A 57,671-nucleotide genomic window follows, 5' to 3' on the forward strand; every position below is an offset into this window, starting at 1 on the left:
AAGGGTATCCTGATCACGGCTTCCGATACCAAGGGCATCGTGCCGACGGTGAAAAAGGCGCGTGACGCCGGCCTGCTGGTGATCGCTCTCGACACGCCGCTCGATCCGATCGACGCCGCCGACGCCACTTTCGCAACGGACAATCTCGAAGCCGGCAAGCTGATCGGCGCCTGGGCCGCCGCTACGCTTGGCGACAAGGCCAAGGACGCCAAGATCGGCTTCCTCGACCTGACCCCCTCGCAGCCGACCGTCGACGTCCTGCGCGACCAGGGCTTCATGATGGGCTACGGCATCGACGTGAAGGACCCCAACAAGATCGGAGACGAAACCGATCCGCGCATCGTCGGCCATGACGTGACGAACGGCAACGAAGAGGGCGGCCGCAAGGCGATGGAGAACCTTCTGCAGAAGGACAACACCATCAACGTCATCCACACCATCAACGAGCCGGCCGCTGTCGGCGCCTATCAGGCGCTCAAGGCCGTCGGCCTCGAGAAGCAGGTGCTGATCGTCTCGGTCGACGGTGGCTGCCCGGGCGTGAAGTCGGTCACCGAAGGCGTCATCGGCGCCACCTCGCAGCAATATCCGCTGCAGATGGCGGCGCTCGGCATCGAGGCGATCGCCGCCTTCGCCAAGGACGGCACCAAGCCCAAGCCGACCGAAGGCAAGAACTTCTTCGACACTGGCGTCAACCTTGTCACCGACAAGCCGGCCAATGGCGTCAAGTCGATCGACACCAAGGAAGGCCTGGCCAAGTGCTGGGGCTGATGCTCTGAGAGGTCCACGAACCGTGCGGCTGGGGGCTTGATCCCCGGCCGCATCGGGTGGACGATGCGCTTTCGTCAAAGCGCGACAATCCTGGCGACAAGACCGGAATAGGCGTCGACGGCGTGTGCGGCAATGAGAGGCCGTATGCAGACGGGAGGACATATGTCTCAGATACAGGAATTCGAGAAAGTACTTACGGGAAGCGACACCAGCGTCGCCGCCTTCGACGAGCACAAATCGGCCGTCAAGCGCGCCCAGCACTTCCTGCACTCCACGCCGGCGGCGGTGCCGCTGATCGTGCTGGTTCTGTCGGTCATCATCTTCGGCATCGCCATCGGCGGACGTTTCTTTTCGTCCTACACGCTGACGCTGATCCTGCAGCAGATCGCCATCGTCGGCATCCTCGGTGCCGCGCAGACATTGGTCATCCTGACCGCGGGCATCGATCTCTCGATCGGCGTCATCATGGTGATTTCGGCGGTGATCATGGGCAATTGCGCGGTGACCTATGGCATGCCGGCCATTCTCGCCGTGGCGATTGGGCTTGCCGCCGGCGGCGCCTGCGGACTGCTCAATGGCCTCCTGGTCGCCTACATGAAGCTGCCGCCCTTCATCGTCACGCTCGGCACCTGGAACATCGTCATGGCCACGAATTTCATCTATTCGGCCAATGAGACGATCCGCGACACCGACGTCGACGTCCAGGCGCCGCTGCTGCACCTGTTCGCGGTGAGCTTCAGGGTCGGCTCTGCCGTGCTGACGCTTGGCGTCATTGCCATGGTCCTGCTGGTGATCCTTCTGTGGTACGTGCTCAACCACACCGCATGGGGCCGCCATGTCTACGCCGTCGGCGACGATCAGGAGGCTGCGAAACTGTCGGGCATCCAGACCAAGAAAGTGCTGATGACGGTCTATGCCCTTGCCGGGCTGATCGCCGCTTTCGCGGCTTGGGTCTCGATCGGCCGCAACGGCTCGGTCTCGCCGTCGGCCGCTGTCACCGACTACAATCTGCAGGCCATCACCGCGACGGTGATCGGCGGCATCTCGCTGTTCGGCGGGCGCGGCTCGATCCTCGGCACGCTGTTCGGCGCCATGATCGTCGGCGTCGTCTCGATGGGCCTCAACATGCTGGGCGCCGATCCGCAATGGAAGGTGCTGCTCACCGGCGTGCTGATCATCGGCGCCGTGGCGATCGATCAATGGATCAGAAAGGTTTCGGCATAGTCATGACCCAGGAGCCCATTCTCACAGCGCGCGGCCTGATCAAGCGCTATGGCCGCGTTACCGCCCTCGACAATGCCGATTTCGACCTCTATCCGGGCGAAATCCTCGCCGTCATCGGTGACAACGGCGCGGGCAAATCATCGCTGATCAAGGCGATCTCCGGCGCGGCCGTGCCCGACGAAGGCGAAATCCGGCTTGAGGGAAAGCCAGTTGCCTTCAAGTCGCCGATGGAGGCCCGGGAAGCCGGGATCGAAACCGTCTACCAGAACCTCGCCCTGTCGCCGGCGCTGTCGATCGCCGACAACATGTTTCTCGGCCGCGAGATCCGCAAGCCAGGTCCGCTTGGCAGCTGGCTGCGTATGCTCGACCGTCCGGCGATGGAGAAGCGTGCTCGCGACAAGCTCACGGAACTCGGCCTGATGACCATCCAGAACATCAGCCAGGCGGTGGAGACGCTTTCGGGCGGCCAGCGCCAGGGCGTGGCGGTGGCGCGTGCTGCCGCCTTCGGCTCGAAAGTGGTGATCATGGACGAGCCGACGGCCGCCCTTGGCGTGAAGGAAAGCCGCCGCGTGCTTGAGCTGATTCTGGACGTCAAGAAGCGTGGCCTGCCGATCGTTTTGATCTCGCACAACATGCCGCATGTCTTCGAGGTGGCGGACCGCATCCACATCCACCGGCTTGGAAGGCGTCTCTGCGTCGTCGATCCTAAGCAGATTTCCATGTCGGATGCGGTGGCGCTGATGACCGGCGCCAAGAAGCCGCCGGAGGACGCGCTGGCGGCTTGATCCCACGACATGTCCCTGTTGCCGCAGGCGGGCTGATGGGTCGGTTGAGTAAATCGATTGAACCTATGCTGCAACGCACTAAGATGGGCTGGGAGGAACGGTGAAAGCCGCTATGATCAGGCCAGTTGAACGAGAGGCAGCATGACATCCGCCATGACGATCGAAGTCCCTGTTCTCGACAATCCCGACCCCAAGACGCTCGCCGAAGAAGTCTTGATGTCGCTCAAATACCGGGTCGGCAAGGACACAACCGTCGCCACGCCCTATGACTGGCTGACCGCTTCGATCAAGGTGGTGCGCGACCGCATCGTCGATCAATGGATGCAGGCGACCAAGGAGGCTTACGACCAGCAGGAAAAGCGCGTCTATTACCTTTCGCTCGAATTCCTGATCGGGCGCCTGATGCGCGACGCCTTCTCCAATCTCGGCCTGATGGAGAACATGCGCGAGGCGCTGTCCTCGCTCGGCGTCGACCTCGACCTGATCGCGGGGCTCGAGCCGGACGCAGCACTAGGCAATGGCGGCCTCGGCCGTCTTGCCGCCTGCTTCATGGAAAGCATGGCGACCGTCGACATCCCCGCCCATGGCTACGGCATCCGCTACGCCAACGGCATGTTCCGCCAGGAAATCCACGGCGGCTGGCAGGTCGAATTGCCGGAGACCTGGCTCGATCACGGCAATCCCTGGGAGTTCGAACGGCGCGAGCGTTCCTTCGAGGTCGGCTTCGGCGGCTCGGTGGAATCGATCACCTCGAAGGACGGCCGGCTCGAACGCCACGTCTGGAAGCCGACCGAGCATGTGTTGGCCGTCGCCTACGACACGCCGGTGGCCGGCTGGCGCGCCAGGCGCGTCAACACGCTGAGACTCTGGTCCGGCATGCCGATCGACCCGATCCTGCTCGACAAGTTCAATGCGGGCGACCACATCGGCGCGCTGGCCGAGAGCAACAAGGCCGACGCGCTGTCGCGCGTGCTTTATCCTGCCGATTCCCACATGGCCGGCCAGGAGCTCAGGCTGCGGCAGGAGTATTTCTTCTCCACCGCCTCGCTGCAGGACATCGTGCAGCGGCATTTGAGCCAGTATGGCGACCTGAAATCGCTGCCCGACAAGGCGGCGATCCACTTGAACGACACCCATCCCGCGGTCGCCGTGCCGGAGCTGATGCGGCTCCTGATGGACGTCCACGGCATGGACTTCGACCAGGCCTGGGACATCACCAGACGCACCTTCGGCTACACCAACCACACGCTGTTGCCCGAGGCGCTTGAAAGCTGGCCGGTGCCGCTGTTCGAGCGTCTGCTGCCGCGCCACATGCAAATCGTCTACGCAATCAATGCGCAGGTGCTGCTCGAGGCCCGCGCCACCAACCAGTTCTCGGGCGATCAGATCGCCCGCATCTCGCTGATCCAGGAAAATGGCGACCGCCGCGTGCGCATGGGCAATCTGGCCTTTGTCGGCTCGCATTCGATCAACGGTGTCTCGGCGCTGCACACCGAGCTGATGAAGGAGACGGTGTTCGCCGATCTCCACAAGCTCTATCCCGATCGCATCAACAACAAGACCAACGGCATCACGCCCAGGCGCTGGCTGATCCAGTGCAATCCCGGCCTGACCTCGCTTGCCCGCGAGGCGATCGGCGACCGCTTCATGGACGACATCGAGGCGATCAAGGATCTCGATCCGCTCGCCGATGACGCGGCTTTCCGTGAGAAATTCGCCGGTGTGAAGCGGCAGAACAAGGCGCGGCTCGCCAATCTCGTCGCCGACCGGCTCGGCATCAGGATCGATCCGTCGGCGCTGTTCGACATCCAGGTCAAGCGCATCCACGAATACAAGCGCCAGCTGCTCAACATACTGGAAGCGATCGCGCTGTACGATCAGATCCGCTCGCATCCGGAACGGGACTGGATGCCGCGCGTCAAGATCTTCGGCGGCAAGGCGGCGCCCAGCTATCACAACGCCAAGCTGATCATCAAGCTGGCCAACGACGTCGCAAAGGTCATCAATGGCGATCCGTCGGTGCGCGGCCTGCTGAAGGTGGTGTTCGTGCCGAACTACAATGTCAGCCTGGCCGAGGTGCTGATGCCGGCCGCCGATCTCTCCGAGCAGATTTCGACCGCCGGCATGGAAGCTTCGGGCACCGGCAACATGAAGTTCGCGCTGAACGGCGCCTTGACCATCGGCACGCTCGACGGCGCCAACGTCGAGATCAAGGAACATGTCGGCGACGACAACATCTTCATCTTCGGCCTCACCACCGCCGAAGTCGCCGAGCGGCGCAACAATGGCTACAATCCGCGCGGCGTGATCGAGACCTCGTCCGAGCTGTCGCAGGCGGTATCGGCCATTTCCTCCGGCGTCTTCTCACCCGACGATCCCGACCGCTATCGCGACCTGATGAACGGGCTCTACCAAAGCGACTGGTTCATGGTGGCGGCCGACTTCGATTCCTACGCCGCCTGCCAGCGCGAGGTCGACGCGGTGTGGCGCAACAGCCCCGACTGGTACGCGCGCGCCATCCGCAACGTCGCCCGCGTCGGCTGGTTCTCGTCCGATCGCACAATCCGCCAATATGCGAAAGACATCTGGAACGTGCCCGTCTGATATGATTGCATGAGCCACAAAAAATGTGGCCAGATGCATGTCGCCCAAAAGTGCGTAGCGGTTTTGGGACCACGACATGCACCAAGACAAAGAACGGCGCATGCCGGAGCGAGGCATGCGCCAGAACAAGGTGCCCGGGGAGGGCGACCGTTTGATGAGGAAGCCGCGCGCGACCGCTGCGACAAGCGGGCCGGACGGACTGGCGCCAGCCGGCGATGTCGCGGCGATTGTCGCCGGAACGCACGGCGATCCCTTCGCGGTCCTGGGCGTGCATGAAGCCGGCAAGGGCTTCATTGCCCGCTGCTTCGTGCCCAATGCCGAATTCGTCACCGCCTACACGCTGACCGGCAAGGAGGTCGGCGAGCTTTCCCGCAGCGACGATGCCGGCTTCTTCGAGGGCAAGGTCTCGATCCGCAAGCGCCAGCCGCTGCGCTATCACGCCAGGAATGCCGGCGGCGATTGGTGGCTGACTGATCCCTATTCCTTCGGCCCGGTGCTCGGTCCGATGGACGACTATTACATGGCCGAGGGTTCGCACTTACGGCTGTTCGACAAGCTCGGCGCCCACATCGTCGAACATGAGGGCGCCACCGGCGTGCATTTCGCCGTCTGGGCGCCCAATGCGCGGCGCGTCTCCGTGGTCGGTGCCTTCAACGACTGGGATGGTCGCCGGCACACGATGCGCGACCGTAAGGACACGGGCATCTGGGAATTGTTCATTCCCGATATCGGCGCGGGCAAGCCCTACAAGTTCGAGATCATCGGGCCCGACGGCGTGCGCCTGCCGCTGAAGGCCGACCCGTTCGCCTTCGAATCGGAATTGCGCCCGGCGACCGCCTCGGTGACGGCGCCGCCCATAGCGCATCAATGGGGCGATGAGGCGCATCGCAATTATTGGCAGAAAGCCGATCCCCGGCGCGAGGCGATCTCGATCTACGAGGTCCATGCCGGCTCCTGGCAGCTCCGCGACGACGGCACATTCCTCTCCTGGGATGAGCTCGCCGCGCGGCTGATCCCCTACGTGGTCGACACCGGCTTCACCCATATCGAGTTCCTGCCGATCTCGGAGCACCCCTACGACCCATCCTGGGGCTACCAGACCACCGGGCTTTATGCGCCGACAGCCCGCTTCGGCGACCCCGACGGCTTCGCCCGTTTCGTCGATGGCGCGCATCGCGCCGGCGTCGGCGTCATCCTCGACTGGGTGCCGGCGCATTTCCCGGTCGACGAGCACGGGCTGGTGAAATTCGACGGCACGGCGCTCTACGAGCATGCCGATCCGCGCCAGGGCTTCCATCCCGACTGGAACACCGCCATCTACAATTTCGGCCGCCGCGAGGTGGTATCGTTCCTCGTCAACAACGCGCTGTTCTGGGCCGAGAAATACCATGTCGACGGCTTGCGCGTCGACGCGGTCGCCTCGATGCTCTACCTCGATTATTCGCGCAAGGCCGGCGAGTGGATCCCCAACGAGAAGGGCGGGCGCGAGAACCTGCAGGCCGTCAGCTTCCTGCAGAAGATGAACAAGGAGGTCTACGGCCACCACCCCGGCGTGATGACGATCGCCGAGGAATCGACCTCATGGCCGAAAGTGTCGCGTCCCGTGCATGAAGGCGGCCTCGGCTTCGGCTTCAAGTGGAACATGGGCTTCATGCACGACACGCTGGAGTATCTCTCCAAGGAGCCCATCTTCCGCAAGCACCATCACAACGACATCACCTTCGGCCTGGTCTACGCCTTCTCGGAAAATTTCGTGCTGCCGCTTTCGCATGACGAGGTCGTGCACGGCAAAGGCACGCTGCTCCACAAAATGGCAGGCGACGACTGGCAGAAGTTCGCCACGCTGCGCGCCTATTACGCCTTCATGTGGGGCTATCCCGGCAAGAAGCTCTTGTTCATGGGCCAGGAATTCGCCCAGCGCCGCGAGTGGAGCGAGGAACGCGCGCTCGACTGGGACCTGCTCGAATTCGCGCCGCATCGCGGCGTCTGGCAGACGGTGCGCGACCTGAACTATCTCTACCGTTCGCGCCCGGCGCTGCATGCGCGCGACTGCGAGCCGGAGGGCTTCTCCTGGCTGATCGTCGACGACCGCGACAATTCGGTCTTCGCCTGGCTGCGCAGCGCGCCGGACGGCAATTCGATAGCCGTCATCTCCAATTTCACGCCGGTGCCGCGCGAGAACTATCGCGTGCCGCTGCCAAAGGCGGGAAAATGGCGCGAGATCATCAATACGGACGCCGAGGTCTATGGCGGCTCCGGCATGGGCAATAGCGGCATGGTCGAGGCAAGCGGGGAAGGAGGCGGCGTATCGGCGACGATGCTTTTGCCGCCGCTGTCGACGATCATGCTGGAATTCGTCACGGATTGAAGCAGATGATTTCTCATCCTGCTCTTGCAACAGTCCGGGCAGCTTGTTTGGGAGGGTAACAGAATGGCAGAGATCAGAAGAACCCAGCCGCTGGCACGCGATGCCATGGCCTATGTGCTGGCCGGCGGCCGCGGCAGCCGCCTCAGGGAGCTGACAGACCGGCGCGCCAAGCCGGCGGTCTATTTCGGCGGCAAGACGCGCATCATCGATTTCGCCCTCTCCAATGCGCTCAACTCCGGCATCCGCCGCCTCGGCGTCGCCACCCAGTACAAGGCGCACTCGCTGATCCGCCACCTGCAGCGCGGCTGGAACTTCCTGCGGCCCGAGCGAAACGAAAGCTTCGACATCCTGCCTGCATCGCAGCGCGTCTCGGAAACGCAGTGGTATGAAGGCACGGCCGACGCCGTCTACCAGAACATCGACATCATCGAGGCCTACGGTCCCGAATACATGGTCATCCTCGCCGGCGACCACATCTACAAGATGGATTACGAACTGATGCTGCGCCAGCATGTCGACGCCGGCGCCGACGTCACCGTCGGCTGCCTGGAAGTGCCGCGCATGGAGGCGACCGGCTTCGGCGTCATGCATGTCGACAAGAAGGACAACATCATCGCTTTCGTCGAAAAGCCGGCCGATCCGCCCGGCATTCCGGACAAGCCGGAATTCGCCCTGGCGTCGATGGGCATCTATGTCTTCAAGACCAAGTTCCTAATGGAGCAGCTGCGCCGCGACGCCGCCGAGCCCGGCTCCAGCCGGGACTTCGGCAAGGACATCATCCCTTACATCGTCCAGCACGGCAAGGCGATCGCCCACCGCTTCGCAAAATCCTGCGTGCGTTCCTCGCACGAGGCCGAACCCTATTGGCGCGACGTCGGAACGGTGGACGCCTATTGGGAAGCCAATATCGACCTCACCGACATCACGCCCGAGCTCGACCTCTACGACCGCGACTGGCCGATCTGGACCTATGCCGAGTTGAAGCCGCCTGCAAAGTTCGTGCATGACGAGGACGGCCGCCGCGGCGAGGCGATCTCCTCGCTGGTCTCCGGCGACTGCATCGTCTCCGGCGCCTCGCTGCGCCGCAGCCTGATCTTCACCGGCGCGCGCATCAATTCCTATTCCAAGCTCGAGGAAGTGGTGATGCTGCCCGACGTCCAGGTCGGCCGCAACGCGAGCCTCAAACGCGTCGTCATCGATCACGGCGTCCACATCCCGGAAGGACTGGTTGTCGGCGAGGACCCGGCGCTCGACGCCAAGCGTTTTCGCGTATCGGAGAAGGGCATCTGCCTGATCACGCAGGACATGATCAACAAGCTGTCGACCCCGTAGGGTCGATCAGCAAGCTGTCGGCCTGGTGAGGTTGATCGGCTGTCAACCTGACAAGGTTGATCAGCAGGTTGACGAGGTCGATCAGCAGGCTGACGACTGGATCAACAGGTTGTCACTTTGACCTGTCATCTTGAGATCGGAATGTGGAGCGCATGCAGGTTCTGTCGGTCACGCCCGAAATCTTCCCGCTGATCAAGACCGGCGGGCTTGCCGACGTCGCCGGCGCCTTGCCGATCGCGCTTGCCGGCAAGGGCGTGGCGATGCGCACCCTGGTTCCGGGCTATCCCGTGGTGATGGCGGCCTTCGCCAAGAAGAAGGCGGTCTACCAATATCCGCTGCTGCAGGGCGCCAAGGCTTCGATCCATGCCGCCAAGATCGGCGATCTCGATCTCTTCGTTTTGGACGCGCCGCATCTCTTCGATCGCCAGGGCGGCCCTTACGGCACCGCCTCCGGCGCCGACTGGCCGGACAACTGGCGCCGCTTCGCCGCGCTCAGCCAGGCCGGCGGCGACATTGCCGGTGGCGCGATCTCCGGTTACCAGCCCGACATCGTGCATGCCCATGACTGGCAGTCGGCGATGACGCTTGCCTATATGCGCTACGGCAAGGCGGTCGGCGTGCCGTCGCTGATCACCGTGCACAATCTCGCCTTCCAGGGCCAGTTCGGCGCCGGCATCTTCGGCGAGCTCGGCCTGCCGAGCGTGGCGATGCAGCTCGACGGCGTCGAATATTATGGCGGCGTCGGCTTTCTCAAGGCCGGCCTGCAAGCCGCCTGGGCCATCACCACGGTCAGCCCGACCTATGCGCAGGAGATCCGCTCGCCGGAATTTGGCATGGGCCTCGACGGTCTGATCAACATGCGCGCCAGCGACCTCTACGGCATCGTCAACGGCATCGACGTCGACATCTGGAACCCGCAGACCGACAAGCATCTGGTCGCCAATTATTCGGCCGAGACGCTTGCGGCGCGCGGCAAGAACCGCAAGGCGGTCGAAGAGCGCTTCGGCCTGGAAGCGGATGGCAGCCCGATCGTCTGCGTCATCAGCCGGCTGACCTGGCAGAAGGGCATGGACATCCTGGCCGCGGTCGTCGACGGCATCGTCGCCGCCGGCGCGCGGCTGGCGATCCTCGGCTCCGGCGACGCCGGCCTCGAAGGCACGCTGCTTGCCGCCGCCGCCCGGCATCGCGGCCGCGTCGGCGTCGTCGTCGGTTACGACGAAGACCTTTCGCACGTCATGCAAGGCGGCTGCGACGCCATCATCATTCCGTCCCGCTTCGAGCCCTGCGGCCTCACCCAGCTCTATGGCCTGCGCTATGGCTGCGTGCCGGTCGTCGCCAGGACAGGCGGTCTGGCCGACACCATCATCGACGCCAACGAGGCCGCCTTGTCGGCCGGCGTCGCCACCGGCTTCCAGTTCGCGCCCAACAATGGTGCCGCGATGCTCCACGCCATCCAGCGGCTGGTCGAGCAGCATGCGCGGCCCGCGACCTGGGCCTCGATCCAGCGCCAGGGCATGAAGGCCGATGTCTCCTGGGACAAGAGCGCCGAAAAATACGTCGAACTCTATCGCTTGCTGCTTTCAAAAAGGGCTGCCTGAGGCATGATCAAAACCGTCCCCACCACACCCTATACCGACCAGAAGCCAGGCACCTCCGGCCTGCGGAAAAAGGTGCCGGTGTTCCAGCAGGAGCACTACGCCGAGAACTTCATCCAGTCGATCTTCGATGCGCTGGACGGTTTTCAGGGCAAGACGCTGGTGATCGGCGGCGACGGCCGCTTCTACAATCGCGAGGTCATCCAGAAGGCGATCGCGATCGCCGCCGGCAACGGCTTCGGCAAGGTGATGGTCGGGCAGGGCGGGATTCTGTCGACGCCGGCCGCCTCCAATATCATCCGCAAATACAAGACCTTCGGCGGTATCATCCTGTCGGCCAGCCACAATCCGGGCGGCCCGCACGAGGATTTCGGCATCAAGTACAATGCCGGCAATGGCGGCCCGGCGCCGGAAAAGATCACCGACGCGATCTTTGCCAAGTCGAAGGAGATCAAGAGCTTCAAGATCGCCGATATCGGCGCCATCGACATCGACACCATCGGCACCGTCAAGGCCGGCGACATGACGGTCGAGATCTGCGACCCGGTCAAGGACTATGCCGAACTGATGGAAAGCCTGTTCGACTTCAACGCGCTGAGGAAGCTCTTCAAGTCGGGCTTCCGCATGCGCTTCGACGCCATGCATGCGGTAACCGGCCCCTATGCCAAGGAGATCCTCGAACGCCGGCTCGGCGCGCCGGACGGCACCTGCCGCAACTTCAAGCCGCTGCCCGATTTCGGCGGCCACCACCCGGACCCGAACCTGGTGCACGCAAAGCACCTCTATGACGAGATGATGGGGCCCAACGCGCCGGATTTCGGCGCGGCTTCCGACGGCGACGGCGACCGCAACCTGATCATCGGCAGAGGCATCTTCGTCACGCCGTCGGACTCGGTGGCGATGCTTGCCGCCAATGCCAAACTGGCTCCGGGCTACAAGGACGGCCTTAAGGGCATCGCCCGCTCGATGCCGACCAGCGGCGCCGCCGACCGCGTCGCCGAAAAGCTCGGCATCGGCATTTACGAGACGCCGACCGGCTGGAAGTTCTTCGGCAACCTGCTCGATGCCGGCATGGCGACCATCTGCGGCGAGGAAAGCGCCGGCACCGGCTCCAACCATGTGCGCGAGAAGGATGGGCTGTGGGCCGTGCTTCTGTGGCTCAACATCCTCGCTGCGCGCGGCGAGAGCTGCAAGGACATCGTAACCGGACACTGGGAGACCTACGGGCGCAACTATTATTCGCGCCACGACTATGAGGAGGTCGAGAGCGATCGCGCCAACGCGCTGGTCGACGAGCTACGCGCCAAGCTCGGCTCGCTGCCCGGCACGACCGTGCGCGGCCTCAAGATCGCCAAGGCCGACGATTTTGCCTATCGCGATCCGGTCGACGGCTCGGTGAGCGAGCACCAGGGCATCCGGATCCTGTTCGAGGGCGGCTCGCGCGTTGTGCTGCGCCTCTCCGGCACCGGCACGTCAGGGGCGACGCTGCGCCTCTATATCGAGCGCTACGAGCCGGACAAGGCAAGGCACGACCTCGACACGCAGGAAGCGCTCGCCGATCTCATCGCCGCCGCCGACGACATCGCCGGCATCAAGAGCCACACCGGCCGCAACAAGCCGAGCGTGATTACTTGAGGGTGGCGTGGCGCGACTCCCCCTTCTCCCCTTGTGGGAGAAGGTGTCGCCGAAGGCGACGGATGAGGGGTGCTCCAGCTTGGCGCAAACCGGCGCTCGCATCGCCGGCGCCTCATTTCTTCCAACACCCCTCATCCGTCTCGGCGCTGCGCGCCGATCCACCTTCTCCCACAAGGGGAGAAGGGGAGGCGCTCGCATGACCTTCGGCGCCACCATCACCCCCGAAGGCATCCGCTTCGCCGCCTGGTCCTCATCCGCGAGACGTCTTTGGGTCTCGATCTTCGACGACACCGGCGCGCTTGAAACCGATCGGGTGGAGCTCAACCCCGAAGGCGGGGGCGTGCACGCGCTCCTTGTCTCCGGCCTTGGCGACGGCGCGCGTTACGGCTTCCGCGCCGACGGCGACTATGCTCCGGAGCGCGGCCTGTGGTTCGACCCGAACAAGCTTCTCACCGACCCCTATGCCGTCGAGGTCGATCGTCCATACCAATATCATTGGCGGCTTGCCGCCAAACGCAACGAAGGCGCCGACACCGCTCCGCTGATGCCGAAGGCGATCGCGCGTTCGCTGCCCAAACCGGTGCCGCCTCAGCCGCCGCTGTTCCGGCCTGGCGGGCTGATCTACGAGCTCAACGTCCGCTCCTTCACCAAGCTGCATCCGGACATGCCGGAAACCCAGCGCGGCACCATCGCGGCGCTCGGCCATCCGGCTGTCGTCGAGCACCTGAAGCGTCTCGGTGTGTCGGCCGTCGAATTGATGCCGGTCACTGCGTCGATCGACGAGCGGCATCTGCCGCCATTGGGGCTGAGCAACGCCTGGGGCTACAATCCCGTCACCTTCATGGCGCTCGATCCGCGCCTCGCGCCCGGCGGTCTCAAGGAACTGCGCGACACCGCCGCCGTGCTGCGCAAGGCCGGCATCGGCACCATCCTCGACCTCGTCTTCAACCACACCGGCGAAAGCGACCGGCTCGGGCCGACTTTGTCGCTGCGCGGACTGGATGCGATAGGCTACTACCGGCACCAGGCGGACGGCAGGCTGGTCAACGACACCGGCACCGGCAACACCGTCGCCTGCGACCATCCGGTTGTGCGCGAGATGGTGCTCGACACGCTCCGTCACTTCGTCCGCTTCGCCGGCGTCGACGGCTTCCGCTTCGATCTGGCGCCGGTGCTCGGCCGCGTCGACGGCGCCTTCGATCCGGAAGCGCCTCTGCTTCGGGCCATTGCCGGCGATCCCGTGCTCTGCGACCGCGTGCTGATCGCCGAGCCTTGGGATATCGGTCCGAGCGGCTACCAGCTCGGAAATTTCCGGCCGCCATATCTGGAATGGAACGATCGTTATCGCGATGATATCAGGCGCTTCTGGCGCGGCGATGCCGACGCGGTAGGCGTCTTGGCCACAAGGCTTGCAGGTTCCTCCGATGTCTTCGGCAGGGAAGGCCAACCGGCGAGCCGTGCGGTCAATTTCATCGCTGCACATGACGGCATGACGCTGGCCGACATCGTCGCCTATGAGCGCAAGCACAACGACGCCAACGGCGAGCACAATCACGACGGCCACAACGACAATTTGTCATGGAACAACGGCGCCGAGGGCGAGACGGACGACGCGGCGATTGCCAAGGCGCGCTTCGACGACCAGCGCGCGCTGCTGGCGACACTTTTCGCCTCGCGCGGCACCATCATGCTGACCGCCGGCGACGAGTTCGGCCGCACGCAAAAAGGCAACAACAACGCCTATGCGCAGGACAACGCCATCACCTGGCTCGACTGGGCCGGCCGCGATCAGGCGTTGGAGCGATATGCCTCATCGCTCTCTGCGATGCGTCGTGCCTTTCCCGCGCTGTCGGACACGCATTTCCTGACCGGAAAGCCGGCTGATGCTTCGGCCATTCCGGATGTCGAGTGGCTGACGGAGACGGGCGCGCCGCTCGGCGAGACGGAGTGGAACGATCCCGATCGACATCGCCTCGTCATGATGCTCGGCGATAGCGGAGGCAGTCGCCTTGCCGTCATGGTCAATGGCGACCGCCGCCAATGCGTCTTCACCTTGCCGGTCCGGGACGGCTACGAGTGGCGCCCGGCGATCGAGGCGCAGCCGGTCGATCTTGCGCGGCCGCTGCCCGGCCGCAGCGTCAATTTCATGATCGAGCGGCGTGCCGCTCAATCGCGCAACGGGAAGGGCTTGTGATGGCTGCCGAAAATTCCGGGCAAGGGAGCGAATGGTGGCGCGGCTGCGTCATCTATCAGGTCTATCCGCGCTCCTTCCAGGACACGACCGGCGACGGCAGCGGCGACCTCAAGGGCATCACCGCGCGGCTCGCCCATGTCGCGTCGCTCGGCGTCGATGCCGTCTGGCTCTCGCCCTTCTTCAAGTCGCCGATGGCCGACATGGGCTACGATGTGTCCGACTATCGCGACGTCGATCCGATGTTCGGCACATTGGAAGATTTCGACGCGCTGGTCGCCGAGGCTCACCGGCTCGGCCTGAAACTCATCATCGACCAGGTGATCTCGCATTCTTCCGACAAGCATGAATGGTTCGTCGAGAGCCGCGCCAGCCGCGACAATGCCAAGGCGGACTGGTACGTCTGGGCTGACGCCAGGCCGGATGGCAGCGCGCCCAACAACTGGCAATCGCTGTTCGGCGGACCGGCCTGGGAATGGGACGCTACCCGCCGGCAATACTACATGCACAATTTCCTCGCCGCTCAGCCGGATCTGAACTTCCACAATCCGGACGTTCAGGACGCGCTTTTGGACACCGTGCGCTTCTGGCTGGAGCGCGGCGTCGACGGCTTCCGGCTGGACACCGTCAACTACTATGTCCACGACCGCTGGCTGCGCGACAACCCGCCCTTGGCCGCGAGCGTCGCCGGCACCAATGGCGCCACCAGCACCTACGCCTTCCAGGAGCATCTTTTCGACAAGACGCGGCCCGAAAACCTCGACTTCTTGAAACGTTTCCGCGCGCTGCTCGACGAATATCCAGACCGCGCCGCGGTCGGCGAGGTGGGTGACGAGGAGCGCTCCTTGCAGACACTCGCCGCCTACGTATCGGGCGGCGACAAATTGCAGATGTGCTATACGTTCGACTTGCTCAGCCCGCAATTTTCCGCCGCCCATGTGCGCGGCTGCGTGGAGGCGTTCGAGACGACTGCCCCGGACGGCTGGGTCTGCTGGGCCTTTTCCAACCATGATGTCGTGCGCCATGTCAGCCGCTGGACGCGGCAAGGCGAGAACCCGGACGCGGTGGCGAAGTTCTCGATCGCGCTGCTTGCCTGCCTGCGCGGCTCAATCTGCCTCTATCAGGGCGAGGAACTCGGCTTCGAGGAGGCGGAGCTAGCCTATGAGGATCTGCGCGATCCCGTCGGCATCCGCTTCTGGCCCGGCGTGAAGGGCAGGGACGGTTGCCGCACCCCGATGGTCTGGCAGGCGGAGGCGGACAATGCCGGCTTCTCCACGGCCAAGCCCTGGCTGCCGGTGCCGCAGGCGCATCGCGCCCGGGCGGCCGACGTCCAGAATGGCGAGGAACGGTCGGTGCTTGCCGCCTATCGCTCGATCCTTGCCTTGCGTAAGAGCCATCCGGCACTGATTGCCGGCTCGATCCGCTTTCTCGAGGCCGAGGGCGATGTGCTTGCTTTCCTCCGTGAGTGTGATGGCGAAAGGCTGCTTTGCGTTTTCAATTTCTCGACCGAGGCAACAGGCTGGGCGCTGCCCACCGAGATCGGCGAGGCCGAGATAACGGCATTTGACGTTGACGCCGCCGGCGTTCTTACCGGTGTGGTCGAGGACAGCGTGCTGGCGCTGCCGCCTCTGGGCAGTTTCGTCGGCAGGATTGGCTGACGGTTGTCTTACTGCACCAGCACCGAGCGTCCGCAGGTCGCGCCGGTCACGCGCACATCGGCCTCGCCGACATGGACGCCCAGGGCTCCAAGCACGTTGTAGACGAGCTCGTCCACCGGCGCGGTCACGCCGTTGAGCAGCGTCGTCACCGCCGGCTTCACTGTGCCGAGCAGGGCGGTCACGTCGAGGCCGAGCCCCAGCGCGTTGATCGAGAGCGACAGGTTGTTGACCAGCGATGTCGTCAGCGACTGCGTCAGGTTCTTCGTCGACACCGTCTTGATCGCCTTGTTTGCGATGTCGGTGGCGTTGTAGGTCAGGTTGGTCGGCGTCATGTTGGTGACCGAGAAGGCCGACGAGCCTGTCACCTGCAGCAGCGGGACGAGCAACAGCTTCAGATCCGCGATATCGGCGTCGGAGAAGGACTGCGGCTTGGTGAAATCCGCGAAGCCGCTGGCATTGCTGTTGGCGAGATGGGCTGAGACCACGCCCGGCTGCGCGGCGATCGAAACCTTGATACTGGAGGGACCCGTCGGGCAAGTGATGTCGGTCAGCTTCGCTTCGGCATAGGCCACTTCGACGTTGAGCGGCAGGTGGACGGCGACAAGACTGGTGCCGCCGCCGAGATTGGAATTGCCGAGTGTCACGCTGGCGTTGAGCTTGATGCGGGTCTGCGCCGTGCGCACCACGGTGCCTGCCTCGCCCACCGCCAGCCAGGCCGAGTTCTGCATCGGCTCGCCGATGGCGATCGCAAGCGTCGTCGATGCCAGCCCCGGTATGGTGGCGCCGAGATTGACCGCGACCTGATTCGTGCCATTGGCCAGAGCGGCAGCCGCGGTGAACATGCTGAGCGCGCTGGCTGTCACGTTAAGGCCGGCCGGCTTTTGCCCGATGCCGAGATCGCCGACGGAGCCGAGATCGATGAGGGTGCTGAGCGGAATCCTGACCGTATTGGTGGCGCTGGAGGCCATGGTCTGCAGAGCGAGTTTGGCTGTGCGGTCGAGCCCCGGCACATTGGCCATTGCCGTGGCGATCTGGCCGATCGTTGCTTTGGAAGCAAGCACGTCGTTGTAGGAGACGCCGGTCAGATGCAGTTGCGTCGCCAGCGCATCGGTGAACGAAAGAACGTCGACATCGGCCGACACCAGTGAATTGTAGTCCATCACGCTGAGCGAGATGTTGCCGCCGAGAAGGCCGCCGAGAAGCGCGTTGAGAACGCCGCCATTGAGGCTGGCGAGCCGTGAGCCGACCGAAAAAGCCGCTTGCGGCTGCGCGCTGGCGATAGCGGTCGTGCCGAGAGTGGGCGGCGCCATGATCGAGCCGGCGAAATAAAGCGTACCCTGCTTCTTGAGCGTAACCTGGACCGCATTGTAGGGCAGCTTGCCCGCCTCGAACCGGCTGCCGGCGGCAATGGTGCTGACGCCCGTGTAGCGCCCCGGCACGACCTGGACGACGGCCTTGCTGGCGGTCGGCGCCACGGTCGCGCCTTGTTGCTGCACGGCGACCGAGGTGATGCCGTTGTCGCTGAGCGCGGTCAGCACCGCCTGCTGGGCGTTGGTGATGTTCGAGGCCGCGGTGATGGCGGCAAGGTCGACGATCGACTGCGCGGCGCGGCGCTCGTTGTAAAGGGAACCTTCGTCGATCGCAAAGGCGGTCAGCGCCAGCGCCACCGGCGTGCACAGCGCGGTCATGACGGCGAAATTCGCGCTCCGGTCGGCGAGCAGCCGTCGCGTCGCCGCCATGAAAGCAATCCCAGGAAAAGTGCGAAGCGGTTGAGTTCGGCGACCTCGCCGTAGCCTTCCGTCCGGAATTGCGTCACTGAAAACAGATGGAGCGGTCTGGCCATTTCGGGAAACGATAAGCCGCTCCAGCCCCCCCTTGATGGGCATCATATGCCTCCGACGCGGATCGTCGATTGACGTTGGATCGTCGTGCCCGGCAGCGGCAGCGTCCGGAACAGGTTCCAGATCGGCAGGTTGCGCGCATCGTAGGTGACCGAGACGACGAACTGGCTGCCGTCGACGGCGCTGTCCTGCGCGTTGACGGTCAGCTTGTTGGCGTCGACGAACGGATAGCCCGAGACATCGTGAGTGATGAAATCGGTAACCAGCGCCTGCCGCTCGGTCTGGTTGAGGCCGGCAATCGCGGTGCGCGCCGCGTCGGCGGCGATCTGCTGCACCGAATGGCTGGCGCCGAAATAAATCCCATATGCAACCATGCCGAGCAGAAGCAGGATGAAGACCGGCGCCAGCATGGCAAATTCGATTGCCGACGTGCCCGTGGCGTCAGCCCGGAAACGAGACCACGGAACAAGCAATTTTCGGTTCTTCAGCATGGCGCGGAGAATGCCAAAGGCCGCCTGCAAAAACAGAAAACAGCTGGAACAACCGGCAGGTGTGCCAAGTTGAAAGCAAGCTCTAAGCTTTAGGTTTCGCTGTTTTAGCGTTACGGCGCTCACTTTGCGTCAAGCAGGCAATGGTTGAAATAAGATTTCGCTCTGTCTAGTCTCCTGCCACCAGCCGCCGGAAGGAACCGGCGGCACGCCTGAAACGGGGCCGTTTCAACGGTTCCGAGGTGTCAAAACTTAAGAAGGCGCGGCTGAGGGGCTGCGCCGACAGGGAGAAACTTCATGCTGAAAGACATGCTGAAGGCGACGGTGTTCGCCACCACATTGGCCTTGGCCAGCGGCACGTTCTACACGCCTGCCTTCGCCGAAACCGTCTACAACCGCGGCGCCGCCGCCGAGGCGGAGACGGTCGATCCGCACAAGACGTCGACTGTCTACGAAGCCGATATCATACGCGACCTGTTCCAGGGCCTCGTCATGCACGACCAGAAGACGAATCTCATACCGGGCGCCGCCGAAAGCTGGACGGTGTCGGATGACGGCACCGTCTACACCTTCAAGCTGCGCAAGGACGGGCTCTGGTCGGACGGCACCCCGGTGACGGCGGACGACTTCGTCTATTCGTTCCATCGACTGGAAGATCCGGCGACCGCTGCAGAATACGCCTCGATGCTCTATCCGGTGAAGGGCGCCGAGGACTTCAACACCAAGAAAGGCAAGGCCGAGGATATGGGCGTGAAGGCGATCGACGCCAACACGCTTGAAGTCACGCTGAAGGCTCCGACGCCCTATTTCTTGGAGATGCTGACCCACCAGGCGACCTATCCGGTCAACAAGGCTTCCATGGACAAGCTCGGCGCCGACTGGATCAAGCCGGGCAAGCTGGTCTCCAATGGCGCCTATACGCTGGCGGAGTGGATTCCCAACGACCATATGAAATTGGTCAAGAACCCGAAATTCTGGGACGCCGCGAGCGTCAAGCTCGACGTGGTCAACTACATCCCGACCGAGGATCGCTCGTCGGCGATGAAGCGTTTCGAGGCGGGCGAGCTGGACAGCTATGGCGACCTGCCGACCGAGCAGCTCGCCGATCTCAAAACCAAATTCGGCGACCAGGTCCGTGTCGGGCCGTATCTCGGCACTTATTATTACGCGGTCAAGACCGACAAGGCGCCTTGGGACAATGTCGAGTTGCGCAACGCCATCTCGATGGCGATCGACCGCGACTTCCTCGCCGAGAAGGTCTGGCAGAACTCAATGCTGCCCGGATATTCGATGGTGCCCCCGGGTATCGAGGGCTACACGCCGGCACTGGCCAAATACGCCGACATGCCGCAGATCGACCGGGAGGATGCGGCCAAGAAAATCCTGGAAAAGCTAGGCTATACACCCGAGCATCCGTTGAAGATGGAGATCCGCTACAACACCTCGGAGAACCATAAGAACACGGCGGTCGCCATCCAGGAACAGCTGAAGCCGCTCGGCGTCGAGGTGACGCTGCTCAACACCGACACCAAGACCCATTACAGCTTCCTCGAGCAGAAGGGCAACTACGACGTCGCCCGTGCCGCCTGGATCGCCGACTACAAGGATCCCGAGACCTTCCTCGGCATCTCGCGCAAGGCGAGCGGCAACAACTACTCGAACTACAACAGCCCTGCCTATGAAGCCGCCATGGACAAGGCGGCTGCCGCAGGCGGCAAGCCCGAGGAGCGCATGAAGGACCTCGCCGCAGCTGAGCGCATCCTCGTCGACGACGTCGGCGAGATACCACTTCTCTACTACAGCTACCACGACATCGTTTCCTCGAAGCTGCATGGCTTCGACGACAATGTGATGGACATCCATCCGTCCCGCTTCATCTCCAAGGACTGACAAGAAACCTTGGCCGTGCCGCCGCTCTCTTTTTGGGAGCGGCGGTCGCGGTCTGTCGTCGTGCCGGGCCGAAAGTCGGATTGGATTTTCGGGCTGCCCGGTGCGAAGATCAGAGATGCCGGCGCGCCACGGTCTCGTCTGGAGAGCTGTCGCCCTGGCTGAAGCGGGGCGCCGATGCTGCGTTATGTCTTCCGGCGGCTGTTGACCGCCATCCCCACGCTGTTCGTCATTGTGACGGTGGCGTTTTTCCTGATCCGCGTCGCACCAGGCGGCCCGTTCAACCAGGAGCGGGGCTTGAGTCCCGAGATCAGGGCCAATCTCGAAGCCCAGTTCGGCCTCAACGATCCGCTCTGGCTGCAATATGTCCACTATCTCGGCAATCTTTTGCGCGGCAGTTTCGGCCCGAGCTACAATTTGCCGGATTTCACCGTCACCGAACTCTTCGCCAAGGGCCTGCCGATCTCGGTACAGATCGGCACCTCGGCGCTGGTGCTGGCGCTGCTGTTGGGCTCGATCCTTGGCACGATCGCGGCGCTGAATCAGAATAAGCTTGCCGACTATTCGGTGATCGCTTTGGCCACCGCCGGCAGCACCATCCCCACCTTCGTCACCGCGCCGTTAATCCAACTCCTCTTCGGGCTGTCCTGGAAGCTATTGCCGATCGGCGGCTGGGGCGACGGCGCCTTGATCAACAAGGTCGGGCCGGTGCTGACGCTCGCCCTGCCGCAGATCGCCATCGTCGCCCGCCTGATGCGCGGCTCGATGATCGAGAGCCTGCGCTCGCATCATATCCGCACCGCCCGCGCGCTCGGCCTGTCCGATTGGTCGGTGGTGGTCAAGCATGCGCTTCGCGGCGCCGTGCTGCCGATCGTCTCCTTCACCGGCCCGGCGGCGGCGGCGCTGCTCACCGGCTCGATCATCGTTGAGACCATCTTCTCCATTCCAGGCGTCGGCCGCTATTTCGTCGATGCGGCGCTCAACCGCGACTACACGCTGGTCATGGGAACCGTGGTGGTGATCGCGCTCTTCACCATCGTCTTCAACCTGATCGTCGACCTGCTCTATGCGGTGGTCGATCCGAGGGTGCGCTATGACTGACCTTGCCGTCGCCGTGCCCGAGCCGATCATCGGCCGCTCGCTCTGGGGCAATGCCTGGGCGCGGCTCAAGCGCAACCGCGCCGCCATGTTCAGCCTCTATTATCTGGCGTTCATCGCCGTCATCAGCGTGTTCGGCCCGATGATTGTGCCGCATGAATACACCACCATCTATGGCGACTATGTGCGCACGCCGCCGAGCCTTTCGGCCTATCCGAAGCCCGACATGATCCAGGGTGCGCTCACTGACGCCATCAAGCGCATGCGCGTCGACATCAAGGAGTGGCATCAGGATGGCAGCCGCGTGGTCGTGACCGTCACGTCCAAGAAGCCGGTCGACGACCGCAACATCCGCTATCTCGACCGCTCCGACGCTTTCGACGACACCAGGATCGAAAGCAAATCGCCCGACGGCCTCGAAATGACGATGAGTTCCGCCATCAAGCAGCAATATTTCATCTTCGGCACCGACAACACCGGGCGCGACCTGCTTTCGCGCACGCTGATGGCCGGGCGCATATCCTTGGCGATCGGGCTGCTCGCCGGCGTCGTCGCCGGCGTAATCGGCGTCATCTACGGCGCGACCGCGGGCTTCTCCGGTGGCAAGGTCGACGAGGTGATGATGCGCATTGTCGACGTGCTCTATTCGCTGCCGTTCATCTTCTTCGTCATCATGCTGGTGGTGTTTTTCGGCCGCAACTTCGTGCTGATGTTCCTGGCCGTCGGCGCTGTGTTGTGGCTCGACATGGCGCGCATCGTGCGCGGCCAGGCGCTGTCGATCCGCAGGCAGGAATACGTCCAGGCGGCGGAGGCCATGGGCGTCGGCCAGCGCGGCATCCTGTTGCGCCATGTCATCCCCAACCTGCTTGGCCCGGTGGTCATCTACATGACGCTCTTGGTGCCGCAGGTTATCATCCTGGAGAGCTTCCTGTCCTTCCTCGGTTTAGGCGTGCAGGAGCCGATGACCAGCTGGGGCGTGCTGATCTCGGTCGGCGCCAAGAACATCGGCTACGCCAACTGGCTGCTTTTGTTCCCGGCCTTCTTCCTCGTCTCGACGCTGTTTGCCCTGAATTTCGTCGGCGACGGCCTGCGCGACGCGCTCGATCCCAAGGACCGCTGAGATGACTGGTTCCGAAACGATCCTCAGCGTCAAGGACCTGCGGGTCCGCTTCCAGACCCTCGACGGCACGGTCGAGGCCGTGAAGGGCATCAACATCAAGGTCAACGCCGGCGAGACGGTCGCCGTCGTCGGCGAATCCGGCTCCGGCAAAAGCCAGACGATGATGGCGGCGATGAGCCTGCTTTCCTCCAATGGCGAGGCGACCGGTCAGGTCGACTACCGCGGTCGCAATCTCCTGACGATGTCAAAGAGCGAGCTGAACCAAGTGCGCGGCCGCAAGATCAGCATGATCTTCCAGGAGCCGATGACCTCGCTCGACCCGCTCTACACAATCGGCAACCAGCTGATCGAGCCGATCCGCCGGCATCGCGGGCTTTCCGCGGCGGCCGCGCGGGAAGAGGCGCTGAAATTGCTCAGGCTGGTGCATATTCCCGATCCCGAACGGCGGATGAAATCCTATCCGCACGAGATGTCGGGCGGCCAGCGCCAGCGCGTCATGATCGCCATGGCCTTGGCCAACGATCCGGACATCCTCATCGCCGACGAACCGACGACGGCTCTCGACGTCACCATCCAGGCGCAGATTCTGATGCTGCTGGCCGAACTGCAGCGCAAGCTCGGCATGGCCATCGTCTTCATCACCCACGACCTCGGCATCGTGCGCCGCTTCGCCGACCGCGTCTATGTCATGCGCCTGGGCGAGGTGGTGGAGGAGGGCGATGCGGAAGCGCTCTTCGCCAATCCGCAGCATGCCTACACCAAGATGCTGCTCGCGGCCGAGCCGACGGGCACCAAGGTGGCGCCGCCCGCCAGTGCGCCGGTGCTGCTCGAAGGCCGCAATGTCGAAGTCGTCTTCAAGATCGGCGGCGGCTTCCTTGGCGGCGAGCCACTGATGCTGCGCGCGGTGGACAGGATCTCGATCCGGCTGAAGCGCAACCAGACGATCGGCATCGTCGGCGAGTCCGGTTCAGGCAAGTCGACGCTGGGCCGCGCGCTGCTCAGGCTCTTGCCCAGCGACGGCGTGATCCGCTTTGGCGACCGCGACATTTCGGACGCGGACCGCCAGGCGATGCGGCCGCTCAGGCGCGAATTGCAGTTGGTCTTCCAGGATCCGTTCGGCTCGCTTTCGCCGCGCATGACCGTCGGCCAGGTGATCACCGAGGGCCTTTTGGTGCACGAGCCCTCGCTGACCGGCAAGCAGCGCGACCAGCGCGCCGTCGAGGCGCTGCGCGAGGTCGGCCTCGACCCCAATGCGCGCAACCGCTACCCGCATGAATTCTCCGGCGGTCAGCGCCAGCGCATCGCCATTGCCCGCGCCATGATCCTGAAGCCGAAAGTGGTGGTGCTCGACGAGCCGACCTCGGCGCTCGACCGTTCCGTGCAGAAGCAGATCGTCGAGCTGTTGCGCAAGCTTCAGGCCGACCATGAGCTGTCCTACCTCTTCATCAGCCACGACCTCGCGGTGGTCCGCGCCATGGCCGACTACATCATCGTCATGAAGCAGGGAAAGATCGTCGAGGAAGGGCCGACGCAAGAAATCTTCGACAATCCGCGCGAAGCCTACACCCAGACGCTGATGAACGCCGCCATCGATACGGCACGGTTCAGGATGAGTGCTTGAAGCCGGGGCAAGCTTAATCTCGCTCGGCTTACGGCGAGGACGGGCACCTCCGGTTCCGCGTCGCGACGATCACCTGCTGCTGTTGCTGCAGCCGTTCGATCCGGGCGGTTTCGCGATTGGCTATCGCCGTCTTCACGCGCTCGCCGCCCAGCAACCATGTCGGCACGCTGGTGTTGGCGACCTTGCCGCGAGCGATTGCGGTGCGTGAAATATCGGTCGCGGTGTCGCCGACCGCATTGTTGAGCTCGGGGCAGTTCATTTTGTCGTAGTTCGCCGGGCTGATCGACGCGGTGGTCGATGAGCAGCCCGCCGCGAACAAGAGGACCGCAATTGTCGGTAGAATGGCCGTCGGCGTGAACTTCATACTCTCAACCCTGGTTCGCCGTCCTGCGGTCCCGCGCATCCAGGAGCATGGCGGGTTGCCATTAGGCCAAAGTGAGAAACCGTTGTCGAGCGTTGTCGCACGATTCTGTTTTCGAAGATCAGACATCGTTCGAGCGACGGTATTGGCATAATATGCCATCCCCCTATATCATGCCTGTTGAACTGGAGCTGATACCGCGATGCCGACCCGCAATGTTGTCCTGACGGAACACCTCGAAGAGGTGATCGATCGGCTGGTGAAAACCGGGCGTTATCAGAACGCCAGCGAGGTATTGCGTGACGGCTTGCGGCTGATCGAGCAGCGCGAGGCGAGGGAGTCGGCAAAGCTGGCCGCGCTCAGGGAGGCAGCCAGCATCGGTTTCCACGACATCGAGCAAGGCCGTTTCGAGGATATTGCTGGAGACAGTCTCGAAAAATTTATGAATGGCCTGGGGCGGCAGGCAAGCTTACGCGCGAAAAAACCAGGCTTGTAACGCCATGGTCCTGTACCGGCTTTCAGCAGCCGCGAAGGAAGACATCGTTCAAATACTCGCCTACACGGAAGTCAATTTCGGCGAGATCGCGCGTGTCCGTTACGAAGGGTTGCTGATTGCGGCGCTGCGCGACATTGCTGCCGACCCCGAACGGGTGGGCAGCATCGCCCGCGCGGACCTGGGAAACAATATCCGCAGCTATCACTTGCGCTATAGTCGGGATCGAGCACGGACCGAACACGGCATTGTTCTGCGACCACGCCATTTCCTGCTCTACCGGATGACGCTTGAGGTCGTCGGAATTGGCCGCGTTCTCCACGACGCGATGGAACTCCGGCGCCATCTGCCGGAGAGCTACGGCGACGATTGACGGCAGTCCGGATTTCAGACGGATGGCGATTTCGGGAAAGGCCAAGTGCTTGTTTTTTCTGGTCGGAGTGGCAGGATTTGAACCTGCGACCCCCTCGTCCCGAACGAGGTGCGCTACCAGACTGCGCTACACTCCGTGACCAGACCGCGGGCTTATAGCTGCCGCTTTCTGATCCTGCAAGCGGCAATGGCAGTCCTTCTGTCGCATTTCCTTTCTTTCGCGAAGCTTGGCCCAATGGCATAGCATTTGGTTGTGAGGTAAAGGTGGGCTTAAAGGCTTTTGTCGTAAGTCCGACCCATGGGAGCCGGACTTTTGACAGGGTCGTTCATGAGCCAGCGCATCGTCAGTTTCGTCATGAGCGGCGGCGTCGGGTCGCGGCTGTGGCCGCTATCGCGCGAGGACAACCCCAAGCAGTTCCACGACTTCTCCGGCGATGGCTCGATGCTGGCCAAGACCGTGCGCCGGCTGGCGGCGCGCACGCAAGGCGAGACGCCGATTTTCTTGATCGCCTCAGAGCGTCACGCCGACCGCGTCCATGCCGACCTTGCCGGCATCGATCTGGCCGGTGGCGGACCACTGTTCGAGCCGACGGGCCGCAACACGGCCGCGGCCGTGGCGCTGGCCAGCCTGCGCACGCTCTCCGAATATGGCGACGAATTGGTTCTGGTGGTGCCGTCCGATCATGAGATATCGACGCCTGGCCAGTTCTGGCAAAGCATCGAGGCGGGCGCTGCCGCGGCAAATGCCGGCCGGCTCGTGGTGTTCGGCCTGAAACCGACACAGCCCGAGACCGGCTACGGCTATATCGAGGTCGGGGCAGGCCAGGACGGCGTCTTCGACGTCTCGCGCTTCGTCGAGAAGCCGGATCTTGCCACCGCGCAGGCCTACGTCGACGCCGGCAGCTTCTACTGGAACACCGGCATCTTCCTGTTTCGCGCCGGCGCAATGCGCGACGCCTTCGCGGCCCATGAACCGAAAATCTGGCAGGCGACGGAGGCCGCCTACGAGGCTGCGACCAGCGATCTGTCCGGCCTCTATATGCCGCTGGACCTTTATTCCGCGATCCCGTCGACCTCGATCGACTACGCCATCATGGAGCAGGCGAAAGATATCGCCATGGTGCCCGCCGGCTTCCGCTGGAACGATCTCGGCTCCTGGCAGTCGCTGCTCGATGTCGGCCCGTCCGACAAGGGCGGCAACGTCATCGTTGGAGACGTCGTCGCCATCGATTGCGAGAATTCCTATATCCGCAGCGAGGGTCGGCTGCTGTCGGCCATCGGCATGAAGGACGTGGCGATCGTCTCCACGGCCGATGCGACGTTCGTCGCGCCGGTCAGCCACAGCCAGCACGTCAAGAAGATCGTCGAGCAACTGGAGAAATCCGGCCGGCTCGAAACAAGGTTCACGCCAGCGCATGACCGCGTCATCGAGAGCGGCGCCTGGCGGCGGCGCGTGCGCCACTGGCTGTTCGAGGAGACGCTGCCGCTATGGTCGACGCTCGGCGTCGACGAACGCCATGGCGGCTTCCACGAGGCGCTGGGCTTCGACGCCGCGCCGCTGATGAAACCCAAGCGCATGCGCACCCAGGCGCGTCAGGTCTATGCTTTCGCGGTCGCCAAGGAGCGCGGCTGGGACGGCCCGGCCGACCGGCTGATCGCGCACGGCATCGACTTCATGGCGGGGCAGGGCCGCACCGATCGCGGCGGCTGGGTGCGCACGCTCAACATCGACGGCTCGGTCGCCGATCCGGTCGAGGATGCCTACGACCATTCCTGCGTGCTTCTGGCGCTCGCCCACGCCCATATGTCGGGCCATCCCGACGCGTTGCGGCTCGCAGAGGAGACATTCGCCTTCCTCGACGCGCATCTGGAGGATGCCCGCCTGACCGGCTTTCTGGAAACCTCCGACGGCGCGGAGGAACGGCGCTCCAATCCGCACATGCATCTGCTCGAGGCCTTCCTCGCCTGGCACAAGGCGACGGGCGAGCGCGCCTATCTGCGCCGCGCGGCACGCATCATCGATCTTTTCCGCAGCCATTTCTTCGATGCCGAAAGCTGGACACTGGGTGAATATTTCGACGACGGCTGGAAGCCTGCGGCGGGCGAGAAGCGGAGCTGGACCGAGCCTGGCCATCACTTCGAATGGGCCTCGCTGCTGGTCGATTTCGCCGCTCGCAGCGGCCAGGGCGAACTCACCGCTTTTGCGCGCAAGCTCTATGCCTCGGCCGTTGCCAACGGCCTCAACCGCGCCACCGGCCTCGCCTATGGCGCCGTCTCGCGCCAGGGACTGCCGCTCGACACGGTCTCGCGAAGCTGGCCGCAGGCCGAGGCGATCAAAGCGGCAATCGCGCTGGACGGCTCGGGCGGACCGGACCTCAAGCCCGAGATCGAGGCGCGCGTCGGCCGCCTGTTCCGCTGGCACATAGATCCGGCGCCGCTCGGCCTGTGGATCGACCGCATCGACGAGCGTGGCCGTTCGCTGGCGACCGACGTGCCGGCCAGCATCTTCTACCACCTAGTCTGTGCGCTGACGCAGTATCTGGACGGAACGACGGAGAAGGGGTGAAAGGTTGGAAGAGGCGGACGCCGGCGACTTTGTAGACCTTCCGGGCGATACAACCCTTTGGAAGACCCAGGGCATTCCGCCGACAAGGATTAAACTCCCAATAGAAGCCCGCAGCCGCTTTCCTTGGTACTTGCCCATCTTCGGCATAGCCTCGGTGTGGGCACTATCTTCTTCAGTGGGCTTCTACTCCACTGCGGTCCAAAACTGGGAAGCAGGAAATTCACTCGACCGGCTAGGGTGGCTTGCTGGGATCCTCGGCTGTCTTCTTGTCGGCGCACTGTTCGCGGGAACGCTAGCAAGGGCGGCAATGGACGCGGCGAGTTCACGCCCATCGCTCATTCTCACGAGAGAAACCCTATGGGATAGGCGGCAGCTGGATGGCCCGATGCCTTGGAGCAACGTCCAGCGCGTAAGCTTTATATCCAGTAGGGCTTCGTTGGCGGCTCATCTGAAACTTACCCGACCAGTGTATGTCAGGAGCGGGCTGTTCCGGTTCGGTGGGGCAGTCACGAGCAGGCTCAGATCAAATGTGGTCGTCTTGATTTCGGACCTTGACGTGGACGAGGGAGTGATCAAGAAGATCATCATGGCCCTTCCTAAGAATGTGCGCCCGTAACTATTCAGTAGGGCGCTGCCACGTCCCCCGTCTCGACATAAACCGCCTTCAGCTGCGAATAATGCGCCAGCGCGGCCAGCGAATTCTCGCGGCCGATCCCGGACTGCTTGACGCCGCCGAAAGGCATTTCCACCGGCGTGAGATTGTAGGCGTTGATCCAGCAGGTGCCGGCCTGCAGCTCGGCGATGACGCGATGCGCGCGCGGCAGGTCGCGCGTGAACACGCCCGCCGCCAGCCCGAATTCGGTATCGTTGGCGCGCTCGATCACCTCGTCCTCGTTGTCGAATTTGAGCACGCTCATCACCGGTCCGAAAATCTCCTCGCGCGCGAGCCGCATGGTGTCGGCGACATTGGTGAACACCGTAGGCTCGATGAAAAAACCGCCTTCGAAACCCTGCAGTGACGGCAAATTGCCGCCGCAGGCTAGGCTGGCGCCATCCTGCTTGCCGGCTTCGATATAGGAAACGACCTTGTCCTGCTGCGCCTTGTTGACCAGCGGACCCATCTGCGTTTCCGGATCGAGCGGGTCGCCGATGCGGATTTTCTTGGTGCGCTCGACAAGCCGCTCGACGAAGCGGTCGTGCAGGCCCTTCTGCACGAAGACGCGCGTGCCGTTCGAGCAGATCTGGCCGGTGGAATAAAAGTTGCCGAGCATGGCGCCGCCGATGGCGTTCTCGAGATCGGCGTCGTCGAAGATGATCAGCGGCGACTTGCCGCCGAGCTCCATCGTCGCGTGCTTCATCTTCGAGCCGGCAAGCGACAGCACCTTGCGGCCGGTCGGCACCGAGCCGGTCACCGAAACTTTTGCCACGACATCATGGCCGACGAGACCTGCGCCGACATCGCCATAACCCTGCACGACGTTGAACAATCCGTCGGGCAGCCCCGCTTCGCTGTATATTTCGGCCAGCGCCAGAGCCGAAAGCGGCGTGTTCTCCGACGGCTTGAACACCATGGCATTGCCCATGGCCAAAGCCGGCGCCGACTTCCAGCCGGCAATCTGGATGGGATAGTTCCAGGCGCCGATGCCGACGCAAACGCCGAGCGGCTCGCGTCGCGTGTAGGCGAAGGGTCCGCCGAGATCGATCATCTCGCCATTGAAGGCGGCGACCGCTCCGGCGAAATATTCCAGGCAGTCGGCTGCCGAAGGGGCGTCGGCCACCAGCGTCTCTTGGATAGCCTTGCCGGTGTCCAGCGTCTCGATGCGGGCCAGATCGGCATTGCGTGCGCGCAGGATGTCGGCTGCGCGGCGCAGGATGCGGCCGCGTTCGACAGGCTTCAACCGTGCCCAGGCCGGCTGCGCGGCCCGGGCGGCTTCGATGGCGAGTTCCAGAACGTTCGGTGTCGCTGAATGCAGCGTTGCGATGGTCTCGCCCGTCGCCGGATAGATCACCGGCAGCGGCGCGCCGCCTTCGTCCTCGATGTAGCGGCCGTTGACATAATGCGATGCCGTTGGCTGGGCGCGCATGGCTTTCTCCAGAACTGTTGGCCGATCGGGCGGTCTGCCCGACAATGCCCTATCGGTCCGCCACCTGCCAGCGCGGATTGATCCACGGTTCCTGGTTGGATGGCGCCAGCGGCGTTCGGCCAAGGATGTGGTCGGACGCCTTCTCGCCGGTCATGATCGAGGGCGCATTGAGGTTGCCATTGGTCACCCGCGGGAAGATCGAGGAGTCGGCGACGCGCAGCCCCTCGACGCCGATCACCCGGCATTCCGGATCGACGACACTGGTCAGGTCGTCGGCGCGGCCCATCCTGCAGGTCCCGCAAGGATGGTAGGCGCTCTCGGCATGGTCGCGGATGAAGGCGTCGAGTTCGTCGTCCGACTGCACATGGCTGCCCGGTGAAATCTCTTTGCCGCGAAAGCCATCGAAGGCTTTCTGGCCGAAAATCTCGCGCGTAAGCCGGATGCAGTGGCGGAACTCGCTCCAGTCGTCCGGATGCGACATATAGTTGAAGCGGATCACCGGCTTGGCCTTCGGATCGGGCGAGCGCAAGCTCACCGAGCCGCGGGACTTCGAGCGCATCGGGCCGACATGCGCCTGGAAGCCGTGCGACTTCGCCGCCGACTTGCCGTCATAGCGCACGGCCGCCGGGATGAAGTGGTACTGGATATCGGGATAGTCGATGCCGGCCTGCGAACGCACGAATGCTGCCGCCTCGAAATGATTGGTAGCGCCAAGGCCGGTCTTGAAGAACAGCCATTGCGCGCCGATCAGCGCCTTGGAGAAGGGATTGAGCACCGAGTTCAGCGTGATCGGCTTGGTCGATTCCTGCTGGATATAAAGCTCCAGGTGGTCCTGCAGATTGGCGCCGACGCCCGGCCGGTCGGCAACCACCTGGATGCCGTTTTCCTGGAGATGCGCACCCGGGCCGATGCCTGACAGCATCAAGATCTTCGGCGAATTGATCGACGACGCCGCGACGATCACCTCACGCCGCGCCTTAACGACCTGAATCTTTTTGTTAGCTTCGATCTCGACGCCGATCGCGCGTTGATTCTCGATTACCACGCGCCGGGCGAAGCCCTTGAGCAGTCTGACATTTCCGCGTCTGAGAGCCGGCTTGAGATAGGCGTTCGCCGCCGACCAGCGGCGGCCGCCCAGAATGGTCTGTTCCATCGGCCCGAAACCTTCCTGCTTGGAGCCGTTATAGTCGTCGGTGAGCTCGAACCCGGCCTGGCGGCCTGCCTCGACAAAGGCGCCGTAGAGCGGATTTTTCCGAGTGCCGCGCTGCACATGCAATGGTCCGCCTTTGCCCCGCCAGCCGTCCTCGCCGCCGTCGCAATCCTCCATGCGCTTGAAATAGGGAAGCACGTCGGCGAACGCCCAGCCTGCGGCGCCCTGTTCGGCCCAATGGTCGAAGTCATGCGCATGTCCGCGCACATAGACCATGCCGTTGATCGAGGACGAGCCGCCGAGCACCTTGCCGCGCGGGGTGGCAAGCACGCGCCCGCCGAGATGCGGCTCCGGCTCGCTGGCGAAACCCCAGTCGTAAAGGCTCATATTCAGCGGGATCGACAGCGCGGACGGCATCTGGATCAGCGGCCCCATATCGGTGCCGCCGAACTCGATGACGATCACCGAGTGCTTGCCGTCTTCCGACAGCCGGTAGGCCATGGCCGAGCCGGCGGAGCCGGAGCCGATGATGACGAAATCCGCTTCAAGCATTGTTCATGTGCGCCATAAAGTCGGCGAGCGAGACATTGCCGCCGGTTGCAACCACAAGGACGGTCTTGTCCTTCACATCCACCTTGCCGCCGAGCAGCGCCGCGAGCGATGCCGCGCCCGAAGGTTCGAGCACCAGCTTCATCCGCTCGAACGCGATCTTCATCGCCCGCCGCACCGAGGCGTCGTCGACGGTGACACCGCGCACCCCGGCAGCGCTCACCGCCGCGAAGGGCGCGTCGCCGGGCTTGCGCGCCATCAGCCCGTCGCAGATCGATTTCGGCCCGATCGGCATGGTCTCGATCGCGCCATGCGCCAGCGACGAGCCCATGCCGTTGAAACCTTCCGGCTCGACGGCGATGATCTCGGTCTTGGGCGACAGATAGTGGAAGGCCAGCGAAACACCGCCGATCAGTCCGCCGCCGCCGACCGAGCAGAACGCCAGGTCGGCCTGCGCCTTCTTCATTGCCAGCTGGTCGAGCGCTTCAAGCCCCGCGCCGGCCTGGCCGGCCACGATCTCAGGATCGTCGAAGGGATGCAGCAAGGTGAGGTGCTCGCTCTCGGCGATCTCGCGCGCCTTTGCAGCCGCAACTTCCTCGCGGGCTCGCTCGCCATGGTCGGTCAGCACCACGCGCGCGCCATAACCGGCGGTCGCGTCGCGCTTGGCGGCGGGCGCGTCGATCGGCATGACGATGGTGACGGGAATGCCCAGCGCCTGGCCGGCCGCCGCCAGCCCTTGCGCGAAATTGCCGGAGGAATAGGCGACGACCCCCTTTTTCGCTTCATCCGGCGAAAGCCGGTTCAACCGCCAATAGGCGCCGCGCACCTTGAAGGAGCCGGCCCATTGCAGCGACTCCGGCTTGACGAAGATCCGCGCTGCACCTGTCTCTTTTGCGAGCGCCGCCGACTCCAGAAGCGGCGTCACCTGCGTGGCCGTCGAGGTGATGGCATAGGCCCGTTTCAGATGGTCGAGGGTGGGAACGAGAACGTCAGCCATTATTCGCCTCTCGGATAGCGTTTGCTCTCTTCGAGATTGTCGAGGTTCATGTGGTTGCGCATGTAGCGTTCCGACGCCTTCTGCAGCGGCTGGAAATCCCACGGGTAGTAGGCGCCGTTGCGCAGCGCCGGATAGACGACCCAGCGGCGCGCCTGGCTTTCGCGGACAGCGGCGTCGAAGGCGGCCATGTCCCAGCGGGCCCTGACCTTGTCCATGAACGCCGCCACCAGGGCTGCGTTTGCCAGATCCTCGGCGAGGTTGTCACGCTCGAGCGGATCGGTATCGAGATCGAACAGTTGCGGCGCGTCGAGCTCGCAATGGACGAATTTGTATTTGCCGTCGCGCATTGCGACCAGCGGCGCGTAGGAGCCTTCGGCCGCATACTCCATCAGCACCGGCCCGCTTCGCGCTTTGCCGTCGAGCAGCGGCAGCAGCGACTGGCCGTCGGTCCACGGCGCGATTGCGGCGATGTCTATACCGGCGAGGTCGCAGAGCGTCGGCGTCACGTCGAGATTGGAAACCGGTGCCTTGATCAGCCCGTCCGGAACGCCCTTGCCGGCAATCATCAGCGGCACGCGGGCAGATCCCTCGAAAAAGCTCATCTTGAACCACAGGCCGCGCTCGCCCAGCATGTCGCCGTGATCCGAGCAGAACAGGACAGTGGTGTCGTCGAGCATGCGGGTACGCTTGAGGACGTCCAGAATCTCGCCGAGCTTGTCGTCGACATAGGAAATGTTGGCGAAATAGCCGCGCCGCGAACGGCGCACCTGTTCCGGCGTGATCTCGAAGGCCTGATAGTCGCTGGCGCGGTAGAGCCGTTGCGAATGGGTGTCCTGCTCGTCAAGCGGTATGAACGGCGTTTCAGGATCGAGCGCCTGGCAGTTCTCGTAGAGATCCCAATACTGCTTGCGCGCCACATAGGGGTCGTGCGGATGCGACAGCGAAACGGTAAGGCACCAGGGGCGGTGACCCGCATCGTCCTGCTCGCGCGACAGCTGGTAGAGCTTTTGCGTGGCCAGGAACACGACCTCGTCGTCATATTCCATTTGGTTGGTGATCTCGGCGACGCCGGCACCGGTGACCGAACCCAGATTGTGATACCACCAGTCGATCCGCTCGCCGGGCTTGCGGTAGTCCGGCGTCCAGCCGAAATCGGCGGGATAGATGTCGGTGGTCAGACGATCCTCGAAGCCGTGCAACTGGTCGGGCCCAACGAAGTGCATCTTGCCGGACAGGCAGGTATAATAGCCGGCGGCGCGCAGATGGTGGGCGAAGGTCGGAATGGAAGACGTGAACTCGGCGGCGTTGTCATAGACCCCGGTGCGCGACGGCAACTGCCCGCTCATGAATGACGCGCGGCCAGGCGCGCAGAGCGGCGAGGCGGTGTAATTGTTGGCGAAACGCGCCGAGCGCGCGGCAAGCGCCTTCAGGTGCGGCGCGTGCAGGAAGTCCGCCGGGCCGTCCGGAAAGAACGTGCCGTTGAGCTGATCGACCATGACGATCAGGAAATTGGGTCGCCGGGTGGTCAAGGCAGGCTCCGTCCGTTGAGCTTGGTTTCGAGATAGTCTTCCACGAGCGCGATCGCGGTCTGCGCGTCGGGCACGCCGTCTTTCAGCGCGCGGCGGATGTAGAGCCCGTCGATCAGTGCCGCGGTCGCTTCCGCCACACGGTCGGCCTCGGTCCGAGGCAGGATGCCGGTCAGCCCGCTCATCAGGTTCGAATTGAGCCGGCGCGCATAGATGCGCAGCAGCCGCCGCAGCTCCATCGATTTCTGTGCCTCGACATAGAAGGCGAGCCAGGCGGCGATGATCTGTGGCTGGAACTGGTCGTCGGAAAAGCTGACGGCGACGACGGCCGAGACGCGCTGGCGCGGCGTGGCGGCGAGGCCGAACGCGCGTCTTGTGTCGGTGTTGAGCTCGGCCAGGATGTGCCGCATCGTTGCGAAGAGCAGTTCGTGCTTGGCGCCGAAATAGTGATGCGCCAGCGCCGACGAGACACCGGCGCGGCCGGCGATCTCCGACATTGTCACGTCCAGCGATCCGCGCTCGCCGATCGCCGAGATCGTCGCGTCGATCAGCGCCTTGCGGCGCACTGGCTCCATTCCGATTTTCGGCATTTTGGAATCCGGTTCTGCAGTTAGATTATTTTTTATTGACGGATCAATCAATAAAAAATCAACGTGGGATCAACCTTTCATCTCGATCTGGCCCATGCCTGGGGCTGGAAAACGGTTCACTATTGAACAATATTGAATCACGTGCCGCGCGCGATCGTGCTAGGCTGCGGCGCAAATGGAGGCTGCCATGACCGCATGCATCGTCGGCTGGGCGCATTCGCGCTTTGGCAAGCTCGAAGGCGAGACGCTGGAGGGCCTGATCACCAAGGTCGCCGTCGAAGCGCTCGACCACGCCGGCATCGGCCCGGACGATGTCGACGAGATCGTGCTTGGCCATTTCAACGCCGGCTTCTCGCCGCAGGATTTCACCGCAAGCCTCGTGCTCCAGGCCGATGACCGGCTGCGCTTCAAGCCGGCGACGCGCGTCGAGAACGCCTGCGCCACTGGCTCCGCGGCCGTCCGGCAAGGCATCCGCGCCATCGACGCCAACGCCGCTCGCATCGTGCTGGTGGTCGGCGCCGAGCAGATGACGACCACGCCCGGACCCGAGATCGGCAAGAACCTGCTCAAGGCCTCCTACCTGCCGGAAGATGGCGACACGCCGGCAGGCTTCGCCGGCGTCTTCGGCAAGATCGCGCAGGCCTATTTTCAGCGCTATGGCGACCAATCGGACGCGCTTGCCATGATCGCCGCCAAGAACCACAAGAATGGCGTCGACAATCCCTACGCCCAGATGCGCAAGGATTTCGGCTACGAGTTCTGCCGCCAGGAAAGCGAGAAGAACCCGTTCGTCGCCGGTCCGCTGAAGCGCACCGATTGCTCGCTGGTCTCCGACGGCGCCGCGGCGCTCGTTCTCACCGACACGGCGACGGCGCTGAAGATGCGCCGCGCCGTAACTTTCCGCGCCAACGAACATGTGCAGGACTTCCTGCCGATGTCGAAGCGCGACATCCTCTCCTTCGAGGGTTGCGAGCGCGCCTGGGAGCAGGCGCTGAAGAAGGCTGGCGTCACGCTCGACGACCTCTCCTTCGTCGAGACGCATGACTGCTTCACCATTGCCGAGCTGATCGAATACGAAGCGATGGGGCTCGCCAAGCCAGGCGAGGGCGCCAGGCTGGCGCTGGATGGCACGACCGCAAAGGACGGTCGGCTGCCGGTCAACCCGTCCGGCGGCCTGAAGGCCAAGGGCCACCCGATCGGCGCTACCGGTGTCTCGATGCATGTGCTGACAGCCATGCAGCTCACCGGCGAAGCCGGCGGCATCCAGGTGCCGGGCGCAAAACTCGGCGGCATCTTCAACATGGGTGGCGCGGCGGTCGCCAACTACGTTTCCATCCTCGACCGGATCAGGTAGAAGCGGCCCGCATCAAAGCGCGCCCTCCGGGAGGCAACATGACAAATCCGGTTCTGGTCGAGGTCACGCGCGGCGCTGTGGTCGAAAGCGCGCACCGTGGCGCGGTCTCCGTCTTCGACGCCGACGGCAAGCCCGTCTGGGAAATCGGCGACACGGACCGCCCCGTGTTCCCGCGCTCGGCGGTAAAAGCAATCCAGGCGTTGCCGCTGGTGGAATCGGGTGCCGCCGATGCCTACGGCTTCGGGAACCGCCAGCTGGCGCTGGCCTGCGCCTCGCATTCGGGCGAGCCGGCCCATGTCGAATTGGCCAACGCGATGCTCGCCAGGGCAGGCCTCGACAGGACGGCGCTGGAATGCGGTGCGCACTGGCCCTCGAGCCACGACGCCACCATTGCGCTCGCTCGCGCCGGCAACGTGCCGAACGCCTTGCACAACAACTGCTCCGGCAAGCATTCCGGCTTCCTCTGCACCTGCGTGCATGCCGGCATTTCCCACGCCGGCTATGTCAAAGCCGGCCACGCTTTGCAGGAGATGGTCCGCGACGCCATGCAGTCCGTGACCGGCGCGGCGCATGACGTCGACCATTGCGGCATCGACGGCTGCTCGATCCCGACCTACGCCGTGCCGTTGAAGAATTTTGCTCAGGGCTTTGCCCGCATGGCGACGGGCAGCGGCTTTGCGCCCGAGCGCGCCAAGGCGGCGAAGCGGCTGCTTTCGGCCTGCATGGCCGAGCCGTTCCTGGTCGCGGGCACCGGCAGGGCCGACGTCGCGCTGATGCAGGCGGCACCCGGTCGCATCTTCGTCAAGACCGGCGCCGAAGGCGTCTATTGCGCGGCATTGCCCGAACTTGGCCTCGGCATTGCCTTGAAATGCGATGATGGCGCAGGCAGGGGAGCCGAAGTGATGATCGCCGCCGTGCTGGCGAAGCTGCTGAACGGCGATGAAGCGGTTGCGGCAAGGCTCACCGAGCTTGCCGATCCTCCGGTCGAAAGCCGCGTCGGCGCCAAGGTCGGCTTGCTGCGGCCGACGGCGGCGCTCAACTAGCTGTCTTCAGCGACAGCACCAAAGTCATCGGATTTTTTGGGGAAGCCTGGAAGCCATAGCGCTCATAAAACGTCTTGGCTCCATCCGATATGGCATGAACCAGGAGACCGCGAATGCCGAGAATAGCTGCCGCTTGGCCCGTCCGCAGCACCGCGTCCTGCAGCAGAGCAACACCCAGACCCTTGCCTTGCCAGTTCGCATCGACAGCCAAACGGCCAAGCACAGCCATGGGCACGGGATCGGGCATATTGCGCCGGATCGAACCGGGCGCATCCGTCAGGTCAAGTCCGCCCGATGAAAGGCAGTAGTAACCGACGACGCGCGTATCTTCCGCAATCACATAGGTTCTGGACGCACCGCTGACTTGATTGGCGCGCGCCCGCCGTCGAAGCCATTGATCCAGGCTGTCGGTCCCGCTTTGAAAAAGGTCGAGTTCGTGCGCATCGGCTAAAAGACCTGGCGCCGAAAGCATCAGTCCCGCCAAGGCTTGGGCGCATTCATCAGGCGGGCGAATCCCTCGCCGCTCGGCGGCTGGTCGAGGATATCGAGATAGTGCCGATAGCTCTCGGCATCGACCTTGACGAGCGTCTGGTCGAGCAGCGTGTCTTCGGCTGCACGGTAGGCGGCGTCGATCATGAAGTCGGAGCGGGTTTTTCCCCGTATCTTCGCGGCGCGGTCGATCAGGATGCGGATATCCTCGCGGATGCGCAGATTGACGGGCCTAGCGTGGGTGTCCTGGTTTTTGGTGGCCATGGCGATGTATCCTTCCATCGCCGATATAGCATTTTGCATACACAATGTGTATCTAAATCTGAGATTGCCAATTTCATTGCTGGCGACCTGGACTGCGCCGGTTCTACGCAAAACCGAACAGCAGCGAGTTCATGTTTCTGCTAGTCTCCCTTACCATCAATTGATGCTGGGCGCTGGCTATGCTGGAAGCGGACAAGGTGTTTGCCGGGTCAATCCCGGAAAATTACGATCGCCATATGGTGCCGTTGATTTTCGAGGGCTATGCCGCGGAGGCCGCGCAACGGGCGGCATCCTTCTCACCCTTGGCCATTTTGGACCGCCGCGGGCACCGGAGCCGTCACCCGTGCCTTGGCGCCGAAACTCTCTCCTGGTGTCAGCTACACCGTAACCGACCTCAACCAGCCGATGCTCGATTATGCGGCTTCGCGCCAGGGGCCTGACAGCCGCATTACCTGGCGCCAGGCGGATGCCCTGAAGCTGCCTTTCGAGGATGCGGCCTTCGACCTCGTCTGTTGTCAGTTCGGCGCCATGTTCTTTCCCGACCGTTCCGCTGCCTATCGCGAGGCAAAGCGGGTGCTGAAGCCCGGCGGACATTTCCTCTTCAGCGTCTGGGATCGCATCGAGGAGAATATATTCGCCGATGACGTGACTAATGCTCTCGCCAAGATATTTCCGCATGATCCGCCGCGCTTCCTGGCGCGCACGCCGCATGGCTATCACGACAAGGACCTGATCCGCAGCGACCTCGAAGCCGCGGGATTCTCTGATGTGACGATCGACACCAGGGCCGAGCAGAGCCGCGCATCCTCGCCACGCGTTCCCGCCATCGCCTACTGTCAGGGCACCGTGCTTCGCAATGAGATCGAGGCCAGGGAGGCCGGAAGATTGGAGTCGGCAACTGACTACGCCGAAGCCGCAATAGCCGACAGACATGGTAGCGGCGAAATTGCCGCCAAGATCCAGGCGCATATCATCGTGGCCGTGGCCTAACTCACCTTGTTGCGCTCCACGGTGAGATGCGCGTAGCCCGTATCGGTTGACTGCGTGAGGTCCCCGGTCACTGGATCGGCCCAGCGCTGGCCGACAATGGCGCCGTTTTTCGCGCCGTCGATGACATTGTCCGAGATAACGGCGCTGCCGGAACCTTCGACCACCGAAACGACGATGCCGGTGCCCGCCTTGCGGATGATGTTGCCTGTCGCCACGACATTGCGCAGATAAGGACCCCAGCCGAGCTGCATGCCATAGAGCGGCGCGTTCTCGACGACGTTGCCGGACACCGTCGTGTCGGCCTCGGCGCTGATGCCGACGCCGAAACCGGGCGGATCGGCGGTGTAGGGGCCGGTGGTCGAGAGGTTGCGCACGATATTGTTCGAGCAGACGGCCATCCGCCCGCCTTCGTTGAAATTGACGATCGAGATGCCGTTGGCGGCGCCGTCGACCAGATTGTTGCTGATGATTGCGCCTTCGAAGGAGAATTCCGAATAGATCCCGGTTTCGCCCGAGCGCGAGCAGGTGTTGCCGGTGATCTGCAAATTGCTTGAGCTGTTGGCGCGGACCGCGGTGAAAGCACAGTCGGAGACGACGTTGCCGGAGATGATGACGTTGTCGGCGCGGAAGGCATTGATGCCGTTGCCGTTCTGCCCGGTGCCGCCGCTGCGCGCGCCGATCCTCTGCACGCGGTTGCCGCTGACGATGGTGCCGTCTTCCGCGGCCTGCCAGCGATGCACCAGTATGCCGCCATTGGCGCAGTCCGAAACGCTATTGCCCGAAATCTCCAGCCCGCCGGCCTCGACTGAATAGATGCCGGCATCTGCAGCACCCGAAATATCCGAGCGACCGACGCGACCGACGGCATGCTCGAGCGCCAGCCCGTTCTTGCCGCTGCCGGTCACCTGGCAATTGTCGATGACGAGATGGGCGACACGGCGCAGGTCGAGCAGCCCCTGCGTGTAGTCGGCTAGCCAGCGGTTGGCGCCGTCGAGCACCAGCCCGCTGAGCTCGATATGCTCGGCTTGTTCGGCCATCATCAGATGGCCGTTGCCGCCATAGACGATACGCGTCGCGCCTGGCACGCCCGACAGGCGCACGCGTGCGGGCAGCTTCAGGTTTGAGACGAGATAGCTGCCCGGCGGCAGGAATACCGGCTGGTCGCGGTCGCTGGCCTCGGCCAGCATCCTGGCAAAAACCTTGCTCTGGTCGTCGACCGCGCCCGGCTGCACGCCGATCTCCGTGGCGTTGATCGAGCCGCGCATCGCGGCCATCTCGATGCCCGGCAGCGACTTGGCCGATGCCTTGCCGGCAAAGACGCCAGCGACGGCGAAGCCGGCGGTCCGGGCAAGCAGCGTTCGTCTGTTCAACATCGGCACAGGTCCTGGCGTTTCGCCCTGTCTGTCGCAGGAATCGTGCCAAGGCGGGCTCATCGGCAAACCGCTTGTGCAGTCGCCTCGCCAAGCCTAAGTTCACCGCATGAGCAGAGCTTTCACGCGCGAAGAAGACAGCGAGAACGCCATTGCCGGCGTCGGCGAACGGCCGGTCAGCACGCACCGCAACCTGGTGACGGAGCGCGGCCTGGCGATGATCGAGGACAACCTCGCCGAGCTGCGCGACCTGATGGCCAAGGCTGAAAGGCGCGGCGACCGCGAACGCCTCGCTGTCGTATCGCGCGACCTGCGCTACTGGACCGCGCGGCGCGAAAGCGCGGAGCTTTCGGTGCCGGAGCCGGGCAGCGACGTGGTGCGCTTCGGCATGGGCGTCACCCTGGAAGGTGATGACGGCAGGAAGGTGCATTGGCGCATCGTCGGCGAGGACGAGGCCAATCCGTCGAAGGGCAGCATTTCCCATGTCTCGCCGATGGCCGTGGCTCTGTTCGGCAAGAAGATCGGCGAGGTCGTGACCGTCAACGGCAAGGAATGGGAAATCGTCAAGCTCTCGGACAAGGTCGAGAACTAGCAGCCAAGCCTAATTGCCAGCTGCTGTAACAACCCAGCTTCGTATTTGTCCACGACATCGCGAGCAGCGTTCATTTCCCGTTTGTAGTTGTCGTGGCGGATTGGCCTTAGAATGACGCCGTCGTCGGTTTCGACGATCTGGAGCTCATCGCCGACCTTGGAGGTTCAAGCTGTCAAGCATTTCGCGTGGCAGTAGCAAGGCCCCCGATCCGTCCTCAAGCCTGTGGATGACTGTCTGAACATCATCGCGCCATGGTTGCATCTATTTCCATAGAACAACCTTTTGGCCAAATCAGCAAGCGTTCACTGATCGGAGCAACCGATCCATCAGCCGGTTGGCCGCCTCCGGTATGACGGTTCCCGGCGGGAAGATCTCCGCCGCGCCCGCCGCCAGCACCGCGTCGTAGTCTTGCGGCGGGATGACGCCGCCGGCGACGATCAGCATGTCGCCATGGCCGAGTTTCTTCAGCGCATCCTTGAGTTCTGGGATCAGCGTCAGGTGCCCGGCGGCTAAGGAGGAGGCGCCGATAATGTCGACATCGTGCTGCACCGCGAGCTTCGCGATCTCGTCCGGCGTCTGGAACATCGGCCCGACGGTCACGTCGAAGCCCAGATCGGCGAATGCGCTGGCGATCACCTTCTGGCCGCGGTCATGACCGTCCTGGCCCATCTTGGCGACCAGGATACGCGGCTTGCTGCCGGATTTCTTTTCGAACGCCTGGATCTTCTCCTGCAGCCGCTCAAGCGCCGGGTTGTCGCCGAGCGCCTCGCGATAGACGCCGGAGATCGTCTGCACCGCCGCCGTGTGGCGGCCGAATACTTTCTCCAGCGCCAGCGAAATCTCGCCGACGGTAGCGTTGGCGCGGGCCGCGCGGACCGCGAATTCGAGCAGGTTCTCGTCGCCCTCGGCGGCACGGGTCAGCGCCGCCAGCGCATCCTCCAGCGCCGCGACGTCGCGTGTGCCTTTCAGCCGCTGCAGCTTCGCCAATTGCCTGGCCTTCACCTCGGCATTGTCGATCTTCAGCACATCCACTTCGATATCCGTCTGCGGCCGGTGCGCGTTGACGCCGACCAGCACCTGTTCGCCGGAATCGATGCGCGCCTGCGTGCGCGCCGCCGCCTCCTCGATGCGCAGCTTCGGGATGCCTTTCTCGATCGCCGCCGCCATGCCGCCGAGGCTTTCCACCTCCTCGATATGGGCGAGCGCGCGCTCCGCCAGATCATGCGTCAGCCGCTCGACATAGGCCGAGCCGCCCCAAGGATCGATCATGCGCGTGGTGCCGGATTCCTTCTGCAGGATGAGCTGCGTGTTGCGCGCGATCCGCGCCGAATGGTCGGTCGGCAGCGCCATTGCTTCGTCGAAGGAATTGGTGTGCAGCGACTGGGTGTGCCCCTGCGTCGCCGCCATCGCCTCGATCATCGTGCGGGTGATGTTGTTGTAGGGATCCTGCGCCGTCAGCGACCAGCCCGAGGTCTGGCAATGGGTGCGCAGCGACAGCGAGCGCTCGTCCTTTGGCGCAAAATTCTTCTTCATCAGGTTCGACCACAGCAGCCTTGCGGCCCTGAGCTTGGCGACCTCCATGAAGAAGTTCATGCCGATCGCCCAGAAGAAGGACAGGCGCGGCGCGAAACGGTCGATGTCGAGGCCGGCGGCGACGCCGGCGCGGGCATATTCGATGCCGTCGGCGATGGTGTAGGCAAGCTCCAGATCGGCCGTCGCGCCGGCTTCCTGCATGTGGTAGCCGGAAATCGAGATCGAGTTGAACTTCGGCATATGCCTGGAGGTGTAGGCGAAGATGTCCGACACGATCCGCATCGAAGGTTTCGGCGGATAGATGTAGGTGTTGCGGACCATGAACTCCTTCAGAATGTCGTTCTGAATGGTCCCGGCGAGATCGTTCTGGGCGACGCCCTGTTCCTCCGCCGCCACGATGTACAGCGCCATGATCGGCAGCACGGCGCCGTTCATGGTCATCGAGACCGTCATCTCGTTGAGCGGAATGCCGTCGAACAGCTGGCGCATGTCGAGGATGGAATCGATCGCCACGCCCGCCATGCCGACATCGCCGGCGACGCGCGGATGGTCGCTGTCATAGCCGCGATGCGTGGCGAGATCGAAGGCGACCGACAAGCCTTTCTGGCCGGCCGCAAGGTTGCGCCGGTAGAAGGCGTTGGATTCCTCGGCCGTCGAGAAGCCGGCATATTGACGGATCGTCCAGGGCTGCTGGACATACATGGTCGGGTAGGGGCCGCGCATGAAGGGCGGCAGGCCTGGATAGGTGTCGAGATTGGCAAGCCCCTTGAGGTCGCCTTCCGTGTAGAGATGTTTTACGGCGATGCCTTCCGGCGTCATCCGCTGGCCCTTGATCTCGACCGGCGCGCGACGCGGCTCCGACCAGCCGATCTGGCTAAAATCCGGGATCATGATCCGGCTCCGATCGACTGATCGATGCGCACCGGAAACAGCGGCTCGCAGGTCGCCACGCCTTCGGTCAGCGCTGGACGCCGTTCCCGCGGCAGCGTCTCGACCGGACGCTCCACCGGCGCGCGGTAAAGCGTCGTGCCGACAATGCCGCGCTCGCCCGATCGGTAGGCGCCGTTGCGCTTGGCGGCGGCCGTCTGCACTCGGTTCTGGATATAGCCCTGCTGCAGGCTGGCGAGCACGCCGCCCTCGGCCTCGATGCGCTGGAATTCTTCCCAGGCCGCGGCGCAGAGATCGTTGGTCAGCGCCTCGACCGAACCGGAGCCGCAGGCCGGATCGGCGACACGGCCGATGTGGCTTTCCTCGGCCATGATCAGCTGCGCGTTGCGGGCGACGCGGCGGGCAAAGCCGGCCGGCAGCCCATGCGTGATGGTATGCGGCAGGATCGAGATCGAATCTGCGCCGCCGGTTGCCGCCGCGAAGGCCGCGATCGCCGTACGCAAGATGTTGGTCTCCGGGTCGGCCATCGTCATCATGCGATAGGAGGTCTCGGCATGGATGCTGGCGGTCGAGGCCGGGATCGAGCAGGCTTCCTGGACGCGCGCCCAGAGCTTGCGCAACGCCCGCACCTTGGCCATCGACAGGAACTGGTCCTGGTCCACGCTGAGCGCGAAGCCGATATAGGGCGCCGCATAGACCAGCGGCTGGCGCGCCTTCTCGAACATTCTGAGATAGGACACAACCGATGCCATCATCGTGCCAAGCTCCTGCGCCTCGGTGGCGCCGGCATTGTGGAAGACGCGGCCGTCGGCCTCGAGCAGCACGCCCGGCACGCCCATCGAGAAGAAATGCGCCAGCGACTGCGGCATCGATTCCTGCAGCGCCTCGATCGAGGTGCGCAGCCGCCCGGTTCCGGCGAAGATCGCTGCCGGGTCGATGCCGAAGGAAAGGTTGAGCTTGGCCGGATCGGAGCGGCGGCGGCTCAGGAAAGCCAGCAGCCAGTCGGCCACGGCGCGACTCCAGGGGTGCGCGTCGATGCGCACCTGAACGCGGTTGAGCGGCACGCCGTCGAGCACCCTTTCCAGCGCCTCCGCGGTGCGCGGCAAGCCGTAGCCGAAGGCATTCGGCGCACCTTCGAAGACAAGCGACAGGCCAGTGGCACCTTGGGCGATGTCTTCCAGGGCTTGCGCGCTGGCCCGGGCGACATCCGGGTCGTCGACGCGCTGACTGACGATCCAGGGCGCGGTCGGATTTGTACGCGGCAACGGCTCGGCGGTCGTCGAGCGTTGGCTGAGCGGCTCGATGCGGATGCCGTCATCGGTGTGGGAGACGAGCTTTTCCTCGAAGGAACCGCCGGCAAGCGCCTTTTCCGCCAGCGCCTGCCAACGCTTGGCGTCCGGGTTCGGAAGGTCGACATCCCTGGTCAAGGCGCCGGCGCCCATCGCTCTCCTCGCTTCTCGGTCGCATCAGCCGGTCAAGCCAATCTAAGGTCAGGAACCGGATATCACAATGCATCATCCGGCCGGGTTCTCTCGGCCAGCCAATCGATTGCCAAACATGCACCGAATCCGCAAGCGCCAAAGGCCAAATTCGCTGCTCCCCAAAATCGAGACTGGGCATTGCCGCATGCGACCGGCGTTACTATACCTCGGGAGAGGCCTTTGAGCGGAACAGATTGCGGAGACCGGACATGGTTGACGAGACCAGTATCTTCATCGGCGCCAGCCGCAAGCCCGACGATTCCTATCAGCGCGCCGAAGAGCTGCTACTGCGCTACGGCAACCGCCACGGCCTCGTTACCGGGGCCACGGGCACCGGCAAGACCGTCAGCCTGCAGGTCCTGGCCGAGGGCTTTTCCAACGCCGGCGTGCCTGTCTTCTGCGCCGATATCAAGGGCGACCTTTCCGGCATATCCATGATGGGCGAGGCCAAGGATTTCCTGGTCAAGCGCGCCGAGCAGGTGAAGCTCGATCCTTATCAATTCCAGGAATTCCCTGTCATCTTCTGGGATCTGTTCGGCGAGCAGGGCCATCCGATCCGCGCCACCATTTCGGAGATGGGCCCGCTGCTTTTGTCGCGGCTGATGAACCTCACGGAAGCTCAGGAAGGCGTCATGAACATCGCCTTCCGCATCGCCGACGAGGAAGGCCTGCTGCTGCTCGATCTCAAGGACCTGCAGGCGCTGCTCGCCAACATCGCCGAGCGCGCCGACGAACTCAGCGCACGCTACGGCAATGTCACCAAGCCGTCGGTCGGCGCCATCCAGCGCACGCTGCTGGTGCTGGAGAGCCAAGGTGCCGCCAACTTCTTCGGCGAGCCGGCGCTGCGCATCGCCGACATCATGCGCACCACCCGTGACGGGCGCGGCGCGATCAGCGTTCTGGCGGCCGACAAATTGATGATGAATCCCAGGCTCTACGCCACCTTCCTGCTTTGGCTGATGTCGGAGCTGTTCGAGGAATTGCCCGAGGTCGGTGATCTCGACCGGCCAAAGCTGGTGTTCTTCTTCGACGAGGCGCATCTCCTGTTCGAGGACGCGCCGAAGGTGCTGATCGACCGCGTCGAGCAGGTGGTGCGGCTGATCCGCTCCAAGGGCGTCGGCGTCTATTTCGTCACCCAGAACCCGCTGGACATTCCGGAAAAGGTGCTGGCCCAGCTCGGCAACCGCGTCCAGCACGCGCTGCGCGCCTATACGCCGCGCGAGCAGCAGGCGGTGCGCACGGCCGCCGAAACCTTCCGGCCCAATCCCGATTTCGACTGCGCCACCGCCATCACCCAGCTCGCCACCGGCGAGGCGCTGGTGTCGATGCTGGAGGACAAGGGCGTGCCGGCCATGGTCCAGCGCACGCTGATCCGGCCGCCGTCATCGCGGCTCGGACCGATCACGCCCGACGAGCGCCGCAAGATCATCGCTGAGAGCCCGGTCGCCGGCCAGTATGACGAGACCGTCGATCGCGAATCGGCCTTCGAAATGCTGCAGAAAAAGGCCAAGGAGGCGCAGGACGCCGAGGCGCAGGCACAGCAGCAGAACAGCGGCGGTTCGCGCTGGACCATTCCGGGCTTCGATGATGTCCTTGGGACAGGCAACCGGCGGTCTTCCAACCGCCAGACCGTTGCCGAAGCCGCCATCAAGTCGGTGGTGCGCTCGGTCGGCTCGTCCGTCGGCCGCGCCATCGTGCGCGGGATTTTGGGCAGCCTGGCGAGAGGCCGCTGAAGCGGAGAGGCGGCACCGCGCTCGGCGCGACGCGAATCATGCACCGCAACCTTTGATATCGGGCGAGATCCGCTTGCCGTCGCGCGAATCCGTCACGGAAATGCGCCGCCCCTGAGAGTCGTCCTCGTTACCTAGCGACGATCAAATCTTACTCGTCGACGGGCGAGCCGCATCAGCGGCAGCTAAAACTTTTCGCAAGGGAACTTTTCCCAGCAGAACCGCAATTTCATGAAATACCGGACGCGCCAAATCATGGCCTTTGACGTGCTGTTGCCGGGGGGCAAACTGGATAGCGCCGACAGCACGTGCGATCACGAATTATTGTGGCCAGGGAACCGAAAGCGCCCGCTAAGGTTGGGCCAAGACTGCGGAGGGCTGAGCATCAGGAGTCCAAGTTGCGGCGCGATGACGATCTGCAAGCTTGGTATTCGGAAATCCCTCCTGAAAGGCGGCCGGTGCTGAACGCGAAAGGTGGGCTGTCGCTCGGCCACGCTCGCCTCGTGGCGCAATTCCTGAGCGAAAACTTTTCGCGCAAGCTTTCGCTCGCCGAAATGGCCGCTGTGTGCGGGCTGTCGCCTTACCATTTCGCCCGTGCTTTCTCCAAGACGTTCGGCGTGACGCCGCATCAATATGTTCTTGCCCTTCGCCTTGACTTTGCCGAGAAGCTGCTGGCCGACAGGCGCATGTCGATCACGGACATCGCCTATCTGAGCGGCTTCTCGAGCCAGAGCCATCTCACCACCACGATGAAGAAATACCGCGACGTAACTCCAATGCAGGTGCGAGAGAGGCTGGTTCAATCGGGGGCCGGCAGGCAGGGCTAATTCCCGCGCAGTTATCTATGGATCGGCTTATAAAAGGTATTACTAAAGTAATTTTGCGTTAACCCATGGAAGACCTACGGTATATTTTCAGATAAACAGCAATTTGTTGGAATACGAGCCCCGGAAAACCTGTCTTTCTGCAGCAAATCCGGTATTCGGATTCTAAGCTGGCCGAGGGGACATGAGCGACGACACGGCGGTTCGCCGGAGCCTTTCCGAGGAGATCGGTTACTGGCTGGAGTCGGCATCGAGGACGCTTGAGAAGCGCTATGGAGATGGCGTGCCCCTGGCCAAGCAGGACATGCTGCTGGCCCATTATCTCTACGGCCTCACGACCGTCGTTCACGCGCATGACGCACCTGCCGTCCATCTGGCGGCGGTGCGGTCCTATCTCGAGCGGCTGATCCCGCCGGAGCGGGTTGCCGCGGCGCTTCAGGCTGTGCCCGAGGCGGGTGACGCCTGGCTTGAAAACACGCTCGATCGCGTCGAGGCGATCGGGGAAAAACAGGGCCACGCGCTGCTCGCGCGCGGCGCCGATGTGATCATCCCATTTTCGAGCAGACACGCTTTGGCGGCAGGGTCGGCGGAACCTGCCGTTATCGAGCGCGACCCACCAAAGGAGGCATTCTCGCAATGAACTTCAGGCAAGAACGTATCGCTCGGCGCGGGTCGGCCCGATTTGCTGGAAACTGGGTCTCCGGCGCTCCCGAGAGCCGTTCGCTGCGCCGCCGCCTGATGGCGACGCTGCGCAACGCGCATCGCGTGCTCGGCATGCGACGCAAGGGACGTGGGCTCGGCAAGCTCGGCGTCGGCGCAAGCCTTGGGTATATTGCATCGGCCGCCGCTTTGTTCCTGTTCGCGGCGCCGGCGCAAGCGCAATATGCCGCAGGCGGCGGGTCCGCGACCGCTCCCGAGACCATAGCGATCGGAAATGGCTCAACCGCCAGCCTCAACTGGGCCATAGCGCTCGGCTTCCAGGCTCAATCGACAGCGCAATACTCTGTCGCTATCGGCCGAACCGCGTCGGCCACCGGCCCCGGCGGCGCGGTGGCGCTGGGCTCCGGCACAATTTCGAACAACGTCAATACGGTAGCGATCGGCGTCAGCTCCAGTGCAACCGCCGCGGGCGCCAGCGCCCTGGGAACCTTCTCCGTTGCTTCGGGTGGCAACGCCACAGCCGTCGGCGTCAGTTCCTTGGCCAGCGGCGCCACCTCCTTCGCCGGCGGCTGGGGGACCCAAGCCACCGGGCTGCGCAGTACCGCGATTGGCAATTCATCTGTTGCGTCGGGAATAGATGCCTTTGCTCAAGGTACTTCCGCCACCGCAAGCAACCAGAATGCCATCGCGATCGGCTTCCAGTCGGTCGCTACACAGATCAACTCCATCAATATCGGCGGGCGCACTCTTGCGGGAGCGGGCGCTACTGCGCAGGGCGCCATCGCTCTTGGCACCGATGTGACGGCGTCTCAGCAAAACACCGTTGCCATAGGCATCCTGACCAAGGCAACGGGAACGAGCGCCACGGCTATGGGCAACACAGCCAGCGCCTGGGGCAACCAGTCCATCGCGCTCGGCTTGGGAGCGCAGGCGGGCGTTCAGGCCAATACGGCCCTGCCCAACAGCATCGCGATCGGCACCAATTCGCTCTCTTCGGGCGCTTTCGCCACGGCCATGGGTGCTACTTCAATTGCGAGCGGCTCCGCCAGCACGGCGGTTGGCAACACGGCCGTTGCCAGCGGCCAAAACGCGTCCTCGTTTGGGTCCGGAGCGAATGCGACGGGAGACAATTCGCTTGCTGCCGGCGTGAGCGCCAACGCGGCCGGCGCACAGTCCGTGGCACTCGGCATCGGGACCGTAGCCAGCGCCGACAATTCCACCGCCGTCGGACGTGACACCCGCGCCACTGGACTCAACAGTACCGCGCTCGGCCGCGGCGCCCAAAGCAGCGCCGTGAACTCCATCTCTCTCGGCGCAGGGACGAGGGCGTCCGGGATAGGCGCCGTCTATGTCGGCTCGAGCACTTTTGCAACGAGCGCCAGTGGAGACAACGCCATCGGCATCGGCACGGACGTGACGGCATCTGCGGGCGACGCCCTTGCGATGGGACGCGAGAGCCAGGCGACTGCAGCCAACGCCGTCGCGGTCGGTCTGCAGTCCGCTGCGCTCTCCGCCGACTCCATCGCCATCGGAACGGGCGCGACTACCGATGGCGGCAAGGCCGTGGCCATCGGCGCCGGCAACACCGCCTATGGCGACGGCGCGGTGGCCATCGGCGATCCGAGCTACGCCAGCGGTACCGGCGCCTTCACCGGCGGCGCCAACAACATCGCCAACAGCGACGGCACGGCGACCGCTACCGCCGCCAATATGGCCAACGGCGCCGTTGCCATCGGCAACAGCAACAAGGCGATCGGGCAAGGCTCCGTGGCGCTGGGCAACGGCTCTACCGCGGGCGCCGCCGGTCTCGCCGGCAATGTCGCCCTGGGCGACGGCGCTACTGCGGCGGCAAGCTCCGGCGACGTGGCGCTCGGCTCCGGCTCGGTAACCGCCGCAGCAGTCGGCACCAGCGGCACGACGATCGGCACCACGACCTACGCCTTCGCCGGCACGACGCCGACCTCGACCGTCAGCATCGGCGCTCCAGGCGCGGAGCGGACCCTCACCAATCTCGCCGCGGGCCGGCTCAGCAACGCCTCGACCGACGCCATCAACGGTTCGCAGCTTTTCGCCACCAATCAGCAGGTGACGCAGAACACGACCGATATCGCCAACATCGGGAATACGATCACCAACATCAACACGGGTGCCGGCATCAAGTATTTCCACGCCAATTCGACGCTGCCCGACTCCCAGGCTCTGGGGACGGATTCGGTCGCGATTGGCCCCAATGCTGTGGCCAACAACGCCGGCGACGTGGCAATCGGCCTGAACTCCGTATCCGGCACCACGACGGTGGTCGGCGGCACGACGATCGGCGGTGTGAACTACGCCTTCGCCGGCGGAACCCCGGCGGGCGCATTCTCGGTCGGCTCGGTGGGCGCGGAGCGCCAGATCCAGAACGTCGCGGCCGGGCGGTTGAGCAACTCCTCGACCGACGCGATCAACGGCTCGCAACTGTTCGCCACCAACCAGCAGGTAACCCAGAACACGACCGATATCGCGGCCAACACCGCCGACATCACCACTCTCGGCAATACGATCAACAACATCAATACCGGCGGCGGCATCAAGTATTTCCATGCCAATTCGACGCTTGCCGACTCCCAGGCTCTGGGGACCGATTCCGTCGCGATTGGCCCGAATGCCGTCGCCAACAATGCCGGCGACGTGGCGATCGGCCTGAATTCGGTGTCCGGAACCACGACCAATGTCGGCGGCACGACGATCGGCGGCGTCAACTACACCTTCGCCGGCGGAACGCCGGCCGGCGCGTTCTCGGTCGGTTCGGTGGGCGCGGAGCGCCAGATCCAGAACGTCGCGGCCGGGCAGTTGAGCAACTCCTCGACCGATGCGGTCAACGGCTCGCAGCTCTTCGCGACCAACCAGCAGGTGACGCAGAATACGACCGATATCGCCGCCAACACCGCCGACATCACCACGCTCGGCAACACGATCAACAATTTTGCCGGCGACACCTCGACTGCATACACGGACGCCAATGGCGACGGCATCCGCTACGTGCGCACCAACGACACCACGCTGCCGATTACCGACGCCTTCGCGCAAGGGGTTGGCTCCTCGGCGCTCGGCTATCAGGCGACCGCATCCGCCGCCAATTCCCTGGCCCTCGGCCGCGGCACCGCGGTCACCATCGCCGACGGCGTGGCGCTGGGCTCCGGCTCGGTTTCGGATCGCGCGGTCGCGCCCACGTCGGGATCGATCCTCTCCGGCACCGGCCTCATTCCCTACAACACCGCGGATATGAGCCTGCTCGGCGCCGTCTCGGTGGGAACCTCCACCGCTTATCGCCAGATCATCAACGTGGCCGACGGCACGCAGGACCAGGATGCGGTCACGCTTCGCCAGTTGAAAGGCGCGCTGAGCTCCTTCGCTGTGACGGGGAGCATGTACTTCCACGCCAATTCGACCGCGCCGGACTCGCTGGCAGTCGGCGCCGAGTCGGTCGCGATCGGTCCGCGCACCACCGTCAACGGCGACAACGGTATCGGCATGGGCAACGGCGCCATCGTCCAACAGACGGCGCCGGGCGGTATCGCGATCGGCCAGAACGCGACCTCCAACCAGGCTGACAGCATCGCCTTTGGCACCAACTCGACCGCCAACGGCGCCCAGTCCATGGCGCTCGGCGCCGGCGCCACGGCCAATGAGCCGGGCAGCGTCGCGCTCGGCGCCGGCTCGACGACCGCCGCGGCAGTCGCCACCACCGGCACGACAATCAACGGCGTCAACTACACCTTCGCCGGAACCGCTCCGACGAGCACGGTTAGCGTCGGCAGCGTCGGCAACGAGCGCACCGTCACCAACGTGGCGGCGGGGCGGATCAGTGCCTCCTCCACCGACGCCATCAACGGCAGCCAGCTCTACGCGACCAACCAGGCTGTCGAAGCAGTGCAGGGAAGTGTCGGCAATCTGAATGAGTTCGCCGTCCAGTATGACAAGAACCCGGACGGCACCAAGTCCAATTCGCTGACGCTCGTCGGCGGCGACGTGAATGCGCCCGTCGTCATCCACAATGTCGGTGCCGGTACCGCCGACACCGACGCGGTCAACGTCCTACAGTTCAATAACGGGCTGGCGACAACGTTCGACAACTCCAAGGCCTACACCAACCAGGTGGCGGCCACCACGCTGCAGCAGGCCAATGCCTACACCGACTCCAAGCTCAGCCAGCTCAACATGGATATGGGCGAGGCTCGGGGCGAGGCGCGCCAGGCCGCCGCGATCGGCCTTGCGGCCGCCTCGCTGCGCTATGACGACCGTCCGGGCAAGTTGAGCGTGGCGGCCGGCGGCGGCTACTGGCGCGGCGAAGGCGCCGTGGCGTTCGGCGCCGGTTACACCAGCGAGGACGGCCGGGCGAGAGCGAACGTCTCGGGCACGACGGCGGGCGGGCACTGGGGTGTCGGCGCGGGCGTCAGCTTTACCCTGAACTGAGCTCGTTGATGACCAGGCAGACGGCCCTTGCCGTGATATCCGGGACTTGCCTCCTTCTGTCCGGCCCGCACGCGGCCGGGCAGGAGGCGGCCCAGCCTGCCTATCGGATAAAACCTTCCGACGTCGCGGTGCCCGCGGGCGTGAAGCTTGGCGACTATCAGCGCACCACTCGTCCGTTCGAGAACTGGACGCTGATCTGCGACGAGAACCTGCAGGCCAGGAAGAAGGTTTGCAATATCGGCCAGTCTTTCATCGACCAAAGCCAGGCGTTGGTCTTCAGCTGGTCGCTCGCGGCCGACGAGAAAGGCAAACCCTTTATGATATTGCGGACTCCGAGCGCGGCAGGTAAGGGCAGCAAGCTTTCGCTGAGACTCGCCGGCCGCAAACAGCCGGTCGACGTTCAACTGCAGGGTTGCGATGCGTCGGTTTGCGTCGGCTATGTGCCCGTTGGCCCGGTGCTTCGCGAGCAGATCGGCAAAGAGACCACGGTCCAGGTTTCCTATTCCCTGCCGTCGGGGGCGACCGTCAACCTTGATGCCCCGTTCAAGGGACTCAAGACCGCGCTGTCGGCCATCAACTAGAAAGACTTCGAGATGACACGCCAATCCATCGAGGACAGAATCCTGACGCAGCCGGTCGCGCTGCCGGAGCCGCCGGCAAGTCCGCCGCCACAGCGTTCGCCAGGCCGGCGCCTGGTGCGAAACACGGCGCTGCTCGGCGCGTTCGCCATCCTGGTCGCGGCGGCGGTGGTCCTGTCGTTCCGCCTCTATCCCGCGCTTGGAACATTCGTCGCGGGCACGGCCTCCGCGCAGGCGCAGGCACCCATGCAGGGCAAGCCGGCGGAAGCCGTGCCCGCGACGGCCGACGCCTCGGCAAACAAGAATCCCTTTCAGGCGCATGTCGCGCAGGCAGGCGTCCGCACCTGCGCCAATCTCTTTGCCACGATGGGGCAGGCTCTGACTGCCGGGTCGACCTATGCGATCCAGACGCAATGGGACAACACTTCGCCCGACACCCACGCCGTGCAGGCCGTCGCCGGGATGAGCTACAACCTGCCGAACTACAAGACACAAGCCGCGGGCGTCGTTTTTGCCTCGCCTCTCGGCCAGAGCTGCGAGGGCGGCTTCGTGCGCGTGGCGCCGTTCACGCGCTCTTGCCAGGAAGTCGCCGGAACGCTCCCGAAGGGCAGCCTGCTGGCGGACAATCTTTCGAACTCGATGCTTTTCAACCTGGCCGACAATGCCGGCCAGGCGCTGCTGGTCCCGACCGGCAACGCTTGCATCGTCGTCTCGGTCGCGCGCATGGGCGGCTAGAGCCGGGCATGACAGTCGACTGCTGAATAGCTGCAACTGGAGCACGAAGATGCTGATCAATCCCCGCCTTTCGATCCCGCTGCTTGCGGCGCTCGCCGGGCTTACGATTGCGAGCAACGCGGCTGACCTGATCGCCCCGTCACCGCCGGCGCAGACCGGCGAGGAAAAAGGCATCTGGGGCGCGATCGCCTATTCGCCGGGCGACGGCCGTCACGGCTTCTTCTGGGGCGCCGACAAGCGGCAAGAGGCGGAAGACATCGCGCTCAAGCATTGCGAGAATGCAGATGGCAAGGGCTGCCGGGTGGTCGAAGTGTTCCGCAACCATCGCCATTGGGACGATGATGACGGCACCGGCTTTCCCTATGAGCACTGCGCGGCGCTTTCGGTAGGCAAGAGCCGTGGCGAGGCGACGCCGTTCTGGAGTGCAGCATCAGCCGCGACCCGCCGCGAAGCCGAGGAGAAGGCGACAGCCCAGTGCGGAGGCGAGAGCAAGGAGTGCAAGATCCGCGAGTGGGTCTGCACCTGACTTGCTGCGGAACTCAAGCAGCCGCGGCGGTTGGCCGATATCGCGCCGTTCACACTGGAATGAGCGGCGCGACCTCGCGGTCTGAAGGCCGGTCGCTGGATGAGAGGCCGGACACGATACCGGCGCGATCGGCGGCGTTGCGGTTCTGGCTCATCTTGCGCTTGCCTTCGACCTTTGTAATCGGCATGCGCAGGCCGACAATGCCCTTCAGCTGCGATTGGATGAAATCCGCCGGCGCGTCCGACACCGCCCAGGGCGCGGCGCGCTCGCCTTCATGCAGGTTGGTCAGGCGGGTCACGACCTCGAGCAGCCTGTCGGCATCCTCGAAGAATTCGATCGGCCCATGGGCGTGGACGGCGACATAGTTCCAGGTCGGGACGACCTTCCCGGTCTCCTGCTTGGTCTGGTACCAGGCCGGCGTCACATAGGCATCCGGGCCCATGAATATCGCCAGGCCGTTGCCCAGCGGCGGCACGCGCCACTGCGGGTTTGCCTTTGCGACGTGGCCGTAGATCACGCCGTGCTCACCCTCGTTCTCGTCGAGCAAAAGCGGCAGATGCGTCGCCAGCGGCCCATCGGCCGTGGCGGTCACCAGAATTGCCAGCCGCGCCGCGCGGGTCGTGGCCATCAGGCTCTCTTGATCGTCGTCGCGGAAGGCAGGTGGTGTGTACATGATGAAATTCCTTGCGTTGCACAGCAAGATGCCGGAAGCTGGCTTGCTTGGAACATCCAGTTTTGAAGGTTTTTGGTGGTCCAGTTGGAGCAGGACGGCGTCGCGCGCCGCATCATCGCGGCCATCAAGACGCGGATCCACAGCGGCGCCTACAGGCCCGGTGATCGCTTGCCGTCGACGCGGGCCTTTGCCGCCGAATGGGGCGCGTCGCGGACCACGGTGACCGCCGCCTACAGCCAGCTCGATGCCGAGGGCTATCTGATCATCCGGCAAGGGGCGCGCGCTATCGTTGCTCCGGGGCTGGAGAAGGCGTCGGGAGAAGCGCCCGTCGCGGCCGCTTCGCCACGGCACCTGTCGGCATTCGCGCGACGGTTGCTGACCCTATCTCCAGCGGCGTTGGCGCAGCCGGCCAAGATTGCGGATTTTCGCTATGGCGACCTGTCCGGAGCGGACTTTCCCGTGCTGGCTTGGCGGCGGGCGTCGAACAAGGCAATCGTCAACCGCGCCGCGCGGCTGCGCTATGGCGACCCGCAGGGCTCTTCCGGTCTGCGTAATGCGCTTCAGGCTTATCTCTGGCGGGCTCGCGGCATCAATTGCACGCCGGACCAGATCGTCATCGTCAACGGCTCGCAGCAGGGGCTCGACCTCTGCGCGCGACTGCTGCTCGACCCCGGTGACCCCTTTGTGATCGAGAACCCGGGCTATCTGCTGGCACGCCACGCCTTCGTGGCGGCGGGAGGCATTGCCGTGCCCGTTCCTGTCGATGCGGATGGGCTACAGACGGAAAAGCTGCCGCCGGCCCGTCTCGCCTATGTGACGCCCTCGCATCAGTTTCCGCTCGGCGGCGTGCTTTCGGCGACGCGGCGGCGTTCGCTGCTGGCCTGGGCCGTCGGCACGAGGGCCTATATTGTGGAAGACGATTATGACGGCGAATACCGTCACGACATCAGCCCCATTCCGCCGCTGCAGGCGCTGGACGCGGACACGGTCATCTATGTCGGCACGTTGTCCAAGACGCTCTCGCCGACCTTGAGGCTCGGCTATCTCGTCGTCCCCGTCAGCCTGCGCCGGGCGTTCGGCGAGGCCAAGCGTCTGACCGACCGGCATGCTCCGATGCTGGAACAGGACGTGTTGGCCGAGCTGCTGGCGAGCGGAGCCTATGAGCGCCACGTGCGCAGCATCCGCAGGAAGAACGCCGAACGCAGACAGGTCCTGCTGAAGGCTTTGACTGACCATCTGGGGCCGCGGGTCACTGTCTCCGGAGCGGACACCGGCCTGCATGTCGTCGCCTGGATGAACGGCATCGATGCCGGACGCGAACCGGCGATCATCGCCGCGGCGCGCGCTGCCGGCATCGGCCTCTATCCCGTGTCGCCCCTTTATGATCCGAGCAGGCCTAGGCCGGAAACGGCCGGCTTCATCCTGGGCTACGCCGGGCTCGACGCGGAGGCATTGCGACGCGGCGTTGCGGTGCTGGCCGCCATTTTGGCCGAGCACCGCTGACCGATTGGGGTCTTAGAAAATCTCGTTGGTGAGCCGCTTCACCGGGCCGAGCAGGATCGAGCCCGTCGGCACGCCATTGTCGATCGGGATCGCCTTGCGCTCCGGCATGTCCTCTTCAGGCGCGCCGATATTGGCCGTCACGATGACCGGCGTCTTGGTCGGCACGCGGTCGTAGAGGTCGATGATGTCCTGGTTGATCAGACGCACGCAGCCCGACGATACCGACTTGCCGATCGACCACCATTCGGGCGAGCCGTGCAAGCGGTAGAGCGTGTCCTGATTGCCTTGGAAGAGATAGAGCGCGCGCGCCCCGAGTGGGTTCTTCAGGCCGCCTGGCATGCCGCCATTCTTGGCGCTGAATTGCGTCAGTTCCGGCTGGCGGGCCACCATCTCGTCCGGCGGCGTCCATTTCGGCCATTTCTGCTTCCACTGCACGACCGCGTCACCCGACCATTCGAAGCCGGCGCGGCCGAGGCCGACGCCGTAGCGGATCGCCTGGCCGCCCTCGCGCACCAGATAGAGGAAGTGACCGGTGGTATCGACGACGATGGTGCCCGGACGCTGTCCGGTCGGATCGGGGACGATCTGGCGCAAGAATCTGTGATCGATCTTGTTGACCGGGATGGCCGGCAGGTCGAAGCCATTGTCCGACATCGCACCATACATCGTCTCATAATCGCCGAGCGGCGGCTCGACATAGGCGGGCGGCGGCGGCTGGACGGGGGCTGGTGCAGGACCGGTGGTGGTGCAGGCGGACACGGCGGCCGAGGCAGCGCCGAGGGCTGTGAAATTGAGGAAGCCACGGCGGCTGATGCGGAAGGAAGCGTCTGACATGGTTGCCTTTTCTAGGTCTTAATTCGCAAGAAAGCATGAACCCGCGGGCACGTCGCGGCGGCATTCATAACAGTCGGCGGCGATAGGCGGTTCCAATTCTGGCCTGAGGGTGGACAGAAAAAGGCGAAGCTGTGACTGCGCCACAGCTGTTGCCCTGGAGCAACAGCGGCGTTAGGTCTCTGCCAGGAGACCTTCGAGCGAAGGCAGGATCAGCCCCGGCGGGAGGTCGCGATACTCGTCCGGCTG

The 57,671-nt window shown here is 64.2% G+C and carries 45 protein-coding genes, 1 tRNA gene and 1 pseudogene (2 of these 47 only partly in view); 30 read left to right on the forward strand and 17 right to left on the reverse strand.

The window, feature by feature from the left end; all coding sequences use genetic code 11:
• The 10 genes from LB515_RS08795 to LB515_RS08840 form a co-directional block, all read left to right on the forward strand.
• Window positions 1–768, forward strand: partial view of a sugar ABC transporter substrate-binding protein gene (locus LB515_RS08795; protein ID WP_095767162.1) — the 3' portion only. The gene continues 267 nt to the left of window position 1, outside the view; only the last 768 of its 1,035 coding nucleotides appear in the window; its start codon lies beyond the left edge, outside the window; it ends in the stop codon at window positions 766–768.
• 162 nt (window positions 769–930) lie between these two features.
• Window positions 931–1,992 carry an ABC transporter permease gene (locus LB515_RS08800; protein WP_140541596.1) on the forward strand — a complete coding sequence of 354 codons (1,062 nt, stop codon included), beginning with the start codon at window positions 931–933 and terminating at the stop codon, window positions 1,990–1,992.
• A 2-nt stretch (window positions 1,993–1,994) separates the two neighbouring features.
• Entirely contained in the window at window positions 1,995–2,777 is a 783-nt protein-coding gene (locus LB515_RS08805; RefSeq protein ID WP_176477005.1) for an ATP-binding cassette domain-containing protein, read from the forward strand.
• A gap of 141 nt (window positions 2,778–2,918) precedes the next feature.
• Window positions 2,919–5,381 (forward strand): glycogen/starch/alpha-glucan phosphorylase, encoded by a 2,463-nt coding sequence (locus LB515_RS08810; RefSeq protein WP_140845713.1) that lies wholly within the window; start codon window positions 2,919–2,921, stop codon window positions 5,379–5,381.
• A 154-nt stretch (window positions 5,382–5,535) separates the two neighbouring features.
• Window positions 5,536–7,749, forward strand: coding sequence for a 1,4-alpha-glucan branching protein GlgB (gene glgB / locus LB515_RS08815; RefSeq protein ID WP_224707517.1), 2,214 nt, complete (start codon window positions 5,536–5,538; stop codon window positions 7,747–7,749).
• Between the two features lie 63 nt (window positions 7,750–7,812).
• Window positions 7,813–9,081: a glucose-1-phosphate adenylyltransferase gene (gene glgC, locus LB515_RS08820; RefSeq protein WP_140635175.1), complete on the forward strand. Its 1,269-nt coding sequence runs from the start codon at window positions 7,813–7,815 to the stop codon at window positions 9,079–9,081.
• Between the two features lie 152 nt (window positions 9,082–9,233).
• A complete protein-coding gene (gene glgA, locus LB515_RS08825) occupies window positions 9,234–10,679 on the forward strand; it encodes a glycogen synthase GlgA (RefSeq protein ID WP_224707453.1) in 1,446 nt (481 codons plus the stop codon).
• 3 nt (window positions 10,680–10,682) lie between these two features.
• The gene (locus tag LB515_RS08830; RefSeq protein ID WP_224707454.1) at window positions 10,683–12,311 is read left to right on the forward strand and encodes an alpha-D-glucose phosphate-specific phosphoglucomutase; all 1,629 of its coding nucleotides are present in this window, start codon (window positions 10,683–10,685) and stop codon (window positions 12,309–12,311) included.
• A 196-nt stretch (window positions 12,312–12,507) separates the two neighbouring features.
• Window positions 12,508–14,505, forward strand: a complete 1,998-nt coding sequence (gene glgX / locus LB515_RS08835) for a glycogen debranching protein GlgX (protein WP_224707455.1) — start codon at window positions 12,508–12,510, stop codon at window positions 14,503–14,505.
• A complete protein-coding gene (locus tag LB515_RS08840) occupies window positions 14,505–16,160 on the forward strand; it encodes an alpha-glucosidase family protein (RefSeq protein ID WP_224707456.1) in 1,656 nt (551 codons plus the stop codon). Before glgX ends, LB515_RS08840 begins: the two co-directional genes overlap by 1 nt.
• An 8-nt stretch (window positions 16,161–16,168) precedes the next feature.
• Here the strand turns inward: LB515_RS08840 and LB515_RS08845 are convergent, their stop codons facing one another.
• Together LB515_RS08845 and LB515_RS08850 are read right to left on the reverse strand one after the other, a co-directional pair.
• A complete protein-coding gene (locus tag LB515_RS08845; RefSeq protein WP_224707457.1) occupies window positions 16,169–17,899 on the reverse strand; it encodes a TadG family pilus assembly protein in 1,731 nt (576 codons plus the stop codon).
• 146 nt (window positions 17,900–18,045) lie between these two features.
• Window positions 18,046–18,411 carry a TadE family protein gene (locus LB515_RS08850; protein ID WP_245340453.1) on the reverse strand — a complete coding sequence of 122 codons (366 nt, stop codon included), beginning with the start codon at window positions 18,409–18,411 and terminating at the stop codon, window positions 18,046–18,048.
• Between the two features lie 375 nt (window positions 18,412–18,786).
• On the opposite strand from LB515_RS08850, the gene LB515_RS08855 reads away from it, so the two are divergent.
• The 4 genes from LB515_RS08855 to LB515_RS08870 all read left to right on the forward strand — a co-directional run bounded on the left by LB515_RS08855 (window position 18,787) and on the right by LB515_RS08870 (window position 24,215).
• Window positions 18,787–20,379: a peptide ABC transporter substrate-binding protein gene (locus LB515_RS08855; protein WP_140845720.1), complete on the forward strand. Its 1,593-nt coding sequence runs from the start codon at window positions 18,787–18,789 to the stop codon at window positions 20,377–20,379.
• A 174-nt stretch (window positions 20,380–20,553) separates the two neighbouring features.
• Window positions 20,554–21,477, forward strand: coding sequence for an ABC transporter permease subunit (locus LB515_RS08860; RefSeq protein ID WP_224707458.1), 924 nt, complete (start codon window positions 20,554–20,556; stop codon window positions 21,475–21,477).
• Window positions 21,470–22,594 (forward strand): ABC transporter permease, encoded by a 1,125-nt coding sequence (locus LB515_RS08865; RefSeq protein WP_224707459.1) that lies wholly within the window; start codon window positions 21,470–21,472, stop codon window positions 22,592–22,594. The genes LB515_RS08860 and LB515_RS08865 overlap by 8 nt, the downstream gene beginning before the upstream one ends.
• A 1-nt stretch (window position 22,595) precedes the next feature.
• A complete protein-coding gene (locus tag LB515_RS08870) occupies window positions 22,596–24,215 on the forward strand; it encodes an ABC transporter ATP-binding protein (protein WP_224707460.1) in 1,620 nt (539 codons plus the stop codon).
• A gap of 28 nt (window positions 24,216–24,243) precedes the next feature.
• Here the strand turns inward: LB515_RS08870 and LB515_RS08875 are convergent, their stop codons facing one another.
• On the reverse strand, window positions 24,244–24,579 hold the full coding sequence (locus LB515_RS08875; protein ID WP_140845723.1) for a hypothetical protein: 336 nt from the start codon (window positions 24,577–24,579) through the stop codon (window positions 24,244–24,246).
• Window positions 24,580–24,778: 199 nt separating this feature from the next.
• Between LB515_RS08875 and LB515_RS08880 the strand changes: the two genes are divergently transcribed.
• The gene (locus LB515_RS08880; protein WP_140845724.1) at window positions 24,779–25,072 is read left to right on the forward strand and encodes a type II toxin-antitoxin system ParD family antitoxin; all 294 of its coding nucleotides are present in this window, start codon (window positions 24,779–24,781) and stop codon (window positions 25,070–25,072) included.
• A 4-nt stretch (window positions 25,073–25,076) separates the two neighbouring features.
• Window positions 25,077–25,442: a type II toxin-antitoxin system RelE/ParE family toxin gene (locus tag LB515_RS08885; RefSeq protein WP_224529993.1), complete on the forward strand. Its 366-nt coding sequence runs from the start codon at window positions 25,077–25,079 to the stop codon at window positions 25,440–25,442.
• Window positions 25,443–25,501: 59 nt separating this feature from the next.
• Here LB515_RS08885 and LB515_RS08890 read toward each other — a convergent pair.
• Window positions 25,502–25,578 (reverse strand) — tRNA-Pro (locus LB515_RS08890).
• 191 nt (window positions 25,579–25,769) lie between these two features.
• Between LB515_RS08890 and LB515_RS08895 the strand changes: the two genes are divergently transcribed.
• Together LB515_RS08895 and LB515_RS08900 are read left to right on the forward strand one after the other, a co-directional pair.
• Window positions 25,770–28,007 carry an AGE family epimerase/isomerase gene (locus LB515_RS08895; RefSeq protein WP_224707461.1) on the forward strand — a complete coding sequence of 746 codons (2,238 nt, stop codon included), beginning with the start codon at window positions 25,770–25,772 and terminating at the stop codon, window positions 28,005–28,007.
• A gap of 4 nt (window positions 28,008–28,011) precedes the next feature.
• Entirely contained in the window at window positions 28,012–28,623 is a 612-nt protein-coding gene (locus LB515_RS08900) for a hypothetical protein (protein ID WP_224529990.1), read from the forward strand.
• A gap of 4 nt (window positions 28,624–28,627) precedes the next feature.
• On the opposite strand, the gene betB is transcribed toward LB515_RS08900, so the two are convergent.
• From betB to betI, 5 genes are read right to left on the reverse strand one after another with little or no spacing between them, the layout of a single operon-like run.
• A complete protein-coding gene (gene betB / locus LB515_RS08905) occupies window positions 28,628–30,091 on the reverse strand; it encodes a betaine-aldehyde dehydrogenase (protein WP_224707462.1) in 1,464 nt (487 codons plus the stop codon).
• A gap of 49 nt (window positions 30,092–30,140) precedes the next feature.
• Entirely contained in the window at window positions 30,141–31,793 is a 1,653-nt protein-coding gene (gene betA / locus LB515_RS08910; protein ID WP_224707463.1) for a choline dehydrogenase, read from the reverse strand.
• On the reverse strand, window positions 31,786–32,787 hold the full coding sequence (locus tag LB515_RS08915; RefSeq protein WP_224707464.1) for a threonine/serine dehydratase: 1,002 nt from the start codon (window positions 32,785–32,787) through the stop codon (window positions 31,786–31,788). The genes betA and LB515_RS08915 overlap by 8 nt, the downstream gene beginning before the upstream one ends.
• Window positions 32,787–34,316 carry a choline-sulfatase gene (gene betC, locus LB515_RS08920; RefSeq protein ID WP_224707465.1) on the reverse strand — a complete coding sequence of 510 codons (1,530 nt, stop codon included), beginning with the start codon at window positions 34,314–34,316 and terminating at the stop codon, window positions 32,787–32,789. Before betC ends, LB515_RS08915 begins: the two co-directional genes overlap by 1 nt.
• Window positions 34,313–34,903 carry a transcriptional regulator BetI gene (betI, locus tag LB515_RS08925; protein ID WP_224707466.1) on the reverse strand — a complete coding sequence of 197 codons (591 nt, stop codon included), beginning with the start codon at window positions 34,901–34,903 and terminating at the stop codon, window positions 34,313–34,315. The genes betC and betI overlap by 4 nt, the downstream gene beginning before the upstream one ends.
• Before the next feature lie 187 nt (window positions 34,904–35,090).
• Between betI and LB515_RS08930 the strand changes: the two genes are divergently transcribed.
• On the forward strand, window positions 35,091–36,257 hold the full coding sequence (locus tag LB515_RS08930; protein ID WP_224545696.1) for an acetyl-CoA acetyltransferase: 1,167 nt from the start codon (window positions 35,091–35,093) through the stop codon (window positions 36,255–36,257).
• Window positions 36,258–36,295: 38 nt separating this feature from the next.
• Entirely contained in the window at window positions 36,296–37,300 is a 1,005-nt protein-coding gene (locus LB515_RS08935) for an asparaginase (RefSeq protein WP_224707467.1), read from the forward strand.
• On the opposite strand, the gene LB515_RS08940 is transcribed toward LB515_RS08935, so the two are convergent.
• Together LB515_RS08940 and LB515_RS08945 are read right to left on the reverse strand one after the other, a co-directional pair.
• Window positions 37,293–37,772: a GNAT family N-acetyltransferase gene (locus LB515_RS08940; protein WP_224707468.1), complete on the reverse strand. Its 480-nt coding sequence runs from the start codon at window positions 37,770–37,772 to the stop codon at window positions 37,293–37,295. The genes LB515_RS08935 and LB515_RS08940 overlap by 8 nt on opposite strands.
• A complete protein-coding gene (locus LB515_RS08945) occupies window positions 37,772–38,053 on the reverse strand; it encodes a DUF1778 domain-containing protein (protein WP_224545693.1) in 282 nt (93 codons plus the stop codon). Before LB515_RS08945 ends, LB515_RS08940 begins: the two co-directional genes overlap by 1 nt.
• Before the next feature lie 179 nt (window positions 38,054–38,232).
• Between LB515_RS08945 and LB515_RS08950 the strand changes: the two are divergent.
• Window positions 38,233–39,043 (forward strand): annotated as a pseudogene (locus tag LB515_RS08950) (class I SAM-dependent methyltransferase).
• On the opposite strand, the gene LB515_RS08955 reads toward LB515_RS08950, so the two are convergent.
• Window positions 39,040–40,416: a TIGR03808 family TAT-translocated repetitive protein gene (locus LB515_RS08955; protein ID WP_224707469.1), complete on the reverse strand. Its 1,377-nt coding sequence runs from the start codon at window positions 40,414–40,416 to the stop codon at window positions 39,040–39,042. The pseudogene LB515_RS08950 and the gene LB515_RS08955 sit on opposite strands and share 4 nt — an antisense overlap.
• A gap of 106 nt (window positions 40,417–40,522) precedes the next feature.
• On the opposite strand from LB515_RS08955, the gene greA reads away from it, so the two are divergent.
• A complete protein-coding gene (gene greA, locus LB515_RS08960; RefSeq protein ID WP_140845738.1) occupies window positions 40,523–41,005 on the forward strand; it encodes a transcription elongation factor GreA in 483 nt (160 codons plus the stop codon).
• 291 nt (window positions 41,006–41,296) lie between these two features.
• On the opposite strand, the gene scpA is transcribed toward greA, so the two are convergent.
• The gene (gene scpA / locus LB515_RS08965) at window positions 41,297–43,429 is read right to left on the reverse strand and encodes a methylmalonyl-CoA mutase (RefSeq protein WP_224707470.1); all 2,133 of its coding nucleotides are present in this window, start codon (window positions 43,427–43,429) and stop codon (window positions 41,297–41,299) included.
• Window positions 43,426–44,868: a methylmalonyl-CoA mutase subunit beta gene (locus LB515_RS08970; RefSeq protein ID WP_224634055.1), complete on the reverse strand. Its 1,443-nt coding sequence runs from the start codon at window positions 44,866–44,868 to the stop codon at window positions 43,426–43,428. Before LB515_RS08970 ends, scpA begins: the two co-directional genes overlap by 4 nt.
• Window positions 44,869–45,116: 248 nt before the next feature.
• On the opposite strand from LB515_RS08970, the gene LB515_RS08975 reads away from it, so the two are divergent.
• From LB515_RS08975 to LB515_RS09005, 7 genes are all read left to right on the forward strand, one after another.
• A complete protein-coding gene (locus LB515_RS08975) occupies window positions 45,117–46,640 on the forward strand; it encodes a helicase HerA-like C-terminal domain-containing protein (RefSeq protein WP_224529946.1) in 1,524 nt (507 codons plus the stop codon).
• 323 nt (window positions 46,641–46,963) lie between these two features.
• The gene (locus LB515_RS08980; protein ID WP_224707471.1) at window positions 46,964–47,464 is read left to right on the forward strand and encodes a helix-turn-helix transcriptional regulator; all 501 of its coding nucleotides are present in this window, start codon (window positions 46,964–46,966) and stop codon (window positions 47,462–47,464) included.
• A 181-nt stretch (window positions 47,465–47,645) separates the two neighbouring features.
• Window positions 47,646–48,101, forward strand: a complete 456-nt coding sequence (locus tag LB515_RS08985; protein ID WP_224529943.1) for a hypothetical protein — start codon at window positions 47,646–47,648, stop codon at window positions 48,099–48,101.
• The gene (locus LB515_RS08990; RefSeq protein WP_224529941.1) at window positions 48,098–52,576 is read left to right on the forward strand and encodes a YadA-like family protein; all 4,479 of its coding nucleotides are present in this window, start codon (window positions 48,098–48,100) and stop codon (window positions 52,574–52,576) included. Before LB515_RS08985 ends, LB515_RS08990 begins: the two co-directional genes overlap by 4 nt.
• A gap of 140 nt (window positions 52,577–52,716) precedes the next feature.
• A complete protein-coding gene (locus LB515_RS08995; protein WP_318011864.1) occupies window positions 52,717–53,157 on the forward strand; it encodes an invasion associated locus B family protein in 441 nt (146 codons plus the stop codon).
• A 12-nt stretch (window positions 53,158–53,169) separates the two neighbouring features.
• Entirely contained in the window at window positions 53,170–53,889 is a 720-nt protein-coding gene (locus LB515_RS09000; protein ID WP_224529914.1) for a hypothetical protein, read from the forward strand.
• A gap of 49 nt (window positions 53,890–53,938) precedes the next feature.
• Window positions 53,939–54,415 (forward strand): DUF4189 domain-containing protein, encoded by a 477-nt coding sequence (locus tag LB515_RS09005; RefSeq protein WP_095766862.1) that lies wholly within the window; start codon window positions 53,939–53,941, stop codon window positions 54,413–54,415.
• 49 nt (window positions 54,416–54,464) lie between these two features.
• On the opposite strand, the gene LB515_RS09010 is transcribed toward LB515_RS09005, so the two are convergent.
• Window positions 54,465–55,088 (reverse strand): FMN-binding negative transcriptional regulator, encoded by a 624-nt coding sequence (locus LB515_RS09010; protein ID WP_224529912.1) that lies wholly within the window; start codon window positions 55,086–55,088, stop codon window positions 54,465–54,467.
• A gap of 75 nt (window positions 55,089–55,163) precedes the next feature.
• On the opposite strand from LB515_RS09010, the gene LB515_RS09015 reads away from it, so the two are divergent.
• Window positions 55,164–56,591 (forward strand): PLP-dependent aminotransferase family protein, encoded by a 1,428-nt coding sequence (locus LB515_RS09015; RefSeq protein WP_224529910.1) that lies wholly within the window; start codon window positions 55,164–55,166, stop codon window positions 56,589–56,591.
• 12 nt (window positions 56,592–56,603) lie between these two features.
• Here the strand turns inward: LB515_RS09015 and LB515_RS09020 are convergent, their stop codons facing one another.
• Both LB515_RS09020 and LB515_RS09025 read right to left on the reverse strand, forming a co-directional pair.
• Window positions 56,604–57,425, reverse strand: a complete 822-nt coding sequence (locus LB515_RS09020; RefSeq protein ID WP_095766864.1) for a L,D-transpeptidase — start codon at window positions 57,423–57,425, stop codon at window positions 56,604–56,606.
• A gap of 171 nt (window positions 57,426–57,596) precedes the next feature.
• Window positions 57,597–57,671 carry the 3' end of a haloacid dehalogenase type II gene (locus LB515_RS09025; RefSeq protein ID WP_224529906.1) on the reverse strand. It continues 588 nt past the right edge of the window, so the window shows 75 of its 663 coding nt (coding positions 589–663); its start codon lies beyond the right edge, outside the window; it ends in the stop codon at window positions 57,597–57,599.

This window comes from Mesorhizobium sp. CA15, from assembly GCF_020165215.1.
GTDB lineage: Bacteria > Pseudomonadota > Alphaproteobacteria > Rhizobiales > Rhizobiaceae > Mesorhizobium.

Excerpts from the sequence above, each read along its gene's own strand:
- LB515_RS08800 (WP_140541596.1), top strand. The coding sequence starts at position 931 with ATGTCTCAGATACAGGAATTCGAGAAAGTACTTACGGGAAGCGACACC.
- LB515_RS08805 (WP_176477005.1), top strand. The coding sequence starts at position 1,995 with ATGACCCAGGAGCCCATTCTCACAGCGCGCGGCCTGATCAAGCGCTAT.
- LB515_RS08810 (WP_140845713.1), top strand. The coding sequence starts at position 2,919 with ATGACATCCGCCATGACGATCGAAGTCCCTGTTCTCGACAATCCCGAC.
- glgB (WP_224707517.1), top strand. The coding sequence starts at position 5,536 with ATGAGGAAGCCGCGCGCGACCGCTGCGACAAGCGGGCCGGACGGACTG.
- glgC (WP_140635175.1), top strand. The coding sequence starts at position 7,813 with ATGGCAGAGATCAGAAGAACCCAGCCGCTGGCACGCGATGCCATGGCC.
- glgA (WP_224707453.1), top strand. The coding sequence starts at position 9,234 with ATGCAGGTTCTGTCGGTCACGCCCGAAATCTTCCCGCTGATCAAGACC.
- LB515_RS08830 (WP_224707454.1), top strand. The coding sequence starts at position 10,683 with ATGATCAAAACCGTCCCCACCACACCCTATACCGACCAGAAGCCAGGC.
- glgX (WP_224707455.1), top strand. The coding sequence starts at position 12,508 with ATGACCTTCGGCGCCACCATCACCCCCGAAGGCATCCGCTTCGCCGCC.
- LB515_RS08840 (WP_224707456.1), top strand. The coding sequence starts at position 14,505 with ATGGCTGCCGAAAATTCCGGGCAAGGGAGCGAATGGTGGCGCGGCTGC.
- LB515_RS08845 (WP_224707457.1), bottom strand. The coding sequence starts at position 17,899 with ATGGCGGCGACGCGACGGCTGCTCGCCGACCGGAGCGCGAATTTCGCC.
- LB515_RS08850 (WP_245340453.1), bottom strand. The coding sequence starts at position 18,411 with ATGCTGGCGCCGGTCTTCATCCTGCTTCTGCTCGGCATGGTTGCATAT.
- LB515_RS08855 (WP_140845720.1), top strand. The coding sequence starts at position 18,787 with ATGCTGAAAGACATGCTGAAGGCGACGGTGTTCGCCACCACATTGGCC.
- LB515_RS08860 (WP_224707458.1), top strand. The coding sequence starts at position 20,554 with ATGCTGCGTTATGTCTTCCGGCGGCTGTTGACCGCCATCCCCACGCTG.
- LB515_RS08865 (WP_224707459.1), top strand. The coding sequence starts at position 21,470 with ATGACTGACCTTGCCGTCGCCGTGCCCGAGCCGATCATCGGCCGCTCG.
- LB515_RS08870 (WP_224707460.1), top strand. The coding sequence starts at position 22,596 with ATGACTGGTTCCGAAACGATCCTCAGCGTCAAGGACCTGCGGGTCCGC.
- LB515_RS08875 (WP_140845723.1), bottom strand. The coding sequence starts at position 24,579 with ATGAAGTTCACGCCGACGGCCATTCTACCGACAATTGCGGTCCTCTTG.
- LB515_RS08880 (WP_140845724.1), top strand. The coding sequence starts at position 24,779 with ATGCCGACCCGCAATGTTGTCCTGACGGAACACCTCGAAGAGGTGATC.
- LB515_RS08885 (WP_224529993.1), top strand. The coding sequence starts at position 25,077 with ATGGTCCTGTACCGGCTTTCAGCAGCCGCGAAGGAAGACATCGTTCAA.
- LB515_RS08895 (WP_224707461.1), top strand. The coding sequence starts at position 25,770 with ATGAGCCAGCGCATCGTCAGTTTCGTCATGAGCGGCGGCGTCGGGTCG.
- betB (WP_224707462.1), bottom strand. The coding sequence starts at position 30,091 with ATGCGCGCCCAGCCAACGGCATCGCATTATGTCAACGGCCGCTACATC.
- betA (WP_224707463.1), bottom strand. The coding sequence starts at position 31,793 with ATGCTTGAAGCGGATTTCGTCATCATCGGCTCCGGCTCCGCCGGCTCG.
- LB515_RS08915 (WP_224707464.1), bottom strand. The coding sequence starts at position 32,787 with ATGGCTGACGTTCTCGTTCCCACCCTCGACCATCTGAAACGGGCCTAT.
- betI (WP_224707466.1), bottom strand. The coding sequence starts at position 34,903 with ATGCCGAAAATCGGAATGGAGCCAGTGCGCCGCAAGGCGCTGATCGAC.
- LB515_RS08930 (WP_224545696.1), top strand. The coding sequence starts at position 35,091 with ATGACCGCATGCATCGTCGGCTGGGCGCATTCGCGCTTTGGCAAGCTC.
- LB515_RS08935 (WP_224707467.1), top strand. The coding sequence starts at position 36,296 with ATGACAAATCCGGTTCTGGTCGAGGTCACGCGCGGCGCTGTGGTCGAA.
- LB515_RS08940 (WP_224707468.1), bottom strand. The coding sequence starts at position 37,772 with ATGCTTTCGGCGCCAGGTCTTTTAGCCGATGCGCACGAACTCGACCTT.
- LB515_RS08945 (WP_224545693.1), bottom strand. The coding sequence starts at position 38,053 with ATGGCCACCAAAAACCAGGACACCCACGCTAGGCCCGTCAATCTGCGC.
- LB515_RS08955 (WP_224707469.1), bottom strand. The coding sequence starts at position 40,416 with ATGTTGAACAGACGAACGCTGCTTGCCCGGACCGCCGGCTTCGCCGTC.
- greA (WP_140845738.1), top strand. The coding sequence starts at position 40,523 with ATGAGCAGAGCTTTCACGCGCGAAGAAGACAGCGAGAACGCCATTGCC.
- scpA (WP_224707470.1), bottom strand. The coding sequence starts at position 43,429 with ATGATCCCGGATTTTAGCCAGATCGGCTGGTCGGAGCCGCGTCGCGCG.
- LB515_RS08970 (WP_224634055.1), bottom strand. The coding sequence starts at position 44,868 with ATGGGCGCCGGCGCCTTGACCAGGGATGTCGACCTTCCGAACCCGGAC.
- LB515_RS08975 (WP_224529946.1), top strand. The coding sequence starts at position 45,117 with ATGGTTGACGAGACCAGTATCTTCATCGGCGCCAGCCGCAAGCCCGAC.
- LB515_RS08985 (WP_224529943.1), top strand. The coding sequence starts at position 47,646 with ATGAGCGACGACACGGCGGTTCGCCGGAGCCTTTCCGAGGAGATCGGT.
- LB515_RS08990 (WP_224529941.1), top strand. The coding sequence starts at position 48,098 with ATGAACTTCAGGCAAGAACGTATCGCTCGGCGCGGGTCGGCCCGATTT.
- LB515_RS09000 (WP_224529914.1), top strand. The coding sequence starts at position 53,170 with ATGACACGCCAATCCATCGAGGACAGAATCCTGACGCAGCCGGTCGCG.
- LB515_RS09005 (WP_095766862.1), top strand. The coding sequence starts at position 53,939 with ATGCTGATCAATCCCCGCCTTTCGATCCCGCTGCTTGCGGCGCTCGCC.
- LB515_RS09010 (WP_224529912.1), bottom strand. The coding sequence starts at position 55,088 with ATGTACACACCACCTGCCTTCCGCGACGACGATCAAGAGAGCCTGATG.
- LB515_RS09020 (WP_095766864.1), bottom strand. The coding sequence starts at position 57,425 with ATGTCAGACGCTTCCTTCCGCATCAGCCGCCGTGGCTTCCTCAATTTC.